Below are 55,531 nucleotides of genomic sequence, written 5' to 3'. Positions count from 1 at the left end.
GAAGCAACCGTCAAAAAGTACGATGAGGTCATGAACAATTTCCGTTCATTCGTCAGAGGAGCGTTTGGCCCATCTTTCACATGGGAGCAGTTGCGCAGAGAGGACTTGGTTTACTTCCTCGTCCACGACATTTTCACGCGCACGGACGCAACGACCAAAACGTTGGCAACCAATCTGATGTCTGTTTTGACGGCGTTCTTCAAGTGGCTGGATAAGCAAGGACGATACACGCTTTATCCTGTCATGCAGCCATTGTTTGCCGAGTTGAAGGAAACATTGCCGGAATCCTATCGCTTGCGTGGTGTGCTGGAAAAAGAAGCGACTCAAAATCTTTACAGCAACCCGATGGCGATCAAAGATATCACGGAAGAATCCATGCTCGTGCAAGAGATCACTTCATCTGGCTGTACGGCAAAACGTGCGAATGGCGAGACAATCAAGCTGTCGATTGGCGCTGAATTGGGTGCGATGCTGGCAGCAGATTGGCTGATCCATGGCGTGTTCGGTCAAGGTGAGGACGGTACTTGGAGACTGTATGGTACGCCTGAAGTGTATCCGCCAGTTATTGCCCAAGTGCTGGGCGCACCAACAGGTGTATTGGTTTAGAGCCCTAAACATGAAGAAAACCCGAGGATTCGTGTCCTCGGGTTTTTTGTTTTGACTTTTTTTGGTCTAGATTAGTGAGCCCATTCGCGGAGTGTCTTGTCTTTCGGCAGCAAAAAGCCCATAAATCCGATCAACGGGAGGAACGAGCATAACAGAATGACAAAGCTCAGACTGTAGAGATCGGCGAGATAGCCGAATACGAGAGCGCCCATGCCCCCCATTCCAAAGGCAAGCCCGATAATCAGTCCGGATACGGTACCGATTTTGCCAGGCAATAGCTCCTGCGCATATACGACTGTGACAGAGAAGCTGGAAAGCATGATAAAGCCGCTGATCACGAGCAATGGAAAGGCCCAGAATCCGGAGACGTAAGGCGTCAGCAATGTCAGTGGAAGTGAACCGAGTGTGGAAATGATGAGCAAGTTCCTTTTTCCGAATCGGTCAGACAGCGGTCCGCCAAAAAATGTCCCAATCGCTCCTGCGAAAAGAAAACCAAAAATGACGAGCTGGGCATTGGCGTAATCCATATCTTTCACATACATCAAATAAAACTGGTAAAAGCTTTGGTAGCCAGCATTCATCCAGGAACGTACACTGACGATGACAATCAGTAGGCCTAAGGCAATCAGCCGCTTGTTCAGATTTGTATACGTGACAGGTGCGGCAGTAGCCTTTTTCAAACGCTGTTGCCCACGATACCAGAGAGCAACATAGAGCAAGATGCCGCTAGCTAATAGCGCGGGCAGCAGAAACCAGGCGGCCCCTGTCTGTCCCAGGTTCGCAAAGACCAGGATGGTCATCAAGGGAGCGAGAGCTTGCCCAGCATTTCCCCCCACTTGAAAAATGGATTGCCCCAGCCCTCTGCGAGGACCAGATGCCAAGTGGGCGAAGCGTGAGGCTTCTGGGTGGAAGATAGCTGAACCAATCCCAACACAGGCAACTGCTGCGAGAACAAAATAGTAATTGCCGGAGAAAGCGAGTGCCAGCATCCCCAATCCCGATACGATCAAAGCCAGTGGTGGCAATATAGGGATCGATTTGCGATCGGAGTAGTAACCGACAAATGGTTGCAAAACAGATGAAGTAAGATTCATGACGAGCAAAATCATTCCGACTTGTGTAAACGTCAATGCTAGATTCTTCTCCACAATAGGGAGCAGTGCAGGGATGACCGCTTGCAAACTGTCGTTTAACAGATGCGCAATGCTAATGGCAAATAGCATGCGATAGACAGTTGGTGCCGCAGTCCCTGCGGGTGTTGAGTGAATGGGTGTCGACGAGGCACTCATGTCAGTTCATCCCCAACCTTTCTTTCGTAACTTACTTTTTCGTTTTTTCAATGTAGCACGGATTCTACAGAACGTCATCCATGAATACTGGGAATATGATGGTCGAAGATAAAGGATTTGATCTGTCAGGAAGTTTTTAAAAAGGTAGGTAAAAAGGGAGACGCTGTCGAAAAAAGAGAAAAGCACAATGGACTAGACCATGAGCAGAACGCTAGGGGGAATGCTGGAATGCTGGAAGGTATAACAGAATACTGGCTATGCGTGGGAGGAGCCAATGTTGACGTGCAGGGAGTCACCTCTGCCAGACTGTTGCCTGGAACAAGTAATCCGGGTGAAGTGCATCAAGAGGCAGGCGGCGTAGCTCGAAACGTGGCGGAAAATCTGGGATGGCTAGGAGAAGAAGTGCAGCTGTTTGCTCTGGTAGGAGAAGACGCAGACGGCGAGTGGCTAAGACAGGTCACTGCAAATAGCGGAGTAGCTACTCATGGTATGTTGCGAATCGCAGGGAAATCGACTGGGCGCTACTTGGCTATTCGTGATCGTGACGGTGAATTGTACACGGCTGTTGCTGATATGGAACTAAATGAAGAGTGGCCAGCCGATATTATCCAGCAAGGTCTCAAACGCTTGCCACAGGCCGCAGGCTTGTTTCTGGATGCCAATCTTCCCGTCGAGGTTATGCGGGCATTCTTGACGGAAGCCAGAAGACTCGACAAAAAGATCGTCGTAGATCCTGTTTCTGTGAAAAAAGCAGAAAAATGGAAAGGGATGCTTGAAGGCATTCATATACTTGTCACGAGCATTGATGAACTGGAAGTGTTAGGTGGCCAAACCCTTCATTCTTATAATGATGTGGAAGAATGCGCGAAAAAATTAGTGGCAGAAGGTATTCATCAGGTCATGGTCATTTGTGGGGAAGCAGGGCTGTGGCTGTGCACCTCACAGGAGAAAAAATGGCTTGCTGCACCAATTATGCCGATCCGAGAGTCCGCGGGGGATGCGTTTGCTGCGGGTATCATTTATGCGCAAAACAAAGCGTTGTCCCTTGTAGAACAAGCTGCTTTCGGCGTTGCTCTGGCCGAGATGAGAACGAAGGGAAACGGACGATATGATATCGATGTCCTTTTGGCACGAAAAGATTACTATGCCGCAAAAGAAAGACAGATCCTCAGCAGAGAATGAAAATACATAGCTTGACGTACACTACCCGTTAGTTACAGAGGAGGAGTGTATGTCATGGAAAAGAAATCGAATGATGTGAACGGAAAACAAGAGAGCCATGTTCGGCAGGGCGGAGACTCACACCGCTCCAAAAACAAGCGTCCTGAGGGTCCTGTACAAGGATTTAGTCAGGCACCACGCGGCTTGCAATAAGCCAAAAATGATATATGCAACTAAAGTCCCCTTATCGACAAAAAGATGGGGGACTTTTCGTTTAAAGGAACATTTTTCTACAAATGCAGACAACGATATGGTACAATACCTCAATCAGAGTATTGCCAACTGAAGAAAATAGTGGTGCATATTGTCGAGTGGCACAATTCAAAATCGTGCCTCCCTTTACTTTGTCAAAAAGCGTGCGCGAACAAGGAGACTGATTCATATGCCAGATACTGTTGTGAAAACACGCGCTTCAGCTTCTCGAAAGAAACAGCCGAGCCGTAATCGAAAAATACGTAAACTCGTGGTATCCATCACATTGATGACCTTGCTGCTGGTTGGCGGTGTGGCTGGAGCGATTTATTGGAAAATTGAAGACACTCTGACGGAAGTAACGAACCCTGCAAACAGCGGATTTACTTCGCCAGTATCCCAAAATACCGATCCCGTTTACTACTCGGATAAGCCAATGTCGTTCGTATTGCTTGGTTCTGATTCCCGTCCCGAAACAGGTTCCATGAATACAGACGTAATGATTGTGGCAGTTGCCAACCCGAAGACGAAGAAGGTTACCATGGTATCGATTCCGCGGGACACACGCGTCAAGATCCCGGGCTATCGCGACTACCATAAGATCAATTCTGTCTATGCCAATGGCGAAGCAGAACGCAGGCAAGCAGAGCGCAAAAATCAGACGGTTACTGAAGACGGTATTTCCTTAACAAAGAAAACGTTGAATGAAATATTGGGTATTCCGATTGAGCATTTTGTAGCCATTGATTTCGATGGTTTCAAAGCCGTCATTGACGAATTAGGCGGTGTGGAAGTCAATGTGGATCGCAGACTGGTATACGATGATCCAACAGATGATACACACATCAATCTCCAGCCAGGACTTCAAAAGTTGAATGGCGAGCAAGCACTTGGTTATGTACGACATCGTCACGACAATCGTGGAACGAAGTACTATTCCAGTGACTTCGACCGCAACCGTCGCCAACAAGAAGTCATCAAGGCAGTCGTGGACAAAACGGCCTCTCTTGAAGGCTTGACAAAAATATTTAATGTCATGGACGTAGGCGCCAAGAATATACATACCGATCTTTCCAAGGATCAGATCAAAGGCTTGGCCTACGATTTCAAAGGATTTAATTCCTCTACGGTGACTGCATTGGATAATGGGGCATATTGGAGCGGAGGATATACGTATCTCGAAAAAGAAAAGCTCGAGACTGTTCGCAATTCCTTGCAATCAGAGATGGGAGTGACAGGGAGTGTCGTAGCGTCGCTCAACAATTCCCCGATACTCGGTACTGGTGAAGCGGTTGCGACTAGCAACAAGAAGAGCGTCAAGAAGAAAACGACAGAGTCAGCAGCGTCAACGAAACATAAAACGGAGGCTCCGAAAGAACAAGAGCCGACGAATCCAACTGACGATCAAGACGGTATGGCAAATGAAGGCGCAATGCCGCCACCTGATGTCGTAAACACAGAAGGGCAAGGTCAGTCGACAGATCAAGGTCAGGGAGCACAGAAGCCTGCGACTGATGCAACACAAACTGTACCAGGTAATAACGCTACTCCACCGCCGGATATCATCCCGCCGACCAGTCAGGATGCTGGTCCCACAACTACAGATGGTTCAAGCACGAACTCCTAACGAGTACGAAAAACACCCGTTCCTCACGAGCGGGTGTTTTTTATTTGTCGATTCATTATAAATTTTTAAAAATTCGTTTATGGAAAAGGTTTAGAAAACACCAATTTCGTGGTACAATAATAATATGCTGATAAGACAGATTAATCAGATAATTATTACTGACTGGAGGGATTTCTATGACGATTTTCTTGGTGAACCTGTTCTTGGTGATTGCTTTTGTGTACCTGATCAGCCGCCAACAAAATGAAGAGTTTGTGTACGATGAAGATTTTTTCCTCCAGAACCCTTCAGCTTTGGAAGAATATCAGCAGATGCCGATTGATTTCCAGCACGCCTTTTTCCGCAAGCATAAAGAGTGGATTAAGGAAAAATATATGCGCGGAGAAAGCTACATTTTAGGCTACTGTCCAAACAAAGAAGTACGTCGTGCGTGGCTGTCCGAATTCATGAATCAAAAAAATATCAACAATACACCGACCCCTTCCTCGTGAAGGGGTTTTTCGCATCTGTAGGACTCGTGCTATACTGCTACGAGAGAATATGGTGAAACAGGAGGAAAAAGTACGTGCTACAATTCATGGTGGAAAAACTAAATCAACAGTTACATACGCATGGAATGATTTCGGATATCGTCTTGCGCTCGGATCATTCGTTGCTGGAAGAATCGGAAGGGCAAGAGGTTCTGATCACGTTTTCCGTGGCGGAGGACGAGAAGCAACCAACGGCTACCATCCATCTGTTTACACTTGCGGAAGAGGACAGCTGTGAAATTGAAGTGGAAATTGACTATCCTTATAGCTTGCAAGATGAGGAGATTCAACAGCTATGGACGCAAGCAAGAAGCTTGGTAGCGGAGTGCTCGCTGACAGAAAAGCGCCGCTTTGTGGAGCCTGGTAAGCAGACAGGAGCGAATGTCGTGCTGGATTATCACTTTGTCGTGCAGATGCCGCGAACAGAAGCGGAGGAATTGGCATTTACAGAAACCATCGCAAAATTTTCCGCGGATTTGGGGATACTTGTCAAACTCGGCACAGAATAAATAGGTTGTCCATGCAAAAAGCTCAGGCTTACTCTTATCAAGACCTAAATTGAAAAAAGACAATAAATGGCGGACATATATTATACATGTATAGTATGTGTCCGCCATTCTTGTCATTCAACGATTGTCTCCAAGCGACCTTCGATGCAGATTCCAACCGCAATTATAAGCGTTCATTAATTCTAATCAACAATTCCTTCAAGGTTTGCTTCTCCTCTTCGGTAAGGACTTGAGTGATTTCGTCCTCCACCTTTTGGAAGGAGTCATTAAAGTCTTCAATCAATTCAACGGCTTTTGGTAAAACATAAATATTTTTTTGCCGTTCATTATTGGCTGGGATTTTACGCTCGATAAATCCTCTTTGCTCAAGACCTTGAAGCATACTTGTAATGCTAGCCCCGCGCAGATGAAACCGATCAGCAAGATCCCGCTGAATTAATCCCGCTTCTTGCTTCTCGTAGATATAGCCAATTACTTTTCCTTGTTGAGCGTTTAATCCTAACTCTTTTATGCTATCGTCCGCTTTTTTCTTTAACTTAAGGCCAATAATCTGAAACAAATCCAGATAAGGCGTATACTTGCGAGGCTTCATGATCGTACCTCCCTATATTGTTAGAAAACTAACTGTAAGCAAATAAACTATACAGAGCTCTAGCTTTCGTGTCAAATGAAAGTTAGTTCGTTGACAGTTAGATAACTAACAATTATACTCCGAATTGTTGAGTAGCAAACACTTGGGAGGAATTCAAATGGAGAAGGTAGCTCAAAATGCTGCGTTAGAACAGGTTACGGCGATTACAAATGTACGGATCTTTGATGGAGATCAAATGATTACCCCCAGATATGTTGTCGTTAAAGGGGAGTCCATTATTTCAGTGGGTGGAGACATTCCGGCCGATGCAACGATTATCGATGGAGAAAATGCGACACTAATGCCTGGTCTGATTGATGCACATGTCCATACCTCAATTGCAGGATTACGAGACGCCCTGCAATTTGGCGTTACAACAGAACTCGAAATGAACGGCGATTTTACGAAAAGAGGGCGAGAGATTCAGTTGAAAAATGTGAATGGCGTCGCAGACGTCCGTTCTGCTGGCACAGCGATCACCGCTCCGGGCGGACACCCAGATGAATTACTGCCGGATGGAGATGAAATACCAGAATTCGTTTTAAAGGAACTAGAGAAGTTATCGGAGGAAGACCGAGAAGCGATGTTGGCTGCATACGCTCACGATCACGAAGAAATACCGCAAGTGACGACGGTGGAAGAGGCGATTAAACATGTGCATACGCAAGTGGAAAATGGAGCCGACTATATTAAGATCATGATTGAAGAAGGAACGGTCATGGGTGCACCTGGCCTGCCTGTACTAAGTGACGAGATTCTGAAAACAGCCGTGACAGAAGCCCACAAGTTCGATAAGTTGGTCATCGCCCACGTCTTGACGGCTCGTTCATCCCAAGAAGCCATCAATTTTGGAGTCGACGGTTTGGGCCACTTGTTTATCGACAGACCCGAGTATACGTCCGAGCTAGTGAACTCTATAGCGAGTTCAGGCGCTTTTGTTACACCGTGCTTGGTATTGAATTCATCTATTATTGGAAATCCAGCATCGGAATTGGCGAATGATCCGCGTGTTCATTCCAAATTAAGTCCGGATTGGATCGATATCTTGAACGCCAGTTTCAATACGTTTCCACAAGGCAATATGGAGAACAGCTTTAAGAATGTGATGGACCTACACCGTGCCGGAGTTGATATTCTGGTAGGGACGGATGTCGCTCCGGTTCCCATTCCGAGTCTTGGCGGCCTTGCTCATGGAGCCAGCGTCCATCATGAAATGCAATTGCTGGTGAAGGCCGGGTTCACTCCGATAGAAGCGCTTCAGTCGGCTACCTCGAAACCAGCCCGTTGCTTTGGTCTTGTCGATCGCGGCCGTATTGCCGAGGGTGCGCGCGCTGACCTTATACTCGTAAACGGTGATCCGATAACCAACATCTCAGATACCCTGTCCATTAAAGCCGTATGGTTCAAAGGTGTACAGATACTAAACTAATCAAAACACTTTTGTGGCAGGGCACTCTTCGAGGTAGATGTCCAGAGATAATAAAGTTCTAGACTGGGGCTACGTTAAAATAGCGGGCAGGATAGTATGAACAACTCACGAATTACTAGGATTGGAACCATCTCTCTCGGCTGTCGTCTATATAAACGAAGGCAAAAATGAACACAAACTAATTTGACGAAGAGGTGTTTTGAAAATGGCATTAACGTCCGCATTCACGAGCTTCAACCTGCCTGTAAAAAACGTAGAACAATCGAAAGCGTTCTTCACCGGACTCGGATTCGAGCTCAACCCGCAATTCCCCGAGAACGAGAATTCGGTAGCCATCGTGATCGGCGACAACCTGCAGGTCATGCTGATCAATCAAGCATTCTTTAATACGCTCACGGAGAAGGAATCCGTCGATACGAGCAAGTATGCGCAGATGACGATCGCATTGGCCTTCGAGAGCCGGGAAAAGGTCGATGAAATTGTGAATACTGCGGTCTCCTTGGGCGGGAAATTGCACGCTGAACCTGAAGATCATGGGTTCATGTATCATTGGGGCTTCGTGGACTTGGACGGCCATCTGTGGGCCATTAACTACATGAACATGGATGCGGCACAAGGTTAAGGCTAATGGAGAGCAAGCTCGTACTAGGGTTCAAAAAGAAAGACGCCGGGCATCTTCCCCGGCGTCTTCTTCGCGATGATTAGTTTTGTTCGGTATAGGCTTTGAAATTGTCCATGATCGCTTGCCAGCCTGCTTGCTGGAACTCGACGGGATTAGAGCTTTCTGCGTCGAACGTTTCAATGACCTTCGTCTCATTCCCTTGATCGACGAAAGCAATATCCACTCTTCTTCCGTCTTCCATGGAAACACTAAGAAAACTTTATTATTGAGTTTAGATCCGTGGATGGCTTCATTCTGACGACTCCCGCTTTTATAGTGAGGAAGAAGGAATATAAAGAGAAGAGAGAGAATCGTATAGATAATAAAAATGAATGAGCATTCACTCGTTAGGGGGCGTTTAACGTGGAACTTTCAAAAGTATGGGAACCGATCCAAATTGGGTCGATGACGTTACCAAATCGGATTATGATGGGGTCCATGCACGTTGGATTTGAAAAGTTGCAGAATGGTGTAGCGCGGCTTGCTACTTTTTACGCAGAGCGTGCGAATGGAGAGGCTGGTCTCATCGTGACAGGAGGGGCTGCCGTACATCCAGAGGGCGGCATGGGCGACGAGTATTGCAATGTATTCCAAGACGAGGATATCGAGAAATTGCGCCTGATCACGAAAGAGGTTCATCAAGCCAATGGGAAAATTGCGTTACAGCTGTTCCATGCCGGGCGTTATGCGTACAAGGAAGCGACAGGATTAGACCCGGTAGCACCATCGCCATTGCAGGCGCCGATTAACCGTTGGAAGCCGAGAGAGTTACGCGCTGAGGAAATCGAAGCGACGATCCAGTGCTTTGCTGATGGTGCCGTCCGCGCCAAAAAAGCTGGCTTTGATGCTGTAGAAATTATGGGTTCGGAAGGATACTTGATTAATCAATTTTTGTCCCCTGTGACCAATAAGCGAGAAGATGAGTGGGGTGGGGACTTTTTGCGTAGAGCCCGCTTTGGCATCGAGGTGGCTAAGCGTGTCCGCAAAGCAGTGGGGCCGGATTATCCGATCATCTACCGGATGTCGGGATTGGACTTGATGCCAGATAGTACGACGATGGAAGAGACATTGCAATTTGCCAAAATGCTGGAGGAGGCAGGGGTTGATGCTCTCAATGTCGGAATTGGCTGGCATGAATCACAAGTACCGACGATTGGTATGATGGTGCCGCGTGGAGCATATGTATGGGTGGCGCAGCAAGTTAAGCAGATCGTGAACATCCCGGTTATCGCCAGCAATCGAATCAACGACATGCGTCAGGCTGAAACGATTTTGTACGAAGAATGCAGTGATATGGTTTCAATGGCCCGACCATTTTTAGCGGACCCGTATATCGTTCAAAAAAGTAAAGAAGGACGTTTTGATGAAGTAAACACATGTATTGCATGCAATCAAGCCTGTCTCGACCATATTTTTGATGGGAAGGTAGCCTCCTGTCTGGTCAATCCACTTGTCGGCAGGGAAGCAGAGTGGCGGTTGGTTCCGGCGGAAAACGGCAAGAAGGTAGCTGTAATCGGTGCGGGGCCTGCTGGCTTGGAGGCAGCTCGCGTGCTGGCAGAGCGAGGGCATCAGGTGGTCATCATGGAGGCCAAAAAACAGATCGGTGGACAATTAAACTACGCCAGACAGGTGCCAGGTAAAGAGGAGTTTAATGAAACGCTTCGCTATTATCAGACAGAGCTCGCGCGTCTTGGTGTCGAAATCAGGCTGGGAACACTGGCAGAGGCAGAGGCACTGATAGAAGAAGGTTTTGCAGAAGTTGTCGTGGCAACGGGAGTCATTCCGCGGCGTCCAGAGATTCCAGGTGTGGAGCTCGGACATGTGAAGGGATATGATGCGGTATTTGAAAAGCGCGCCAAGGTAGGTAGACAAGTGGTTATCGTCGGTGCGGGAGGAATCGCGTGTGATTTGTCCCATTTACTGATGCACGACGAAACGATCTCACCGAAGGCAGCGGAGTACTTGCAGGAGTATCGGATTCTGGACGGAAGAGCTGTACAGCAGCTGCAACAAAGAAAACGAAAAATCAGCATGCTGCGGCGTGGGAAGCATGTCGGATCGGGCTTGGGCAAAACGACGCGCTGGGCGGTTCTCGCCAACCTGAAGCGACGTGGCGTAGAGATGCTGACACAAATTGAATACAGCCGAATTGCAGAAGAAGGGGTATATTTCATTCAGAATGGGGAGGAACGCATGATACCTGCTGATACGGTCATTGTAGCGGCTGGAGCGACCTCCAACAATTCGCTATACCATGCATTGCTTAATCGGCTGCCTGTGCACCTTATAGGTGGGGCTAAAGAAGCGGGAGAGCTCGATGCCAAGCGAGCTATTTTGGAGGGTGCGACCGTCGGAAGAGCGATTTAAGGTGATCAAAAGATTTTCTATTTCGAAAACAAGAGGAATCGGCTATGATTAAGAAAAGTATGTCGTCTTTTTAGAAGTTTTGTCGAATCGCTTTTCAACCACCGCTAATTTTTGCAAAATGAAGTTATACTGTTCAAATTCATTTGATTGGGGGCTCTCGCCTTGATGAACCATAATGGCATTCTCTTAGGGAAACGTTACTTCCTGTACTCGTTAGCACCGCTAGTAGAGGTGGAGGGATGGACGTTTACGATAGCCCCGGGGTTTAAGTTGATCGCGGGCGGGAGTGCCAATCCGTTACAGACATTAATCAGCGTTTACCGAGAGAATGAAAAGGTAGCGCAACTCGTGCTTCATCATAGACGTAGTGATTCAGATGTCACTGTGCAGGCTGTATCGAGTGATCTCCTGTTAGAAATCGCCCCGGCGACTAGAACTGTAAGTGTAGCAGAAAAGCTGTAGGCACCCTGAACGGGGTGCTTTTCGCTTTCGAACTTCAATCATCATTCCGAGCAATCGAGGAGGCGTCAGGATCATGGTAGGGAACGAATGGCAGGTAGGTCAGTTTCAATTGTCTTGGCTGAGAGGTGGACTCACGAAGCTGGACGGGGGCGCAATGTTTGGAGTGGTGCCCAAGCCGCTTTGGAGCAAAAGATACCCATCCAATGATCTGAATCAAATCCCTTTGCGTGCTGACCCGATCCTGGTACAGGCTCATGGCAAGCGTATTTTGATTGAATCGGGTATGGGAAATGATCGGCTAACGGAAAAACAGAAGCGCAATTTTGGCTTGGAGGAAGAGTCTCAAGTGGTGGACTCCCTCGCTGCGAAAGGGTTGACTCCTGCCGAAATTGATATTGTCATCATGACACATATGCACTACGATCATGCCAACGGACTTGTCTCTATACGTGATGGACAACTTGTTTCTACATTTCCACAAGCCGTCATCTACGTGCAGGAGCAGGAGTGGGCGGAGATGAGAGAGCCGAATGTTCGCTCGAAGAATACATATTGGGAAGAAAACTGGCGTCCGATTGAGAAGCAGGTGAAGACGTACGGCGCTTCGCACGAAGTTGTGCCGGGAATCACGCTTCATCATACAGGAGGGCACAGCCAGGGACATGCGATCGTCCGGATGGAGACAGAGGGGCAGCTGCTTTTGCATCTGGCGGACATCATGCCTACACACGCTCACCAAAATCCATTATGGGTGATGGCCTACGACGACTATCCGATGACCTCCATCTATGCAAAAGAAGAATGGATCATCAACGGGATCAAGCAAGGCGCTTGGTTCACGTTTTACCACGATAGCGTTTACCGTGCAGTGAAATGGAACGAACAGGGAGAAATGATTGATCGTATTGAAGTGATTTTGTAAAAAGGATTGGCAAAGACCGTCAGTGTTTTCTGGCGGTCTTTTGTGTTGCCTACGAGAAATGTGTCCAACCCTATCGAAATTTTGATTACTCTCATAGAAAAGTTTCATAATCAAAAAATTTTGAATGCTCATTGACGAACGACCAATGCCTCTCTACAATGGGAACATCACAGAGCATCTGTTCTGGCAGAGGTGGAAAGCATAACAGTAGTGGGGAGAGAGAGAAAATGAGCTGGATCAAGATGCGTTTACAGGAGTTTCACCCGATCGTCTGGTCATTAGTCGTCGGGACCGTGTTCGTTCGGGCCGCCAGCTCGATGAGCATGCCGTTTTTGTTTTTATACTTGTCCAATCAAACAGATATGAGCTTGGCAATGATCGGATTGACGATTGGAGCAGGACCGCTCGCGGGTACAATCGGAGGCTTTTTTGCGGGAGCATGGTCGGACAGAATAGGGCGCAGGCGAGTCATGCTAGGCGCGTTGTACGTGTGGACGCTCGTGTTTGTTGGGTTTGCGCTTAGTAAAGATCCTTGGGTTCTCCTATTTCTCAATATAGCAGGGGGACTCTGTCGATCCTTCTACGAACCGGTCTCACAGGCATTGATGGCAGATGTAACGCCACAAGAGAAGAGGCTTCGCGTATTCGGTATTCGCTACATGGCGATTAATGTTGGGGTAGCGGTAGGGCCTATCGCAGGGGTAGTACTCGCCAAAAGCTCTGTCGCTCTGCCTTTCCTGGTGACTGCACTGATTTATCTGATTTATGTGATTAGCCTGCAAGGATTATTGAACAAGTTCGGCATTAAACAAATTGAAGGTCAAAAGAAAGAAGTCGTTACATTCAGCCGTGCATTCAGTGTAATCGTGAATGACAAAGCGTTTCGCTTGTATATGCTCGCTGGTGTTTTAGGAGCGATTGGCTACTCGCAGATGTCTTCTACGCTGGCCAAATTCGCAGAAATGACGGTCGTGAATGGAACAGAGCTGTTTGCCATCCTGATGACCGTCAATGCGATCGTCGTTGTCATGATGCAGCTTCCGTTGACGACTTGGGCAGAAAAAAAGACGCCTCTCACCGCAATATTGGTGGGAAACGTCATGTATGCGGTTGGTGATGTGGGTTATGCCTTTGCCAATTCGTGGCTGATTTTCATTGTGGCGATGGTATTTTTCACGATTGGCGAAATCCTTACGTTTACCGCAGGGGACGTCCTGATCGATCGAATGGCCCCAGAGAATATGCGGGGCAGCTATTACGGTGCGAAAAGCTTCAGCAACCTCGGCCAGTTCATCGGTCCGTGGATGGGTGGATTGCTGTTAGCACATTACGGAGGTACGACCTTGTTCCTGGTGGTAGCAGCGACTTCGATGATGAGCAGTGCCTTCCAATGGGCGGGTGCTCGCGCCTTTGAGGCAACCCGAGGCAAATCCTTTCATGAAGCGAGGGGTGAATCACTCTAACGCTTGCAAGATACGATCCGCCATTCGTTTATAGCCATCAGCATTCGGGTGGAAGTGATCTGTATACAAGTAGTTTTGTTCCTTACGCAAGAACAAGTCGTAGGTCGGCACCACGAAAACTTGTGGGTACCGTGAGGCGATTTGGGATGCATGATTGTTCCAGTCGAGCACAGGCCCGATGGTGTCGACGGCTGCTTCGGTATTACCAAAAGGATTGTACAGGGAAGTGTAAACGATTGTCGCTGTCTTGTTGACGCTGCGAATCTGTTTGAGAATCTCTTCATAGTTGACCGCGAGCTTATTAAGAGCCGTGGTCACTTTTTCTTTTTCAATGGTATAAAGCCCGCCTGTCTGCTTGAACAAGTCGTTGCCGCCAATGGTAAAAAGAATCAGATCGGCTTCAGCGAGCAGCTTCTTCACTTGCTCCTGGGACATTTGTTTGAGTAGCTCTGATGATTCCTGTCCATTAATCGCGAGGTTTGTGAACGTAATCGAATGGCCCGATTTTTTCTCCAATGCTTGGCGAACGAGTCCGACATAGCCCTGGCCGTTTGCGTCTCCGGCACCGCGCGTGAGAGAATCCCCTAGTGCGACTACTTTGTGGACACCCTTTTCTGGTAAAGGTGAGGGTGGCTGCTCTTTTTGCACAGGTGGGCTTGCTGTGGCCGGTGCTAACTGCTGTGGATTCATCGCGAGGACAAACCCTGTCGCAAATAAGAGAAAGGAGAGTAAAGACAAGAGACCTGCCGTGCGCCAAAGTAATTGGCCGGATGTGCGCATCAGGTATCCTCCTATTCGTTGTAAAGTGTATGGTCATGGTATAATGTGGATGGACATCTTATGACAGTGTATCATAAACACAACGCCATCGTCAGTTGACGAGGGGAGACTCAGATAGGAGGGCGTACATTGGCCGAAACGGTCCTCTCAGTAAAAGGATTGCAAAAAGCGATTGGCAAAAAGCCGATCATTCATGATATTACGTTTGACGTTTTCGCCGGAGAGGTATTTGGATTTCTCGGGCCGAATGGCGCAGGCAAAACCACCACAATCCGCATGCTCGTTGGATTGGCAAAGGCCGATGGGGGAGATATTCGCATCGGAGGCATCTCCCTTCAAGAACAGTTTCCACAAGCGATTGCGCAGGTTGGTTGTATCGTAGAAAACCCGGAGCTGTACAAGTTTTTGACGGGCAGAGAGAATCTGGAGCAGTTTGCGAGAATGAGTGGCGGTATAACGCCTGAGCGTATTGAGGAAATCGTCCGCTTCGTTGATTTAGAGCGGGCGATTGATGATAAGGTAAAAACGTATTCACTCGGAATGAGGCAGCGCCTGGGGATCGCGCAGGCACTTTTGCACCGGCCGAAAATATTGATCCTGGACGAACCGACAAACGGCTTGGACCCAGCGGGGATCCGTGAGTTGCGCCAGTTTATTCGCAAGCTTGCCGAGGAAGAAGGGCTCGCGGTCTTCATTTCGAGTCATCTTCTCAGTGAAATCGAGATGATGTGCGACAGGGTGGCGATTATCAGCCAAGGGAAGGTCATTTCGGTTGGATTAGTCAAAGAACTGATGGAGCAGTTTGCTGATCAGGTCGATTGGACAATCCCGTCTTCCCATATACAAAAGGCCGAGGAAATTCTGCGAAATCTACCAGCAGTGACAGAGGTGTGGGTGGTCAGTGAAGAGCGCCTGAAATCACGCATGGATGTAGAAAAAGTGAGTGAGGCTAACCTAGCTTTGGTCAATGGCGGCATACCTGTGATGGGAATAGCGACGAAGACGGTTACACTGGAAGACCTGTTCCTTACATTGACGGGAGGAGGGGGAAGTCATGGAGCAGAACATGGTGGGGCTCGTACAGAATGAAACCATAAAATTGCTGCGCAGGCGCCGTTTTCTCGTCGTCGTGCTGATCTTGGCGATTCTGATCCCGATTTTTACATACGCCCAGTACCGTTCGGTTGTTACTGCACAAGAACGAATGGGGACAACCGACTGGCGTCCGCTCTTAACCCAACAAATTGTCGATATGCAAAACAGGCTGGCATCAAGCCGTCTTCCCGAGGAGTGGCGGGATTTTATCAAGGTCAGGATCGCGCAACAGCAATACTATTTGGATCATGACATTAACCCGATGGCACCGGGGGGGCCTACTTTCGCCCGTGGCTTTATGGACCAAGCCATTTCAATGTTTTTGCCGATGATTATCGTCGTGCTTGCGGTTGACCTTGTATCTTCTGAGTTTAGCGAAGGGACGGTCAAGCTGCTATTAACGCGACCCGTAAGGCGGTGGAAGGTACTGACCAGCAAATACATCACCCTTCTGCTGTTTACCTCTCTCACGGTTCTTACGACACTGATTCTTGCTTATTTGCTCTCTGGGGTCGTGTTTGGCTATTCCGGTTGGGATCTTCCTATTTTGACTGGCTTTGAAGTATCGGGAGGAGAGCTCGAGACCTCTGGGGCTTTCATGCTGCCGCAATGGCAATTTTTGCTGATGCAGTATGGTCTAGGCTGGTTCGTCTGCATCGTGGTTGCTACGGTAACGCTTATGGTCTCTGTTTTGGTTCGGAGTGCGGCTGCGGGGATGGGAATTATGATGGCAGCGTTAATTAGCGGAACGATCCTGACGCAGATGGCATCCTCCTGGGAATCGTCCAAATACTTGTTCGTGGTAAATTTGCAGCTGACGGATTATCTCAATGGAACACTGCCTCCGATTAAGGGGATGACGTTGCCGTTCTCGTTGACCGTGTTGAGTGTATGGGCGATCGCAGCACTGATTATTGCGTACGCGGCCTTTATCCGTAGAGATGTCACATCCTAATTTGACTTTTTTCGTTACTTTTATCCAAGTCTGCTCGTCTTTACCATGACGAAAGAAAAAGACAGCGAGAGGGGAAAGGCGAAACAGAATGGATGTATTATGGAAAGCAGGCTCGGTAACACTATCTGGCATGTTTGAGCTGTGGGCAGCAATCCCTGTAGGCTTTATGTTGCAGCTACCACCGGTTCTGATCGGAATCTTTAGTGCGGTGGGTGCGATTATCAGCGCAGGTGCTGTTATTTTCGTGGGAGGTTCATTGCGCAATTGGCTTTTAAAGCGTGTAGAGAATCGGAGCAAGCGTCAGGGGCGCATGTGGCAGATTTGGGATAAATACGGAGTGGTCGGCCTAGGTCTGGCTTCGCCGCTTTTAACGGGAGCCCCACTGGGAGCTGCTATTGGTATCTCACTGGGAGCACCTACCAAAAAGCTCATGCTGTGGATGGCGGTGGGCATTATTATCTGGAGTGCGCTATTGACGGTAGGAGTGGCTTTTGGTCTTTTGCAATTCATGGTACCAGAAACAAAATAGCTATATGCATGAAAACCGCCAATTTCTGGCGGTTTTTTGTTCATAATGAGAGTCTGTAAACAATTTCTCCATCGTATACGTCGCCAGTTTCTTCAAAACCGGATTGACTGTATAAATGTCTTGCACCTGCATTGTCCGGGCATACGGTCAAGTTCACAAATCGGCTTTGCGGGAAACGGTTCCGTACTGTATCTACGATCGTTGAGAGAGCCGCTCTGCCATATCCTTTGCCTTGGTACTGGTGATCAATCAAAAAACCATTGAACCAGTAACACCAATCTGTGGATGCGTCATAAGCAATCATGACAAACCCAACCATTTCATCAGCGTCATACAAACAGAATGGTTCATAGGCGCAGTTGTCACCGTCAGGACGGATATGAACCTTCGCCAACGAAACGGCAACAGAGGGGACAAAGCGCAGCTGCTCATCCTGCACCTGCAAGCGTAATGCATCCTGCCAGTTATCTCTGGTTGTTGGAACTAATCGAATAGTCATGTCTTTGATAAGTCTTCACCTCGATCATCTTGATAGCTTAAGCGTAACCGATCCCACCTGAAAAATCTTCCTTTTCCGCGTGGGCGTTTTTTCGTAAAATAAACCAAGGATACAAATAGAAAAGTTCCCGAAAGTGAGGTAGCTGACATGGACGAGAAAAAAGAAGCGTTGGTCCCTGAACTGGAGGATCTAGTTCATAAATTTACAGAGCTGTTAACAGGGGAAGCGACTCCTGAGCGCGTAGAAATGGTAAAAGTATGGTGTCTGTACACGACAATGGCAAAAGCGATGCCGCCGCTGATTCAGCATTGGGGAAGCGAGCCTGAGCATACGGAAGCACGAAATCAAATTCGGGAAATCATCGAGCAAATCAAGCAGTGGAATCAGGAGAAAAATCAAAAGCACTAAAGATAAGAAAAAACGCTGTCTCTTGGCGAAAGAGAGCAGCGTTTTTTTACTTCAATCAAAAGGCTAACCAGTGTGGAGGCATCCATTCTCCTTGATACTGTTTTACGGATTCCACGTAATATGTTTGGCAGCATCCATTAATTCATTTAAGGTGACACCGTGTGCCGTGATCACTACATACAACGATTGATTGTCGGATTTAGCGTTAAAATGAGCCGCGTGCTGGGCTGTTGATGCTTTTGAATCCGTTTGATCAAATGAAACAGCGATGGCTTGCTCTCCGTTAACCGCGAACAACTGAGTAGCCGAGAAAGTACCTGGGATAGAGAGGCTGCGCTTGCCTTCTGTATTACGCACAACATCTATGCGAATCCAGTCGTTGTTCCGCTTGTAATCTGAAGTTAAGCGAGTCACCTTCTGGCTGGTTTCCGATTCATATTGGACCGATACTGTACTCATCGAGAACCCATTCGGTGCTTGCGACAGGGCAGGTACGGGCATATCTGATGCTTGTACAGCGGTATTCAAATCAGTGAACGAGGATAGTGTAATGGGCTGCTTCGCTACCGCTGGCAACGCTGGACCCACTAATGCGTTCTCAGTTGTACCCCCATCAGCCGTGTCTGGTTCCGCTTGGGAAGCGATCCCAAAGGTCATAGGATTCTCAGCAGCAGCGCCATTGGCTTCCTTAGCGGCTATATGGTTACCAGTATTTGCTGACTCCGCTGGAACTTCTGATTTCGCTTTAGCCGCTTGATCAGCTGAGTTCCCCTGTAATCCCCGAGATGCCACGCTGTTCTGCCCGTCTTTATTTACCGTATGTGACTCTGGTGTGGCTGCTTTTTCCTCTGGTTTCACCATCGCAATCGCATTGTTCGATTGGGGAGGTGATGCAGGAGGTGTATCTTTTTTAGGTGCAGTTGGAGCGACCTGCGATTGTGTAGCGGCAGACTCAGGATTGCTCTCTGCCTTTTTCATCGTAGGGCTGTCAGCAGCTGCTGGTTGAGAAGCGATTGCAGGTGCTGGAGCTTGTGTTGCCGATTTTGATTCCGCGTCGAATGCAACTATGTTCTTGTTGATCTGACTGTCTTGTATCCCGTTTTCTTGTATGGCAGCCATTTGATTACTACTCGGTGCCAGTTGTTGGTAGCCGACGAAACCAACTGCGAGCAAGACAGCCGCTGCGCTAACCCAGGCGTATGAAGGGAAGCCTTTGGTCCAACGCTTGTTTGGTTTTGAAATCACTGTGCTCGTTTGTTGCTCTGAAGATGCAGTAGCGGCGTGAGGGGGTACACCTTTTCCGGCGGTCTGGTAGATTGCTTGCATGATTCTGTCTTCCAGGTTCGCTTGAGGTAGTGGAACCTCCTTCAAGAACTGCACCTCCTCTTCTGTTGTCATTTGTGTTTCTATCCAAGCGATGCATTCGTCACAGGTTTCGATATGTGAGTGCGAATCGCTATCTGTGTCATCTAGCCATGCCTTTCTAAATGCCTGGCAGTTCATGTACGAGCCCCCCTTCCTTGCGGGATAACAATTTTGCGAGTTCCTGACGAGCACGCAAGTAACGGACACGAGCTGTAGATTCGGCGATGCCGAGAAGTGTCGCTATCTTTTCAAACGGATATTCGTGCGTACAGCGAAGGACGATCACTTCTCGATAAGAATCTGACAGTAAGGCAAAGGCTTCCTGAATTTCTCGACGTTGCTCTTTTGTCATGAGCGATTCCTGAGGGGATTCGTCCCGTGTATTGGATGGCACATAGGCCAATTGTTCATCCGAGTCATGATACTTTCGGCGACGCAAGAAGTCGATGCTCTTATTTCGGGCGAGCGTATGTAACCAAGAAGAAAACTGGCTGTCTCCACGGAATGTCGACAATTTTTCATACGCTTTTACAAATACTTCTTGAGTAAGATCCTCTGCATCAGAGCGATTGTTTACCATTTTGTAAATGAAAACATAGATCATATGCTGATATCGCTGGATGAGGTCGCGATACGCTTCGATGTCGCCTTGAAGAATCCGCTGAATGATTTCGGCGTCGGATTGCATTGAATCTTTGGCCTCCCTTCCCTCTATGAGACGCTGGTTATTCGTAAACGTTTCAGACCAGCGTTTCGATTTCTATAATATCGTATGGATAGCCCTGTTCGACAAGAAAAAGCTGGCGATGGAGCGAAAACTCCTGCTCTCTCGTGTCTCGTGTTACCAATGTATAAAAATGGGCAGTGTTGTCGTCTGTTTTGGGCCTTAAGATACGTCCCAGGCGCTGTGCCTCTTCTTGTCTGGAACCATACGTCCCGGAGATTTGGATCGCGACGTTGGCATCCGGCAAATCAACCGCAAAGTTGGCTACCTTGGATACGATCAGGCGTGTAATTTCCCCTTTTTTAAACTGCGTGTACAAAAGCTCACGTTCTTTGTCCGGTACTTTTCCTGTAATGAGTGGCAGTTGGAGGGCCGTCGCCATCTGCTCAAGCTGATCGATATATTGCCCAATGATCAAAACGCGATCGTGGGCGTGCCTCTCCAATAGCTCGCGGACGACCTCCAGTTTTTTTGGATTTTCCGCTGCAATGCGAAACTTTTGGCGGGCGGTTGCATGTGCGTAAGCCTCCCGCCACTTCGGCTCAAAGGGGAGTCGAATTTCTCGGCAATGCGCCTCTGCGATCCAGCCTTGCTCTTCCATGACTTTCCACGGAACCTCGTACTTTTTTGGACCAATCAGCGTGAATACATCTTCCTCCCGCCCGTCTTCCCGAACAAGAGTAGCAGTCAGCCCAAGTCTGCGAGTGGCTTGAATCCCAGAAGTTACACGAAAGATGGGTGCAGGCAACAAATGCACCTCATCGTAAATAATAAGCCCCCAGTCGCGCTCTGAAAAGAGTTTCAGGTGAGGAAAATCATCTTCGGCGGTGGGGCGGTATGTAAGAATTTGATAAGTCGCCACAGTTATTGGCTTGACTTCTTTGTTGTCACCAGTGTATTCCCCGACCATATTTGGATCAAGTCCTGTTTTGTCCAAGAGCTCAGCGATCCACTGGCGAACCGATGTCGTATTCGTGGTCAATATGAGGGTGGCAGTTTGCAACTGGCATATGGCACCGAGTCCAATGACTGTTTTTCCAGCACCACAGGGGAGGACGAGAACGCCGCTGCCCCCAGTCACAGCGCCTCCGGAATAGAAGGCATCGACAGCTTCTTTTTGATAAGAACGCAAAGAGAATGCTCTGCCTCGGGATGTCGTTTCCCGTAAGCTAACTGGACAGGATTCGCCTTCTGTATAGCCCGCCAAATCTTGAACAGGAAACCCGAGCTTGATCAGCTCTTGTTTGATCAGTCCGCGCGCATAGCTTTTGATGACGAATTCATTCTCAAAAAGAGCAGCGATTGATTTATAACTGGTTACCTCTGTTAAAAGAAGTGGGTCTTCACTCATTAATACGAGTTGATCACCAATGCGTTCCAAACGAAACAAGCCGTATTTTCGCATCGTATCTTCAATTTCTTTGACGATGGTTGGTGGGACACCGTACTTGCTGTAGTTGCCAAGCACGTCCGTTACCTCTTGTGATGTAAGACCGGATGCAGCTGCATTCCAAAGCGATAAAGGGGTGATCCGATAGGTATGGATGTATTCTGGGTTCTTGATTAGCTCAGTAAAACCACTGATAGCTTGTCTGGCCTCGTGAAAGAAAGGATGCTGTGTTTCCAACAATATCGTCCGATCGCTTTGAACGATCAAGGGCAGGTCTGGACGGTAGGACAATAGACTCACCTCGTTGCAAAAGGCATAGGAATCAGCACTATGGTATCACAATCTCAAAAAGAAAGAAAAACGAACAGGTAACATTTTGGCTATGATGGGAAACAATATCCCAAAGCATGGACGGAAAGGATGGCGGGGAGCATGGCAATTTGGGGAAGCTTGTTTAATTTGATCTTGGTCATGATCCTCGTACTCCTGAACGGGTTCTTTGTTGCGACTGAATTCGCGATCGTAAAGGTAAGGGAATCGCGCATTGCACAGCTCGCAGCAGAAGGAAACAAGCGCGCCGTTGACGTCGAGAGAGTCCTGCACAATTTGGATGCCTACCTTTCCGCGTGCCAACTTGGGATTACGCTGGCTTCATTAGGACTCGGTTGGTTGGGAGAGCCTGCTGTCGCGCATCTCTTGCATCCAGTTTTTCTTTACTTCCATTTAAATGAAACGGTTGTTACCAGTATTTCCTTTATTATCGCTTTTTCGTTGATTACGTTTTTGCATATCGTGCTGGGGGAGCTGGCTCCGAAGACATTGGCGATTCAATACTCCGAAAAGGTGGTACTGGCAGTAGCCAAGCCGATCCAACTCTTTTACAAAATCATGTATCCCTTTATTCAAATGCTGAACTGGTCCGCGAGTCATTTTCTTGGGCTTTTTCATATATCGTTGGAGCCGCATCAGGAAGCACATACAGAAGAAGAGATACGCATTCTTGTCAATGAAAGTCATAAAAGCGGCTTGATTGATCAAACCGAGCTAATGCTGGTTGATAATATTTTTGATTTCTCGGAGACGATGGCGAGAGAAATCATGGTTCCGCGTACAGATATGGTTGTCTTGAACCTGCGCGATCCTTTTGACGAGAACGTCAAGCATGTCCAAAACGGACGATTTACCCGCTATCCAGTAGTGGATGGTGACAAGGACCATGTTGTCGGTAGTTTACATATCAAGGATATGCTGACGGGGCTTCTGGAAGGAGAGAGCGATGATCTTCAGACCTTCATGCGCCCGATTCTGACGGTACCGGAGACGATCTCGATCAGCCGGTTGCTGACCATGCTGCAAAAACAACGAGGGCAAATGGCGATTATCATTGATGAGTATGGGGGCACTGCCGGGCTGGTGACCCTCGAAGATATAATGGAAGAAATTGTTGGAGACATCCAGGACGAGTTTGACGATGAACGCCCAGAAGTAGAACGTAGTGACGGCATGCTGTCATTGGACGGGCGTATGTTATTGGAAGAAGCGGGCGATTATCTGGACATCGAATTGGAGTCGAGCGATGTGGATACGCTTGCTGGCTGGATTTACATGCAGATCGACCATCCGCCGCGCGTGGGGGATCGGGTAAAAGAAGGAAAGTACGAATTTATCGTGGGAGAGGTCGATCATTACAGAATCACCCGGGTCTATGTAAAGAAAGTCGGCAAAGCAGAGGAAGAAATCAGTTCCACGTAGGGAAGAAAGGGGGCTTCTCAATACGTAATATAATTGCTATAATGGGACACAAGTTGCATAGATGGCAATGAGCCTAATTGCTTAGGGTGATTAGAGCAGCTGAGAGTAGAGACTAGAGGAGGAAGTACAGATGAGACGAGCAGTCAGTATGGTACTGACCGCATTGCTGGCGTTTTCTTTGGCAGCATGTGGCAACGAAACAGGTGGGAAAACAGAGACAGCAGCAACGACAGGCCAAGGGCAAACAGTGAAGCTGGGGCTGACGCAATTCGTGGAGCACCCTGCGCTTGATGCCATTCATAAAGGAATTTTAGATGGTCTGAAGGATGCTGGCTACGAAGAGGGCAAGAACTTGGAGGTAGACTCCCAGAACGCCCATGGTGACATGAACAATACCGTCTCGATCGCACAGAAGTATGCCGGAGATAAAAAAGATATTGTCGTAGCGATTGCGACGCCATCCGCTCAGGCTGCAGCAAAGGCGATTGCTGACAAACCTGTTATTTTCAGTTCCGTAACAGACCCGATCTCGGCTCAACTGGTTGGCAGTCTGGAGAAGCCAGACAAAAACGTGACCGGGACGTCCGATAAAGTATCCATGGAACAACAATTGAAGCTGGTGAAAACCTTCCTGCCTGAGCTGAAAAAGCTGGGCGTGATCTATACAACCTCCGAAATTAACTCAGAGGTACAGGTCAAGGAATTGGAAGACGCAGCGCAAAAACAAGGCGTAGAAATCATCAAGGCGGGCATTTCGCAGCTGTCTGAAGTGCAGCTGGCCGCTCAAAGTCTTGCTAGTAAAGCAGATGCCATTATTATCCCAATTGACAACACCGTCGTATCTTCCTTTGAAGCGGTGCTCGGAGCAGCAGAGGAAAACAAAATTCCTGTATTTGCTTCTGATACCGATACAGTGAAACGTGGAGCGGTTGCTACTTACGGGATTGATTACTACCAAATCGGTAAACAAACAGGCGATATGGCTGCTCGTATCTTAAAAGGGCAGAGTGTTGCTGATACCCCTGTAGAGATTTCGAAACAAGCTGATTTGTATATTAATGAAACAGCTGCTGCAAAGTTTGGGCTCACTATTACTGAGGCACTCAAACAACAGGCGAAAGAAATCATCAAGTAAAAAGAGAGCGTCATGCTCTCTTTTTATTCTTTTAAAACTGTTTTATCCATGTTAAACTGTAGAAAAAATTCACGAGGGGGAATTCACTAAATGTTCAAACAAAAGAAGAGTATTAAAATTTTTCAGAGTTTTTTATTTCCTTTATTGCTTTTGTCTGTTACCGCTTGTGGACAGCAAAGCACTACCCCTGCAAACAATCCTACACCCGCTCCTGCAACCACGACGGCATCTGCCCCGTCTACTGAAACCAAGCAGCTGACAATTGGAATTGCCCAATTCGTTGAACACCCTGCTTTGGATGCAGCAAGAGAGGGCTTTATCAGCCAACTGGCTAAAAACGGTTACGAAAAAGACAAGCAAGTAAAAATTGATGTGCAATCCGCTCAAGCGAGCATGGATACAGCCATTCAGATTGCCCAAAAATTCGAGGCTGACAAAGTAGATTTGGTGTTGGCCATTGCGACTCCAACGGCACAGGCTGCCGCACAAACCAGTAAAGAAATTCCGATCCTGTTTACTGCGGTAACCGATCCTGTAGAAGCTGGTCTGGTTGCAGCGATGGACAAGCCGGGGGCGAACGTAACCGGCACATCGGATATGAATCCAGTCGAAGAGCAATTGAAGCTGATCAAAGAAATGAAAGCTGATGCGAAATCTGTTGGAATCATTTATAGTTCTGGCGAAGTCAACTCCAAAGTACAGGTAGATGCGGCAAAAGCAGTAGCCGGTAAGCTTGGTTTAGAAATTAAAGAAGCGGCAATTACGAGCGCGACAGAAGTGAAGCAAGCAGCTGAGTCCATGGTGGGCAAAGTAGATGCTTTCTACGTACCAACTGACAACATGGTCGTATCTTCGATTGCAGCTGTGATCGGAGTCGCTGAAGCACAAAAAATTCCGGTCATCGCTGGTGAAGAAAACTCTGTGAAGAGCGGAGCGATTGCCACTTACGGGATCGACTACACTAAGCTGGGCGAGCAAACAGCTGATATGGCAACAAAAATCCTGAAGGCTGAAGCGAAGCCGGCAGATATGGCTGTTGAAGTGCAAGCAGACATGAAGCTCGTATTGAATAAGAAAGCAGCGGAAAAAATGGGTGTGACGATTCCGCAAGCCATGCTCGACCGTGCTGGACAAGTGATCGAGTAATAAATGCAGTAATTGGAGGATTTCTTCTATGAATCAACTGGCAGTAATGGGGGCCATTGAGCAAGGTTTACTATTTGGTATCTTGGCTCTCGGTGTATATCTGACCTTCCGAATTCTAAACGTTCCTGACTTGACCGTAGATGGTAGTTTTGCCTTGGGAGGCGCAATCGCAGCCAAATTCATTATCGATGGCACCAATCCGTTTTTGGCCACCCTGCTGGCTTTCATTGTAGGTGCATTAGCCGGAGCTTTTACGGGAGTCTTGCATACCAAAGGAAAGATTAACGCACTTTTGGCGGGGATCTTGACGATGATCGCCTTGTACTCGATCAATTTGCGTGTCATGGGAAAAGCGAATCTGCCTCTTTTGCGGGAAGATACTTTATTCACTTATGTAAAGGATATGGGCATTCCAAACCTGACCGTAGGTGGAGTTACTTTGCTGTCTGGTGTAGCAATCATCTTTATCGTAGGTGTTCTGGTGTTGAAGCTGATCATTGACTGGTTCCTGCATACGGATATGGGTCTGGATTTGCGTGCGACAGGTGACAACTCGAAGATGATCCGCAGCTTTGGGGTAAACACAGATTCGACAACGATTATCGGTTTGGCTCTTTCCAATGGCTTGGTAGCTTTAGCTGGTGCGTGGGTAGCCCAATACCAAGGCTTTGCGGATGTAGGAATGGGGATCGGGATGATCGTCATCGGTCTCGCTTCCGTTATTGTCGGGGAAGTTTTGTTTGGCAGCTCTTCGATTTTCCGAGTGACGCTTGCTGTCATTCTCGGCTCGATTGTGTACCGCTTAGTCATTGCACTGGCACTGGATGCAGGACTCAATCCTTCTGACATGAAGCTGATTACAGCCCTGATTGTTATCATTGCCCTGACTGTCCCAACTGTGGCAAAAGGCATCTGGAAAAAGCAAGCGGTACGCTCGGCAAGGGGAGGAAGCAGCGATGCTTAAAATTACAAACGTCAACAAAGTATTCAACGCAGGAACTGTGAATGAAAAGATCGCGCTTCGAAACGTCAATCTGCACGTGAAGAAAGGAGAGTTCATCACCGTTATCGGAAGTAATGGTGCCGGTAAATCGACGATGATGAACATGATCTCCGGCGGATTGACGCCAGATAACGGAAGCATTCAGATTGACGGCAAAGATGTCACACGTTTGGCGGAGCACCAGCGTGCAGGTCTGATCGGCCGTGTGTTTCAGGACCCAATGGCAGGTACAGCGCCGAACATGACGATTGAGGAAAATCTGGCAATCGCTTTGGGGCGGGGAAAACGTCGTACACTTGGATTTGGGGTGAATAACCAGAAGCGGGAGCAGTTCCGTGAGCAGCTCAAGCAGCTGGATCAAGGGCTGGAGAACCGTTTGAAGACCAAAGTTGGTTTTCTCTCAGGAGGACAGCGTCAAGCACTGAGCCTGTTGATGGCTACCTTTACGGAGCCGAAGATTTTGCTCCTCGATGAGCATACAGCAGCGCTTGACCCGAAACGGGCGCAGTTGATTGTAGATTTAACAGAAAAAATCGTGGAGCGCTATAAACTAACGACAATCATGGTCACGCATAATATGGAACAAGCGTTGAACATGGGGAATCGTCTGTTGATGCTCCACGATGGGGGAATCATTCTCGATATTCCGGATGAGAAAAAACGGACGATGAAGCCACAGGATCTGCTTCGGGCATTCGAAACAGCCCGCGGTGGAGAAAGCTTCAGCGAAGATCGCTTCTTGTTAACTTAATCGGATCGAATCAGCCTTCCTGTTCAAGCGGGGAGGCTTTTTCGTTGGTGGAAAGATATACGTACATAAATCCGGCACCGATTAAAAGGATGCCTGCGACAATGGTAAAAAGGATCGTGCCCCCATAATGTAGCAAGACAAGGCTGCCCAAGTACGGTCCGCACATGCGGGAAATATCCCAGTGTGTTCCTGTGATCGCGAAGTACCTTCCGCGCATCGTGACAGGTGATATCCGGGTGACGAAGGCCATCAATTGCGTCAGCCCAATACTCTCTCCGATGACGAGCAACACTTGCAAGGCGAGAAGGCCAGGTACGTTGTCGATGAAGGCGTAACCCAAGGATACGATGAGAAAACAAATGTACGCGCCGCTAATCAACAGGCGAGCAGGCAAGTGCTGGGTCCATTTGACGAGTATATACTCGAACAGGAGCAGAAGGACCCCTTTTACCGCAATGAGCAAGGCGAGTGTTTGCAAATAGTTGGGCAGCGTGTATTTCAGATGAAGCTGGAGATTTGTTTCGGTTTGCGCGTAAAACAGACTGATCGGCAAAGCCAGCAGCATAATGGCAAGTGCTGGTCGATAAGCATGCCAGGAGCTGCGTGAATGTACGGTTGCTGCTTCTTCGACGGGAGCCTCCGGCAGCGGAGTTTGCGGGATTTTCCACCAAACGGCAAGAGCATAGATCAATAGCGAAATCGCAGTAAACAAAAATGCCATAGCAGGATCATACTTATAAATGATGACTCCGACTAAGGGGCCCAATGCAGCCCCGATACTGCTAGAAGTACTGAGAAGGGCAAAGGCACCAGCCATTTGTGCAGCGGAAATCGTATCAGCGAGATGCGCGCGGCTGACAGGGATAAACAGGGAGCGGCCAGCACCGTTGATGATGTACAGGATCGCAAACCCCGTCATGGAGTCGGCCCAAGCCATTCCCAACATAGCGAAGCCTTGCAGGAAAAGGGCGAGTAGCATGATTGTTTTTCGGCGATAGCGATCCGTGATGCCACCAGCAAATAGCGTCAGCAAAATCTCGGAGAAGGGCTGCAAACCAATGACGAGCATGGTCATGGTGACAGAGCCGCCGATGTTTTCGCTCAAGTACAATACGAGAAACGGAGCGATCATGGCGCTGGATAGTGAAGTGAGCGTTTCGCCGAACAAGCGGACCCAGAGGAGTGTCGGATATGCAGCAATGAATCGACTAAGTGCATGAGGAATGAGTGGCATAAGAAAGTCCTTTCTTTCGGCTTTTTCCGGTTAGTTGGTGTTTTTAGAATTGTAAGGTAGCAAAGACCAGAGAAAAAGCGTACGATTAGGCGAATAGCTTTTTCATGTTTTATGGGCGAATTGGTGGTGGCAAGATGCAACTCGTTGAACAATACATGCGTTTATGTGCGGGGCGGCCGAATGAAACGATCGGGCATCCGCTTGACATATCGTTAGCTGAAGTTGCTTCGATATTATTTTGTACGTTGCGGAATGCGACCTTGACCTTGAAGAAAATGCAAAGCCAGGGATGGGTAGTTTGGCAGCCGGGGAGAGGTCGAGGAAATCGATCTGTACTCACATGCTTGCTAGTGCCCGAAGACCTGATTATGAGCGTAGCCAAGGAACTCGTGCAAAAAGGGGAAATTCGTGCTGCACGGGATATGATCGACGAATATGGGGGAAAGTTGCCTGTTTTGGGTGAAAAATTTTCACGATGGATGAATAGTCAGTTTGGACATCGTGTGAAGCGGGAAAAAGGAAGTAAGGGTAGAGTCGATACCTTGCGTTTGTTTTACAGCCGACCATTCGCAGGGCTTGATCCGATTCATATTCTCCTGCGCTCCGAGTCACATATGGTCAAGCAGCTCTTTGATTCTCTTGTCCAGTTTGATCCAGTCACGAGACGGATTGAGCCCGCTATCGCTTTTTATTGGGAGTCTAGTGAAGAAGGAAAGCAATGGACTTTTTACTTGCGGAAAGGTGTCTTATTCCATCATGGCCGTCCACTTGTTGCCGATGATGTGCGCTTTTCCTTCCTTCGTTTGATGGAGCATTCCTATAAACATCGCTGGCTAGCCGCTTCAATCGAGTCGATTACCGTCAAGGATGAATACGTAATAACGATTTCTTTGCATATGCCGGATGAACTGTTTTTTCAAGCGCTGAGCAAGGAATACATGGCAATAGTCCCCGCTGATTACGTTCTGGAGATGGGGGAGCAATTTGCACAAATGCCAGTAGGAACGGGGCCGTTTCGTGTAATCCGCAACGATGATTCCATGCTCGTGCTGGAAGCGTTCACGCCTTATTTTGGGGGAAGGCCGTTCCTGGACCGAATTGAAATCTGGTGCGTACCTGGAATGGCAGCAGAAGAGCAGGCAGATGAGAGCTTGTTATCTGTCACGGCTTTGGATGATCATCGGGATACGAGCTTTCTGGCATGGAGTGACGTTGGCAGATTGGAAGATTGTTTTCAATACGTCAGCATGAATGGAGCAAAGAATGGCCCGCTGTCACATCGTGAATTTCGGAGTCTCGTGGTGGCTATCATTTGTGGAGAAGCCTTGAGACAAGAGCTACAGGGAACGAGGGAGCATGCAGTCATCTGGGGGAAAACGGATTCGTTCCAAGAACCAAAAAAGGTGCCGGGTTCACAGGAGTTTGTTCGTATTTTCAAAGAGAGCGGGTATCAGGGAGAGGCGCTGTCGCTCTATACGTATCCAGATTCCGATCATATAGAAGATGCCCAGTGGATTCAGAAAACGTGCAAGGCATACGGAATTGCCATAGAGATTAGGTATGCATCCCCTGAGGAGCTTGCCTCGCCTTCGTTATTACAAGAGGCTGATTTCGTTGTGGATAGTGCGAATGTAGATGAAAGGGCGGAGCTGTCTTTACGAGAATTTCTACACGCTGGTGCGTTGAGTATTTCTCATCATTTAGATCCGCATGGAAAGGAAGAGATCGCGTATTGGATGAATCGTCTGTCGTGCGCCCGAACAGCACAAGACCGACAAGCTTGCGTAGACAGCATCATGCATACGCTTGCGGCTTGCAACACGTTTGTCCCGCTGTATTCGAATCGGGTTGAAATGCTTGCACATCCGCGATTATCTGGTGTAAGTCTGGATGCCTATGGTTGGATTGATTTCAGGCGCATTTTTGTTAGGGAATAGCATAAATTTGTCACATAATGATGTGAAACCGCTTTCGTTTTTCATCGTATTATTATATGTAGATATCTATTATGCTCATAAAGTTTTTTGAGGAGGAACTATGCCGGTGTATACCAAAATCGAAAAGGACAAACACATTTTGTTTGCGTCTATTCGCTTGATGATCTGCGTCGGGCACGCCGACGGTTATATAGGAAACAAAGAAATAGATCGTATTCATGAAATCGTTAATTCGGAGCATTTTACTTTGAAAGAACGACAAATTTTAATGGATGATTTGGACTATCCGAAACGTCCGGAAGTCATCGTGGAAGACCTGGTTGCCATGACCCAGACTGAAAAGCTCGTGATGATGCGCAAGCTCTACCACATGGCATTGATCGATCGGAAGCTATCCGCATCGGAGACAAAAGAGATTGCTCGCATCGCTTGCTTGATCGGAATCTCGGAGGAAAAGCAGCGTCAAGTAGAAGAGTGGATTCGCGAAGGGATTGCTTGGCGCGAACGATGGAAAGATATTGTAGAAGAATAGCCGGGGCCCCAATATGATTGGGGTCCTTTCGTTTTAGGAGGAAGCTTGGCGCAGCCTCTTTTTCTACAGTACAATAAGAAAAATACGTCCCAGCAAGTGGCAACGCTATGGATGAAGGAGGAGACCCTATTTTGCGGATCTTGGTTACGAATGATGATGGCATTGATGCTCTTGGTATCAAGCGGTTGGTAGAAGCTTTGCTCACTCTGGAAGGAGCGGAAGTCTCTATAGTAGCACCGGTTGAAGAGAAAAGCGGGGTTGGACACGGAATCACTTATCGGAGTGCACTCTCGCCTGAACAGCGTGATTTTTACGGAATGCCGGTGAAAGCGTGGGCGGTCAATGGTAACCCTGCAGACTGTGTAAAAGCTGCTTACCATCTCCTGTTTGAACATGGGAAAAAACCGGATATCGTATTCTCAGGGATTAACGTCGGAACGAATCTCGGACGTGATATTTATTACTCCGGTACGTGCAGCGGTGCCAGGGAGGCGGTAATTTTGGGTGTTCCTGGTGTTGCCCTGTCCTATGATAACTGGTTCGATCAAGACAACTACGGCGAGGTAGTCGAGATGATTCGTCCGCTTGTAAAAGAGTTCAGCGATCGTGCGATCAAAGGGGAACTGGCGTCAGAGGTATTCTGGAATATCAATATCCCGCATGTACCACTGGCTGAGGTGAAAGGAATGGTTCCGGCCACTTTGTCCATGAACCATTATGAAGACAAATATAGTGAAGAAGCAGAAGGCTATTATTTAGCCCGCGAGTATCCTCAGGTCATGCCTCTGGCGGAGCCGCTGGACTATGATTTGCTCAAGCATGGCTATATTGCAATTACCCCTGTCCACATTGACGCGACAGACCGGACTCTCTTAAAACAAATGGACAATTGGGCATTGCTAAAAGCTTGGGGAAAACAGGAGGAATAAAGTATGAACGACGATTTTTTTCCTCCGCTAACCCCCGATGACACCCTGTGTTCTCCGGAAGAGTCAACACAGGGAGAGGTACTCGATCCCGTTGTTTATCACGATTTGTACAAGCTGGCAGAAGAAGAGGGGCTTCCATACTTTGTTCGTCTTAGTGGCACTGGCGAAGTGGAGCTGTATTTGGTGTTCGAATCGGTGGATGCTTTCAGCGAGCAGACGAGAGATGCCGTTTCACTCGAATTCAAGACGTATCAAAATAAACTGCTCGCTGTCATTTGGACCCTGTCGGACCCACTGAATCCACTTGGTTTTCCCTTGACGTTCGACATAGCGCTTGCTGATGAGCGAAGCATGGCCTTGAGATTGATCGAGCAGCCGTATATTTCTTTGCACTACTTGGCTTATGCGGATCGTGAGCTTACCCACATCTATTCCGAGTCCCTCACTTTTTCCCCAGCGGAAGTGGCTCGTACACGTGAGATGATTCAGGCGCTTTATGAGGGGACACCCGATACACTTCCAGAAGAGGTGCAGGTGCGTGAGGAAGAGACTGAAAGCATCTCAGCGATGAGCTTGCCTGCATCTGTTTTTACAGAATCGGGGATGGCCTTCGTATTGCGGTACAAGCACATGAGAGATGTCCATGGTGAAGAAGGGGCCCAGCATTTATTGATGAGTACTGTGCAGCAAGCAGTATGGGTCATACGCAGGCACGCTCGCAGCGAGGTCCGGGATACGTCCTTTACCGTATGGGCTGCGGAAGCGGGTGATTACGCAATGATCGTGCTTACGCCTAGTCTCTCGCATTTATTCGAGATCGTTCATATGTCAGAGGATGAAGCGAATCCGTTCTCGCGCTTTTTGATGACCTTGCCGGAGTACGTACAGACGCAGGACGCTTCTCCCTTACAGTTGGGTGCCTATCCACTACTGCGTTATGAGAGCGGTCGCCTCTACCATTTGGAGCTGGATGAAGAGGTACAGAAGTATCTTGCGCAGGTGTTTGCGAAAGCGTTTCCAGGAATGCCTGTCCCTTACCTGTAATTGTTGAGAGATTGTGAAAAAGGACTCTCCCCGGAATTTTTTTGTCTTCGATGAAATATGGGTAAATAAGTCATTTTTCAACAAAGGATACGACAAGAGCGAATCCGAATTAGGTAAGACAGACATTCCATTGGGGAGAGGTGACGACGATGTACGCTGTTGAACCCAATTTGTTCCAGGCTGTTTCTGAATGCGCCCACCGTTTTCAAGGGGAGATTGAGCAACTGGCACAACGTCATGCACTTACAATCGAAGGAGGGCTTCCTGCGCTGGAGCTGCAGGTCCATCCGCAGTTTCAGGCTTTGCTCGAGTACAATCTGTGGGGAGAAGCCGGTTTAGTTGTTATCCATGGGAAATTACATAAGCGCGATCACGTTTGGACAGATTCATTTTCTGTCATGATGAAGTTCTCTTTGACGCACGATCCGAAAATCGATATCGAAGGAAAGAAGCAGCGCATTGAAGAGTTTTTATATGGGGAAGGGGAGTACTTTTGGAATATCCCTCCCGCTGGCCATGTGGGTCATAGTGAGCTGACCCTTCGCTTTACCTACCAGCCTGGAACGAACCGTCTTGCCGAATATGTCAGGAGTGTTTTGGGAATTGTAACCGGAAAGATGATGGCTGCCTAACGCGGCATGAAAGAGAATGGCTCTCCGTCACAGGAGGGCTATTTTTTTCGAAGGAGGACAGAAATGCGCTTATTCATCGCATTGGATATTCCAGCTGAGGCTACCGCTTATATTGCCGATGTTCAAAAACGGTTGAAGCAAGATGTGACGGCGGACAGGTGGCAGTCTCTCGCTAATTTGCATTTGACTCTGCATTTTCTTGGAGAAGTGGATGAGTCACTCGTACCCGCTATCTGCGAGGACATGGATATTGTCAGCGCGATCATCCAGCCAATGACCCTGCGTGTTGGCAGCTTTGGGGTTTTTCCGAATGCTCTGCATCCACGTGTGCTCTGGCTGGGACTGCGCGGTCAACTTTCCCCTCTGAAGCAGCTCCATTTGTTGTTGGGCAGACGGTTCGAATTGCACGAAGGCTTGTCCTACGATCGGAAGCAGTATCGCCCACATATTACGCTGGCCCGAGGTCCGCATCGTAATGGGAATGAGCTTGCCCTCTTGGATTGGAATGAACGCTATTTAGCGCAGGAGCCGCCACAATGGAAGACGCGGCATTTCCATTTGTATCATTCCGAGCTGTTGCCAGAGGGTGCGGTACATACGATTATCCACACGAGCACGTTTGATAAAGATCACAGCAAAAAACAAGCGTTGCCTGAATAGACTAAGAAGAAAGGATCAGGGAAGCCTTCCAGAAAGCGGTGGAAAACGGATGGGTGAGTTCACGACCGGCATTCTTTATCCACGCAAATACGAACCGAAAGTACTGATTGCCTTATCCAAGACAGAGCAGGCACACTTCCACAGAAACGTCAACAGCGACTGGAATGCATTTTTCCTGCAGGATGAGTGGCTGGAAACCTCCACGACGCTTGATTTTTTGCTGAGACTGTCCAAGCAATTCGTTCCCCTCCTCTGGTTTCATGACGCTGAGGACAACGGCTGGGGCTTTCGCTTGTTCGATGCAGGCTTCGAGGTTGCGTCCGCGACAATCAGCTACTCGCTCGATGTGGAAATGGCGGAAGCCGAGTTCGGCAGGCTTTATCCAGAGATTGACCTGCAGGAAGGAATTGTAGACAGCGAGGACGTTCGGCAAAAGTATGAAGACATACTGGAGAGGGTAGTGCGTTCGGAGTTGTATCGGCGAGAGGTAGGTAAAGGGATCACACGTATCAAGCCGCAGTCGTTTAGTCGGATCGTGGGTCCCAAGCAGATTCAGCAGTTACGTTCCCTTTTTGATTTGCAGTTATTGACGAACGTCGATGACGACACAGGGGCTTCACTGTTGTACGACTCGGTTGACCTGTTCAAAGAAATTTTGGGAATCGAAGAGATGGTGTGGGTGAACTTCGCGTATTTAGCAAGCGGAGGCAGAGAGTAGGAAATAACGAATAAAGAGAACAAAAGCCCAGTGCATTTTCTTCGCACTGGGCTTTACACTGTTCGTTACTTCTTTTTCCACTGTCCAAAAATTTCATCCACATCAAGCAGCATGATCAGCTTGTCGTTCATTCGGGCAATACCTTGCAAATATTTACCCTCTACACCAGCGATAATGGGTGGTGCAGGCTCGATCAAGCTCTGCGGAATATTCAGGACCTCAGAGACCGCATCCACGATAATTCCGATGTTCAACCCATCCATCTGCAAGTCGACAAAGCGAGTGTCATCCGTTTCTTCCATAGGTTCCAAATCAAACATTTTCCGCAAGTTGATGATCGGTAAGATCCGTCCACGCAGATCAATGACTCCCTCGACATAAAGTGGAGATTTTGGAAAACGTGTAATGGGCAGCGGCTTGATGATCTCACGTACGAGCGAAATCGACAGGCCGTAATATTCATTCCCCATTTTAAACAAAATCTGTTGGTCAACAGCAGCTTCAGCTTCCGAATCCGAACCATTGCTTCTTTTCGTCATTTCCATCGTACATGATTCCTCCCCGAACCTCTTTCCATGTCTTTACCCATATTGTACCATGGGCAAACCTACTCAGGACGTTTTTTTATCTCAGGCAAAGACTTAGAACAGACCGACAAGCGTCAGGCTCGTCGGTCTGTTTTCTTGATTATGGTTCACGAAGGTCGTTCAATGAAATTCCTTGCTCAAGAGCAAAATCAAAATCATCCACATCGTAAAATTGAACAGGCACGATATATTCCAATATCCGATCCTGATAATCAGGCTGGTCTGTGAGAAGTGGGGCCTCAAATTTCATGGCCGTCAACAATAGCTGTGTCTCTACGGGATCAAATATTTCCCCCCACATGGCGTTGTCCTCTACTTTTACGACCGTCAGGGTCACGCCGTTCGGAAAAGAAAAGGGAACCTTGGACCATGGGGCTATCAGTCCTTTTTCCATTCGCTTGCGGTTGAATGGATCGGCAAAAAATTGGCTCATTTCTTTCATAATCCGCCGGACATACTGATCATCAGCAGAGTAGGGCATGATAGGTTCAGGACTCTGGATAAATTCGTCCAATTCATAGATTGTCGACGCGGGTATCAGATATTCTACTGGTTGCGATGGGACCATCAACTCCCCGTAGATAGCCAACATGATCGCTTCTATAACGAATTGTTTCGACATTTCGACAACCCTCCTCGTTACCATCATACAAAAAATCAGGGGCACCGTACAAGGGTGGCGAGTAGGGCTCAAAAAGTTTAGGGAGGGTGCATCCTTTGTTTGAATCTGCTTTTTTTTCGTCGCTGCTACTCATCATTACCATCAACCTCGTATTAAGTGGAGATAATGCCGTGGTCATTGCCATCGCATGCCGGAAGCTTCCTGTCGAACAACGAAAACAAGCCATTTTGTGGGGGACGTTTCTTGCTATCATCGTACGCGTGATTGCTACGATTCTTGCTGTTTATTTGCTGAAAATCCCGTATTTATACCTGATTGGCGGAATTATTCTGCTTTGGATCAGCTACAACCTGTTGCGCGAGGATGAGCGAGAGGAAGCATTCAACTCGAGTGAAGACTTGATTCAAGCGGTCAAGACGATTGTTGTGGCGGATGTGATGATGGGACTGGATAATGTACTCGCTATTGCGGGAGCAGCGCAAGGAGACATTGTGCTTATCGTGCTGGGCCTCTTGATCAGTGTGCCTCTCATGGTTTTTGGTAGCCAACTCATTTTAAGGGCAATGGAGCGCTTTTTATGGCTTGTTTATGTTGGTTCAGGTGTCCTGGCAGTCACAGCGGCGAATATGATTCTCATGGAAAATACGATGCGTGAGTGGATCGCAGGGAGGAGTTGGCTCGAATATGCGATCAAAATTGGGTTGGTCGCTCTCGTAGTAATAGCGGGATATTTGCAACGTACAAAAACGACACGGACCCACGCATGAAAAAACTGAGATGAATAAGGAATCTCAGCTTTGTCGTGGGCCTATAAGGTTTTGACGATCGTCACGCTCATCCATTCTTTATCGTAGAGATCGATTTCATAGGTGCTGGCTACTTCAGAGCCATCTTCATTGGTAAGAATACGGATGGTAGGTCGATTCACAGCCAATGGATTTACTTTGGAAACGACGCCGGTATGTCCTGTACTCAGCAATACCGTAGAAGCAATTGGATAAATAGCGACGTGCTGCAAGAATAGCTTGAGCAGGTCGAGGTCGAAATAGGTGTTTCCTGTAGCGAACAAGTACTCGGTAGCATCACTCGGCGAGTAGCTTTTCCGAAATGGGCGCGGGGAAACTAAGGCATCGTAAACATCGGCGATTGCCACGATTCGTGCATACTCGTGAATGTTATTCTCACTGAGCTGACGGGGATATCCTGTTCCATTGTATCTCTCGTGATGCTGGAGCGCACAGTGTGCGGAGACGACTGAGATATTATGTTGATTCCGCAAAATATTGAAGCCTTCTTCGGTATGGTATTGGACACGTTGGCGTTCTTCTGCACTTAATTCTGTAGGCATGGTCCAGAGCTCCTTAGGAACCTGTGTCATGCCGATGTCGAACAAAAGCGCACCAATTCCCAGTTCCATCATCTGCTGCTGGTTGTAGCCTTTGGCCATCCCTACCACACCAGATAGAATGGCGACATTGACAGCGTGGTGAAAAAGGTAACCATCCAGCACGTGAAGACTGGACAGGTTGACTAAGATGTCTTTGCGATTGCTCAAGTCTTGAAAGATTTCTCGAAAAACCTTTTGAAAACTGCTTCCGAAATCAGGTGCGGACGTACGGCGCTTGATCTGCGGCTGGTCCATGAGGGTGGTCATCGTTTTGTACACGGCATCCACGGCTTCTTTACGCGTCTCATCGCGGATTACATCTTCCGGCATGATATCTTCTGTGTGCTTGTCTTGAATGTAAAGGGTATCAATTCCCAATTGAACAAGGCGTTCAATGTAACGGGGAGTTAGTTGTACCCCGATCCCCAACAGAACGTTCCCATTTTCCTGGAAAATGCTCTTGGCGATGACATCGCCCGGCTTTACCGAAGTAATATGCAATTTTCTCACAACGAAAGCCCCAGTCCTTTTTTTGTGGAATGTAAATAGTCCTGATTTTCTGGCAGTTCATGTAGTACCATTTTATCACAGTAGAACATGGGGAGACTAGCGCTGTCGAGGTACTTCTCTTAATTGTCATTTTTTACCTTGTGAAAAAACACGATTATTGCTCGGCTGCGCGATTTGAACGTGTAAACCAGCGGAATGGATTGAGTGACCAGCGAGGCTCATAGCGGGCATAGCGCTCCTTACGACGAGTCAAGCGTTGTTGCATAAGATCCAGTTCAAAAGTAACGCGACGCATTTCCAAGCGGAGGGACTCTTGCATTTCTTCTATGTCCGCAATCTTTTGCAGAATGGTCGACTGCATATGATTCATGGAGGAGAGTTGAGTGAGCTCCTGCTGAAATTGGACGAGTGTCTCGTGGACTGTCATTTCCACTTCTCGCATGCTCGTACCCAGCTTATTTGTGGCGCTGAGCGTAACGGCGGTTTCTTCCGCACCCAAGAGTTCTTCTTCCATGAGCATTTCCTCGGACAGGCGACCTTCTTCTATCAGTTGGCGCTGAATATCTTTTAACGAGCTGTTACCGTTATCTTTTCTTTCTTTCACTTCTTTGAGCAGTTCAAAGCCTGCTTCGCTGATCAAATAGTGACCCTGCGGATTTTTCAGACGTTCCTGAGCAGGTACGAACAAGTCCAGCCAGTTACGTAGTGTACGAACATGCACATCAAGGCGATCAGCTACCTCTTTTGAAGCCATCCAAACTTGTACATCCATCCCGAATCACTCCCTTTTTTCCTCTCGGTATTCCCGGTGGACTCATTATAGCACCAATATTTTCCGGGTAAGAGAGAATCGACAAAGGTTCTAAAAACTAGTGATCTTTCGTCCGATTCGGACAGGTCGTCGTATTTTGTCAAATTTGCTAGGCTGCTCATAATGACCGGGACAGGCGCGTACATATGGAAGGAGTAAGCATGTTTTTGCTCGTTGGGTGAGGAGAGGACCGGATGATGCAATCTGTTTTCTGGATTGTCCTTTTGACTGCTGTCTTGGCGAGCAGTATCGGGGGACTGCTGTTATGTCTGCGTGCTTGGTCGTCCGAGGCGTTGTTTGCGATGATCAGTGCAGGGGCTGGGCTACTGTTGGCGATTACGCTTCTAGATTTGATGCCACATGTCTTTTCTGATAAGAGCTTGTGGTTGATGCCATTTGTGCTCGTTGGCTTTGTTACGCTTTTTGCTTTGGAATTAATCAGCAAGTCGAGTGGAGAGTTTGGCTCCACGGGAATGATTGGGGTCATGACCGGTTTTTTATTACATGCATTTGTCGAAGGCGTCTCTTTAGTCGCGAGCTTGCGGATGGATTCAGAAGTTGGGGTATCCGTGTTGGTGGCGATGCTGCTGCACAAAATTCCGGATGGTGTAACCATAGCCTCTCTGTTGCTGGCAGCGACCAACTCGAGAAAGAAAGCATTTTGGGGCGCGACGTCCCTTGGGATTGCGACGATTGCAGGAGCTCTCAGCTTTGGCTTTGCTGAGCGAATGTTTCCATCGAATTGGTCTGGCATTATGCTGGCCATGACGACTGGTATTTTTTTATATGTATCCGCCAGCCATCTCGTCCCTTATATCGGACAAACCAAAAAGGCACAGTACGGGGTTTATTTTGTTGGCGCGATGGCCGTGTATCTGATCTTGTCTGCTTTTTTACACGCGAACCACTTGCATGCATAAAAGGCCCCATTCCTAGCCAGTCTAGTCTGAAGGAAGGGAGTGTGGACTTACAGCATGAACCATCAAGAACAAATGCAAACAGACGATCATTTGCAGTCACTGACTGAATTCCCGGTCATGGGGACATCGTTGAATCCATTGCAGGAATCGTGGGCTTCCTCTGAAGCTCTATCAACGCTAAGTGATCAGGCCGGAAGTACCGATTAAATTTTTACACTGCCTCTCTCGTTTATCCACTCGTATCCATGGACAAGATCGGTTATAATGCAGGGGAATAAGTTGGGAAAGGGGCAGATACATAATGAATACATTGTTGCAAGGAAAGAACATCGTCATCATGGGCGTAGCGAACCACCGCAGTATTGCCTGGGGAATTGCGCAATCCTTACATAATGCTGGAGCGAATCTGATTTTTACGTACCAAGGGGAGCGTCTGCGTGAAAACGTGGCGGCACTCACGGAAAAAATGGGAGTAGAGTCGCTGTTGGTAAATTGCGATGTCACGAAGGATGAGGACGTCGAAGCGGCTTTTGCTGTGATCAAAGAAAAAGTGGGCGTGATTCATGGCCTAGCGCATTGCATCGCGTTTGCGAAAACGGAAGAGCTCGAAGGTGAGTATGTGAACACTTCCCGCGAAGGATACGCATTGGCACAAGACATTAGCGCATTCTCCCTAGTAGCAGTTGCTCGTGCTGCTCGTCCGTTGATGACGGAGGGCGGAAGCATCGTGACGTTGACTTACCTTGGCGGTGAGCGCGTGATTCAAAACTACAACGTGATGGGTGTAGCCAAAGCTGCACTTGATGCTTCTGTTCGTTATTTGGCAAACGACCTGGGCAAAGAGAACATTCGTATCAATGCGATCTCTGCTGGTCCAATCCGTACGCTTGCCGCAAAAGGAATCCGCAATTTCAACTCCGTGCTGAAGGAAATTGAGGAAAAAGCGCCATTACGCCGCACGATTGACCAATCGGAAGTAGGCGACACCGCTCTCTTCTTGTTCAGCAATCTCTCCCGAGGAATCACGGGTGAAATTCTGCACGTCGACGCTGGCTACAGCATTATGGGCGGCTAACCAGAAGCGAATTTCCCGAAAAAGAATAACAGGCCCCACTTTCTCGCATACTATACCCAAAATGAATGCGTGAAAGGGGGCCTGTTTTATGTTTCCATTGATTACGAACATGGAAGAATTCTTGATTTATATGGGCGGTGGCTTTCAGTACTTACCTTCCCATCTCGGCGATGAAGCGGGAGGTGCGGGTCTTTCGTCCGAATCGCTCCCGGGGGATACCGATACACAAGCTGTGACGGGCCCGGGTAATCGCGACGTATAAGAGACGGCGTTCTTCTTCAAGCGCACCGGAGCCGCCTTTTCGCAGCTCATCCAATGTGTACTCATGAGGAAGGGCACCCTCTACCAGATCGGGCAAGAAGACGTGGTCGTATTCGAGGCCTTTTGCCCGATGGATGCTTAAAACATGAACAGCTTCGTCCGGGAGTGGTCGCATGGTGCGCCACTCTTTTTCTTGTCGCGTCATTTGATCGATATAAGCCAAAAAATCGCTGATCGTCGCATGGCGCTTGGATGCTGCCAGTATTTGCTGTAGCTCATCGCTCCAACGTTCCCGGCCATCTTCCCGGTCTTTCGCGCGTTTTTTTAGATAATCGCGCAGTTTGCCATCCTCATAGATCAGCTCCAATGCCTGAGCAGGTGGAACATCCTTGCACGCGGTGAGTATCTCATTGATTTGCTGCATGTGCTTGCGCTGATACGGCTTGAGCTGTGTCAGATGCGGAAGAACGTGCAGAATCGGCTTGTCCTCGATGATGGCTTGGCTGCGCAAGGCATTCCACATTTCCGCTGAGATGTAGAGGGTCGACAATATTTCTTTTAGCGCATCGGTGTCATCCGGGTTTAACGCGAGCCGCAAATAATTCAGCGTCCAGCGAACCGTCTGGCGTTGGTAAAAGGATTCCTCCTCTTGTGTGTAATGAAAAGGAATTCCGTATTCGCTCAAGCGCTCCAAAATGGGGCGTGCCGATTCATTGGTACGGTATAAGATCGCGCATTCCCCCAAAATGGCACCCAGCTCGCGACGATGGATAATTTCATCGACGATCCGGGAAGCTTGTTCTTCTTCGTCTTCCGGCTCGAATAAATACGTGTCACCTTCCTCGCGATGAAAGGACTGACATTCCTTTGCCCATCGCTCCCGGTTGTGACCGATCAGCGAGTAGCCAAGACTGACGATCGAGGAATGGGAACGGTAGTTGACCTCGAGTGTAAATGTCGACGCTTGCGGAAAGTCTTTGGTGAAGCCCAAGATGTACTGCGGATCACTGCCACGAAACCCGTAAATGGACTGGTCATCATCCCCGATGACACATAAATTGTTTTGCGGAGCGGCTAATAGCTTGACCGTCTCATACTGAATGCGATTGATATCCTGAAACTCATCGACCATCACATAGGTTAGGCGTTCCTGATACCGGCGCAGGAGTCCTGGATCATCGCGCAGCATTTCGTAGCAGCCAATGAGCATGTCGTCAAAGTCAAACCATTGATGCTTTTTCTTTGTGGCCTCGTAGAGGGGATACAGCTGGATCGCCCGTTTTTCAGCATCGCTCGTTGCTTCCCGATACGCGACCTCATGGGGGAGGATGTATTCGTTTTTCCAACGGCTGATGATGCCGAGTGCTTCGGTGATCTCGGTTTCTTTTAACGTGGCAAGGTCGTCATGACCGAGCAGTGCACCAGTCTCGCGCATCAACCGCCATTTTTGCCAATCCTTTTTCAAAAGGCGCTGCTGATCCCAGCGTTCAGGCTGGTGATGCAGGAGCATTCGGTAAAAGATGCTGTGGAACGTTCCAGCAATCAGCTCACGTGCTTGTCCAGCGGGTAGCTGCCGGGCAATACGCTGACGGATTTCATCGGCGGCTTTGGTTGTAAAGGTCACGACCATGATTTGATTCGGCTTGACGCCCAAATCTGAGATCAAGTGAGTCGTGCGTGCAGTCATGACGCGCGTCTTGCCACTTCCGGCTCCGGCGAGGATGAGAAAAGGCCCCTCGGTAGCGTGCACCGCTTGCTGTTGTCCCGGGTGCAGCGATTGATCGCGCATTTGCTCAGCCATGTGAGAGATGGTCTTCTTCGGCATCAAGCGTTTGCGGAAAACCGGTGGCTTCGGAGCTGACGGGGGAGGCGTCGTGCTCGCGCCAATCGTTCTCTTTTTCGGAAGGCGAAAGGAGCCGATGGTTGTTGTATTTGCTTCGTCTACGTCTATGGATGCCTCGCTGTGCTCCTTAGATGAGAAAGCGAGTAGTTCTTTCGCGTTATCGTCGTTGTGATCCTTTGCGGCCGTAGCAGCCAAAACAGCTTGAAAGGCAGTGGCTGCCGTTTCATTTATCGCTTGCAGCGAATCGAGAGGAGCAGGACCATTTTCCGTCAGAAGCGGGCACTCTGCTCCTTCGGGATGGAAGAAATGCGGCTCAAAGCTGATGCCAGCATGAAGTCGAAGCGCCGATGCACAGGCTGGACAGCGTACCTTGTCCTGCCGGGCAGCCATGCGCCAAAACGGTATGCGGTTGTAGTTCTCAGGTAGCAACAGGATGGGTTTGTTGTCTAGTAAAGCGTAGTTCATCAGGACACCTCGGAAACAAGAAGTGCCCCCTGTCGGCAGGGGACACTTGCCATTATGGTTGTTCTTTTCGATTAGGAGTGTAGCGACACGATGCCCTCAGGAAGAGCGGACGAATCCTTTGCTCCCAAATACGTGATGCTCACCCGTGTAATGCGATGGTTTTCCAGTTCACTGATCGCAAAAAGATAGCCTTGGAATGTGACGGTTTTACCTTTCGCGACCTCTTCATTTAACTGGCTGTAGAGCCATCCGGCAATGGTGTCGACTTCGTCGGAAACGACTTCAATCGATATGTAATCATTCAGTTCTGTCAAGAGAGTTTTGCCGGAAACCGAGAGGGTGTTGCTGGAGCTTTCTTCAATTTCAGGGCGCTCATTTTCATCGAACTCATCCTGAATGTCACCGACGATTTCCTCCAAAATGTTCTCCATCGTTAGCAACCCTGCTGTACCGCCGTATTCATCAATCACGATGGCAAGCTGGGAACGGCGCTTTTGCATCAAGCGCAAGACGTGGCTGATTTCCATGGACTCCGGCACCGTCAATAATGGGCGGAGAAAATCGGTTAACTCTGCTTTCCCTGTCGTCAGCGCAGAGAGATAAAAATCTGAAATGTGCACAAAGCCAATCAGCCTGTCCTTATCCTCATGGGCGACGGGAAAGCGTGAATGGCGAGACTCTCTCATGATTTCGAGGTTTTCGTCAAACGTGTTGTCGTCGTAGAGGCAAATCATATCAATCCGTGGGATCATAATTTCCCGGGCAAGACGCTCGGAAAACACGAAGACATTGTCGACGAGTGCCATCTCGGTCTGGTCGATGTGACCACTTTTATGACTCTGGTTCATGAGAAGGCGGATTTCTTCTTCTGTATGAGCAGATTCGTTTTCGTTGGCAGGCTTGATTCCAAGGCGTCTGATCAGGAAATTGGCTGCTCCGTTTAAAAGCCAGATGAGCGGATAGCTCAGCTTGTAGAAAAACATGAGCGGTGCGGCAGTCCATAGGGAAGTGGCCTCCGCTTTTTGAATCGCCAAAGACTTGGGCGCAAGCTCTCCGAAGACGATATGTAAAAATGTGATGATAGCAAAGGCGATCGCAAGTGAGGTCGGACCGACCAAATAAGATGGGAAATGAAAAAATGCTATGACGGGCGCGACGTAATGGGCGACGGCAGGTTCACCGACCCAGCCTAACCCCAACGAAGCCAGTGTAATTCCTAGCTGGCAGGCGGATAAATAGGCGTCGAGCTCTCGTGTGACTATTTGCGCGTAGCGGGCACTTTTGTGATTGCCTTCACTGACAAGCTGGGTCAGACGAGTTTGGCGAACTTTTACCAACGAGAATTCTGCTGCGACGAAGAAGCCGTTCAGAAGAACCAAAAATACCACGAGCAGCAGATTCAGCGTAATCTCCCCTATCGGACTCTCCAAGCACACCTCCGCCTCCCGCAGTGCGAAAGGGGGAGAATTCACCTCCGATACGATAATGGTATTTTACATGTACGACCAAAAATGGATAAATATTCGATCTAAAACCTGCAATGGATATGCTTTTCATGAGCCAAGCTACAGGTTTTCTTGTTACTCGTAAGTATACCAATAGGTCAACCGAACAGTCAAAACGTTCCGATTTGAACCAGCGCATTCTGAAGCATTGCTTGGACATACCTGCTTCTTTCTGATCATAAACATAAACGAGCACGGTCTAAGGAGGGGAGCGACATGTACTGGCTGCAAAAAAGTGTAGCGATTCTCACAGGAAGCGTGCTTCTAGGCGTTGGAGTCAATCTGTTTTTAGTTCCGCATCGCTTAATGGAAGGGGGCATGATCGGGATCGGTTTGTTGGCGACATATTACATGCAGATGCCGACCGGTCTCATGATGATTTTGATCAGTATCCCTGTGTATGTCATCGTCTTTTTTTATGATCGCAGCTTGTTTTTTCACAGCTTTCACGGCATGCTAATTTCTGCTTTTTTTATAGACATTCTCTCGGATATGCGTGGCTGGAATCTGTGGTCAACTTCCTTTTCCGCGGTTACTGGCGGTGTGTTAATCGGAATGGGTGTCGGCTTGATGCTTGCCTACGAGACAAATACGGGTGGGACAGACCTGTTCGCGCAATTTCTTGCCAGACGATACAAGCTGCGCGTTGCATTGCTGATTTTTCTCATTGATGGGCTAATCGTACTCTGCTCGATTCAGACCATCGGGATGGAGAGGATGGTTTTTTCGTTTCTGACAATCGTTTCCATTGCGGCGACCACGCATATGTTCAGTGGACTCGGACGACCTCTGCCACCGTATACGATCATTGGCCCGCTTTTTTCACATAAAATGGATGACCGCTCATCGCGCCACAATGTAAACACGAGTACGAGATATAGGAATAGGGAAGGGGAAGGCGATGTTTTGGAGAAAATAAATAGGAAAAGGATGAAATGAGGGACTGTTTTGTCTGGACAAGCATTTCAAATGATAACGGAGCGTGTTGGTTATTTTCCTGGTCATGTTAACATAGGACTTGTCATTAGTGAGCATGGAGCGATCCTGATCGATTCTGGTCTGGATACCCAAACCGCCAAAAAAATCAAGAAAGGACTGGACGCTATCGCCCAGCCCTTGTGTGCCATTATTCAAACGCACGCTCATGCCGACCATTTCGGTGGCAACGCCTACTTGCTCGGATGCTGGCCCGAAGCAAGGGTCTATGCGCCACCGCTGGAAGAGGCGATCATTCGGAACCCGATACTTGAGCCCATTTACTTGAACATGGGTGCAGCCCCACTTGAGGATCTCAAAAACAAGTTTTTGCTGGCGCAGCCTTCTCGGGTGGACCACCTCCTTCCACTGGATGAAGGGATCGAAATTGGTGGCGTACCTTTCTCTATCCTTTCTCTGCCGGGGCATAGCTGGCAACAGGTTGGCGTCGTCTGTGATGAGATATGCTTCGCTGCCGACAGTTATTTAGGAGAAGAGGTTTTGGAAAAGCACAAGCTGCCGTTTCTTGTGGATGCGCATGAGACCCTACTCAGTCTTCATAAACTTCTTGCAACCAACTACAAGGGGTACTTGCCTGGGCACGGAGCATATACCACCACCTCTCATGATGCCGTGAATAAAAATATTGCTTGGCATGAGCGGATTTTCTCGGTGATCTGCGACATTTTCGTAGAGGAGAGAACAGCAGAAGAAGCGTTAGCCCTCCTGTGTGAGCGTTTACACATTTCCATAGAGAATGCTTCGAGCTATGTCCTGTTTCGGACGGCGTTTATGGGTTACTTGGTCGGGCTGCAGAAAACAAAGAGGGTGGCATACCGGTTTAAACAAAATCGGTGGTTGTGGAGAACTGTTCAGGATGGAGCCGAAGGAGAAGAAAGGTAATCGGCGATTTCTGCTAGCTTATGCTCTGCAGCTTCGCGGACGGCCTTGGGAATGAAAAAAACTTCTTCGGACGTGGTGTTCATATAGAACTTTGCTTCCAAATACGGATGACCCAGTTTGACATTTAGTTCCCCTTTTCCGGTCGTTGTGCTGGTGTAGTTCGTAGGGATGCGCAAAAAATACGCGCTGCTGCTGGCGGAATCGTACATGACAACATCGTACGTGGGCATACTGTCCCCTCCTGAACGATGAAAGCCTTGCTGCCGCAGCATTTTGTCAACATAAGAGAGTGGCTGAACGACACCGGTAAGGGTCTTGTTTTTTAACCGCATGGACATCCTCCTCGGTTCAACCATTGGGAATCGAAGCTTAGTCTCATACTATGTACGGCAATACCAATTCAGACTTGTAGAATAAAGAAAAGAAGGAGTGGACGAGAATGGAACTTATGGCAGATTTGCATACCCATACAAAAGCGTCAGACGGTACCTGCGAGCCGGCGGAAAACGTACGCTTGGCGAAGGAGGCAGGACTTGCTGCACTGGCGATCACGGATCACGACACGGTAGCAGGGATTCCAGAAGCAATGGAGGCTGCCCGCGCACTCGGCGTGGAAATCATTCCGGGAGTGGAAGTGAGCTCCGTAGGGAAGGGGCAGGATATTCACGTTCTCGGCTATTTTGTCCCGTATGAAGACCCAGCTTTTGAAGAGCGTCTCTTTCGTCTGCGAGAGACGAGGCATGAGCGTAACCAACTGCTGATCGCACGGCTACAGGAGCTCGGTATCGACATTTCCTTGGAAAAGGTATACCGCCGCAAGCAGGGCACGGACAAAAACATCGGGCGACCGCATATTGCAGAAGAACTGATGGAGCTGGGTGTCGTTTCAACGATTGCAGAGGCCTTCGATAAATACTTGGGCAAAGAGGGAGCGGCTTATGTCAATCCTCCACGCATTCCCCCCCAGGAAGCGATTACGCTGATCAAAGAGGCTGGCGGAGTGGCGGTGCTGGCTCATCCGGGTCTGTATGACGATGATGAGCTCGTCCAGGAGTTGATTGTATTCGGATTGGACGGGATTGAAGTCAATCACCCGGACAATGATGAGGTACAAAAAATGCGCTACAGCAAGTGGGCAGCGCAATACGGACTTGTTGTCACCGGGGGTTCTGATTTCCATGGTTGGCGTGGAGAGGAGCCTTTTCATGCGATGCTCGGCTCACATACCGCAGGGATGGATGCTGTTGAACAGCTACGTGCGATTGCGGAGAAGCGGAAGGTGTAATTCATCTAAACATAATGGAAGTAACCCTCTTCTCTTTTATGGGAAGAGGGTTTTTGGTGAGTTTAAAACAATACGAGCAGAAAGGATATCCCTAACCACAAGCAAAGAGGGGTAAACAATGCCGTATCTTGACGGGCAAACTTCGTATTTTTTACTTTTTTAAAAAAGCCAATGTAGTTGAAGTCTCCCACAGCGCGCAGGACAAATACAGCAGCACAGACCATGCATCCCCATTGAATCAAAGAAGGGGAGAGTACGGGTGATAGATAGCCGCTTTGGGCGAGCAAAATGTAACCGGCACAAGCCAACAAGCAGGCAACGATGATCGTTCCGCCTTTCCCAGGGGAAAAAGTCCGGCGTGCATGATCGGCTGTTGTGGGAATGACGGAATCGGTCCCCCATTTTCCTCCGAAGGCCCAATAAAAATGCAGCAAGGACACGATGACCAAGAAGATAGCAGATGAGATGGGGAAAATATGCGTCATGGAAATGCCTCCTATTGATTTGTAAGGTCTTCACGAAAGATACGTACCCGTATGTTTTGGGTAAAAAAATCTGCACGAGACAATCTGTCAGGCAGAAAGGGGGAAGTGGGAATCAAATCCAGGTCATAAAATGTTCCAAGGGTGCGGACATATCAAAAGGCGTTTCCAGCTCTCGGCGAACGAGCCAACCAATGTAGAGGAGGTACGCGAGTTGAGCGCGTGCCTTTGCATCAGCGCGAGCAAGCCCTTTTTTCTCATACAGGGCGGCTACGAAGCCGATCCTGCGCTGCTCGATTTCCACGAGACGGTTGGAAAGGGCAGGATGCTGTTTCGCCCAATTGTAGATAGCGGCTTCGGTTTTTCGCTCGCTGCTAAAAACGCTCGACAAAAGCTGTTCCAACGACATGCTGTCCGAGTGTGGCGCTCGAATGATCCGCTCGGTCGCATGCTCCTCCCAATAATCGATCATGGAGTCTAACAGTGCTTGACGATCCGGAAAGTGATGATAAAAGCTCCCCTTGCTGATCTTCAGTTTTCTGGCAAGAGGCTCCACACGAACAGCGTCAATGCCTGCTTCAGCCAACATATCGAGCCCCGCCCGAATCCAATCTTCACGTACGTATTGCATGGTTCACCTCAAAAGATACGATATCGTATGTTTCTGGTTCCATGTTATTCCACTGGGTGTGAAGTGTCAAGAAGAGTTGTATTTTGTATTGACATTCACACTAGTGTAAAGCTTTAGAATCGCAATCAAGAGCGATAGACCTTGCATGAAGTGCTGGATCTTTTCGCTTAGAAAAATAAAACGAATGGAGTGTCGACCTGTGAATTCAGCATCAATTCCTGCGTCTGTAACTGTTATTGGCCTTGGCAATATGGGAGTAGCACTCGCGGATGCTTTTTTAAAAGGCGGTCATCCAACGACTGTCTGGAATCGTTCAGCAGATAAAGCCAAAGGTCTGGTTGAGAAGGGAGCAGTGCTGGCGGGCAGTGTGAGAGAGGCAATCGTGGCAAGCAACTTGGTCGTTGTTTGCTTATCAACCTACAAAGTCATGCAAGAGCAGCTTGCGCCATTAGAAAATGAATTATCAGGGCGTGTCATCGTCAACCTCACTACCGGAACACCGGAGGATGCACGCAAGACAGCCAAGTGGGTAAGCGAGCACGGTGGGCAATATCTGGATGGAGCGATCATGGCTATCCCTCAAATGATTGGACTGCCCGAAACACTCATTTTCTACGGTGGGTCGAAGGCTCTATTTGAAGCATATGAACCGACATTGAAACTGTTGGGAGGTAACGCTGCCTATCTCGGTGAAGACTATGGTGTTCCGTTGATCTATGATTTGTCGCTGCTTACCATGATGTATGGGGCTTGGTATGGCTCCATGCATGCACATGCCCTATTAAGTACGGCAAACATAACAGGAACAGAGTTTCTTCCATACGCAACCAACTGGGTAAATCACTTGATTGCCCCGCTCTTAACAGATCCGGTTGCCGCACGTGCACGTGATGAAGGAAACTTCACGACAGATGTGTCCAATTTGAATACGAACAAACTAGGACTTGAACACATCATCAATGCCAGCCAGGAACAGGGAATCCCTGTTGAGTGGTTGATGCCATTGCTAACATTGGCCACACAGAAAGTAGCAGAGGGCTACGGTGCTGACTCTTTTGATCGCGTCATTGAGGCAATCCGGAAACCATTGGTGAACTAATTCTTTTCTCTGGGGCAAATGAAAAACAACCTCGTTTCGCATGCTGATCATAACGAAAACGAGGTTGTTTTTCCAAATGAAGAATGGAGCTACACGCAGCTTCTCTTATTCGCGAATGGATTTGACCATCGCAATATGCTCGATACCTGCATCGTCAAATAAGTCGCCAAAAGGTTCATAGCCGAGCTTTTCATAAAACCGTTGGGCTTGCGTCTGTGCATTCAGCTTCAGGCTGTCATAACCGTGTTGCTTGGACAGCTCTTCCATCTCAAGCATGATTTTGCGGCCCAGCCCGGTACCGCGTTCTGTTTTGGCAACCGCCACCCGTTCGATTTTTCCCACTCCAGGTGCGTAGGTGCGGATACGGCTTGCGCCCACTGGCTTTCCATCGCGGTAGGCCACAAAATGAATCGTCCCGCCATCAAGGGTGTCATGCTCATCGATTTCCAATTCTTCTGGTACTTCCTGTTCCTCGATGAAAACGATTCGGCGTACCGACAGGGCATCCGCCAATTCTTGTTCCGTGGTGACTCTTTGGATCTGGTAGGTTTGCAGGTTCATCGTATTCGTCCTTTTTTAGAAAATATCCCTCCCTACGATGGATACGCAGGGAGGGTTGGTTGTTGAGGATAGGGTGTTTATTTTTTGAGAAGGAAAGTCTGGTAAACGCTCCAGATGCCATCTTCGAGCTGATAAACCAAGTGGAAGCGATCAATTTCGCTGTTTAGATCAATTTTTGCCATGCTTAGTTGACCAGTTACATCACGCAGCTCATCGTCGGACAGGTCGCGCCCGATGGTCAGATGCGGTACGTATGCGTAGGTTTCTTTTTCATTCACACACTGATTGGCAATCTTTTGATGCAGCTCGTTAAATGGTTCTTTGTTTTGCACAGCCAAATAGATCACGTTGGTGGTAGGATGGAAAGAAGATACCCGATGGAAATGAGCCGAAAAACTGTCAGTAGAGGAGGCAACCTGCTCCAGATGGCTCACCAGCTCAGGCAGCTTCGCTTCGTCCAGCTCAAAGGCTTCCTTCAAACGGATATACGGAGGAACCAAAGCATAGCCCGGGTCATAACGTTTCCGGTAAGAGTTGGCTACTTCTTGCACCTTGCTAGATGGGAATATTACGATACTGTACATCATCAGAACCACTCCTCCTTACTATCTATCATGCTCTACAAGATATTATTTTAACAGAAAATTCTTCATTTGTGTAATGTTAAGCGTGGGTCCGTATATTCCTTGCGCCAAAGGAAAGACTGTGTAGTGCAAGGAGGTGCCGCATGGCATGCATACGGCTATGATGATCACATTCATTTTTCTCGTCCTGCTTCTACTGTCTGTGCTGACCTTCACGATCTTGACTGCGATACGAAAAGGAGAATTTGAAGAGGCTCTCGTATCGACGATCAAGGATGAAGGTCCACAAGAAGAACAGCCACGGTAAGTTTACCCGTAAAGCGTCTTTAGCATACGCGGTAGATTGCGCTGCCAGTGGCCCCACGTATGGTCACCCTCAAACGTTTCATAAATGAGGGTGGCTTTTTTCGTGCCCAAAATCTCGCGCAATTCCTCATTGGCCGCAAGGAGATTCAAAGTGCCACGCCCCGTGCTTACTGCCGTTTCCTCCGTCCCGATTTCCAAATAAATGGTTTGTGGTACGGAAAAGTCAGCATCAGCTACCAGACGATTTAGCTTTGCGTCCATGGCAATCGACTGGCAGGCAACTTGTCCAAACGTATGTGGATAGTTAAGCGCAGTGAACAGAGAGACAACCCCGCCCAAAGATTCGCCAAGAAGTGTTCGTGCGTTTCCCAAAGGATGTGTGGAGTAATGGGTATCGACATAGCTCACGACTTCTTCGGCGAGGAAGCGTCGGTAGGCCATGTGCTCCTTACCATCCGGATGATAACGGTCGTTCCGTTTGCTTTTCTCGACAGGGAGAAAGACAGCGATGATATCAGGCAATTCTTTGTCCCCATTCAATTGATCCAGAAAAGAAGCCATTCTGCCCATCGCCAAGTAATCTTCCCCATCCTGTACGTAGAGGACTGGATACGAGTAGAGTGGCGAGTAGCGTTGGGGTGTGTAGACAATCAGCTTTTCCGGCGTCCCCAAATGCCGGCTTTCCAAGATGATTTCCTCAAGGGCCACTGCGTTGTCCTCCTTATTGGGATATTCCTGTTCATTATTATACAGGAGCGAGCGGGCATGCCCAATAGTTTGGGTGTAGAGTTCGGCATTGGGCGAAAGATTGTCGCAATTTGGCTCGTGTGTGATACTATGGTAGGAAAACGACTTCACTCGATTTGTGGAAGGGGTTGTCTCTTATATGAAGAAGCAAGTACACAGCATCGAAGTCAGAAACGCTGCTCTCGCACGTTTGGCAGAACGCGGAGTGACGTTGGATGATATCGGAGAGATCGTCTATCTCATGCAGTCGCCTTACCATCCAGATCTCACAATGGCGCAGTGCATCGAGAGCGTGAAAGCGGTCTTGGAAAAAAGAGAAATGCAGCACGCCATCCTGGTTGGCGTTGAGTTGGATACGTTAGCAGAAAAGGGCCTCTTGTCAGAGCCGCTCCAATCCATCATTGCGTCAGATGAAGGACTATTCGGATGCGACGAAACATTGGCGCTAGGCTCCGTATTTGGATATGGAAGTATCGCAGTGACCACCTTTGGGCATTTGGATAAGCACAAGGTCGGGGTGATTAAAAGGCTGGATACTAAGTCGGGCGAGGGACGTGTTCACACGTTTTTGGACGACCTCGTGGCGAGTGTGGCAGCCAATGCGTCTAGCCGCATGGCCCATCGGATGAGAGATGAGCAGGAGGCGGAATTGGCACGAAGTGAGGCGTCGAAGCAACAGGAAGCCGAGCTGCGTGTCGAGGAGAAAGCGAAAGGGACGGAGCAGGCCGGGTAGGTTAGGTTTGGGATGAGGGTGTTTGCTTCAATTGTTACCTAATTATCTTGTTTGTTCTTGTTAGCTTTATTGATCGTTTTTGTCTGGCAGAGTCAATTCTCCACTGGTGTAGCTCATATGCTTGATGCAGCCATGTAAGAAGTGATGCCATCAGGTAGGTGATCTCCCTGATTTGTAGGGGGAGGTGGGCAGCAGCGGTGGAGAATGGCTTTTTACAAGGGGAAAACAAGCCTGATTTCACTGGGTTTCTTAGTGTTCTTTTGGTACGAGTGAAAATTTTTACAAGAAATTATTCATTTCCTCTTGAAATCCATTTTACGATGCTGTATAGTAATAAATGTGATCGACGTCCGATACGATTCGGGCCCTTAGCTCAGTTGGTCAGAGCGGTCGGCTCATAACCGATTGGTCGTAGGTTCGAGTCCTACAGGGCCCACCATTAAACGATCACACACATATCCCATGATCCGGTAGCTCAGTTGGGAGAGCACCATCTTGACAGGGTGGGGGTCGCTGGTTCGAACCCAGTCCGGATCACCATATATCGAATGTTGAAACCCTTGATAATCAAGGGTTTTTCTTATGTCCTCGTCCATCCACCCTGACAACATAGTCCCCCTAAGTAGTCGATTGACAACATTTTGACAACCTTTATTCAAGAAGAGTCATTTTGAGCGTTTCTGTTTCAGTATTTTCTCGAAGTTGTCAGCAGCCTCTTTTTGCATGTCCGGCATGACATGGCTGTATACATCCATTGTAATTCCAACCCGGCTTTAGGATGCTCGCCCAGCTGTAATAACATAGTAGCGTGAGTGTGACGTAGATCATGAAAACAAATGACTGGGAGTCCGCTTTTCCTCGTGATTCGTTCGTAGTGTCTCAGTAGGTTGCGAGGGTCTTGTGGTCGGTCGTCATCGTAGCAGACAACTAGATTATTATCCTCATAGCCCTCGCCAAATTGAAGGCGCAATTTGTTTTGATTTGCCTTACATAGTTTCAATTCATGTAATTCACGCGCAGCGGATCAAAGCAAGAATAAAGCGGCATTGCATTTACGAGTTGGAAGGACTCAAACAGCTAACGCATTCGATAAACAGGTTGCCAACCTGGAGCAATTGGCTTACTTACTAGGGAAAGCCAACAAAGACTACAATGCACACGTTTATCACGTGGATTAATCCCCTGTTCCTCACCCACAAACAAGGAGGGAAAAGCGATGAAATGTGCATTTTGTTATGAAGAGATCGTGGGGGACAAGCCAGAGTGGATATTGGTAAGCAAAAAACCTTCTGTCGATCATTTTTGTACCTTGGGGTGCTTGTCGGGACATGTAGATGAAATGGCAATCGAGGCGGAAGAGAAAAACGGATTGATTAATTAAATTGATAACGTGTATCCAGTGGCGCGGATCGAATGCATTTGGATACACAAGATCAATTAAGTTAGTAACGGCACTTAATGCGGATCTTCTTTGCCAAGAATCAATCCTACGAGGTTACCGATAAATTCGAACACAAAGATTATTAGTTCCACTGGCTTCACACTCCAATTACTCATCTTTTATTTAAATACGAATGTTACAGAAATTGGTTTCAATACATCTTCACAACAAATTGCTCAACGTGATAAGGAGGAAAGGAATGCTTAGAGAAAATGGATCATCGTTCTACCTCACACTTGATGAAAAGGAAAAATGGGTTATTCGGACTTATCTCAGAAAGAATGGACAAGGCGAAGTGGCAGACGAACTCAGCTTAATGGAAGATCGCTTGCATTATCAGAAACTAGAAGAACAACACGGTATCAAGCCGACATTAACATAATGTGTAAATGGAATAACCCTGCAGCAGTTTCTCCACAGGGTTTCCATCGCAGTAGCTGAAAGAATCCAGCCGAGATATTTAAAAAGTTCTTCTAATCACTGGGATTCTCCGTGCTCCATTACGAATAAGCCTTTGCGCTCGTTCACGGCTGATTCTAACAAGTACTGAAGTATCTGTTGAATTTTCAACGTCAAAGACTGAGAAAAACCGACCATTAGCGAAAAGTACACCTTTAAATTCAACACTCAATCCAGGACAAGCTCGCGGTCGTGTGTTCTGAATAATAGTA

The 55,531-nt window shown here is 48.2% G+C and carries 61 protein-coding genes, 2 tRNA genes and 1 pseudogene (1 of these 64 cut by a window edge); 42 read left to right on the top strand and 22 right to left on the bottom strand.

The genetic code is table 11. The features are described from left to right. On the top strand, positions 1 to 606 hold the final stretch of the coding sequence (locus HP401_RS06160) for a YecA family protein (RefSeq protein ID WP_173604447.1). Its footprint begins 1,464 nt before the window's first position; 606 of the gene's 2,070 nt are visible here — the last part of the coding sequence; its start codon lies off the left edge, out of view; the stop codon is at positions 604 to 606. 71 nt (positions 607 to 677) lie between these two features. Here the strand turns inward: HP401_RS06160 and HP401_RS06155 are convergent, their stop codons facing one another. Further along, positions 678 to 1,895, bottom strand: a complete 1,218-nt coding sequence (locus HP401_RS06155) for an MFS transporter (protein WP_173604446.1) — start codon at positions 1,893 to 1,895, stop codon at positions 678 to 680. 228 nt (positions 1,896 to 2,123) lie between these two features. On the opposite strand from HP401_RS06155, the gene HP401_RS06150 reads away from it, so the two are divergent. The 5 genes from HP401_RS06150 to HP401_RS06130 all read left to right on the top strand — a co-directional run bounded on the left by HP401_RS06150 (position 2,124) and on the right by HP401_RS06130 (position 5,974). After that, on the top strand, positions 2,124 to 3,077 hold the full coding sequence (locus HP401_RS06150) for a carbohydrate kinase family protein (RefSeq protein WP_173604445.1): 954 nt from the start codon (positions 2,124 to 2,126) through the stop codon (positions 3,075 to 3,077). 54 nt (positions 3,078 to 3,131) lie between these two features. Then, positions 3,132 to 3,269, top strand: a complete 138-nt coding sequence (locus HP401_RS06145) for a hypothetical protein (RefSeq protein WP_007717021.1) — start codon at positions 3,132 to 3,134, stop codon at positions 3,267 to 3,269. A gap of 229 nt (positions 3,270 to 3,498) precedes the next feature. Then, complete coding sequence (locus HP401_RS06140; protein ID WP_173604444.1) at positions 3,499 to 4,935, top strand: LCP family protein; 1,437 nt, start codon at positions 3,499 to 3,501, stop codon at positions 4,933 to 4,935. A 176-nt stretch (positions 4,936 to 5,111) separates the two neighbouring features. Further along, positions 5,112 to 5,426: a hypothetical protein gene (locus tag HP401_RS06135; RefSeq protein ID WP_015892313.1), complete on the top strand. Its 315-nt coding sequence runs from the start codon at positions 5,112 to 5,114 to the stop codon at positions 5,424 to 5,426. A 74-nt stretch (positions 5,427 to 5,500) separates the two neighbouring features. After that, positions 5,501 to 5,974 (top strand): hypothetical protein, encoded by a 474-nt coding sequence (locus tag HP401_RS06130; RefSeq protein WP_173604443.1) that lies wholly within the window; start codon positions 5,501 to 5,503, stop codon positions 5,972 to 5,974. A gap of 163 nt (positions 5,975 to 6,137) precedes the next feature. Here HP401_RS06130 and HP401_RS06125 read toward each other — a convergent pair whose 3' ends face one another. Beyond that, the gene (locus HP401_RS06125; RefSeq protein WP_142497666.1) at positions 6,138 to 6,566 is read right to left on the bottom strand and encodes a MarR family winged helix-turn-helix transcriptional regulator; all 429 of its coding nucleotides are present in this window, start codon (positions 6,564 to 6,566) and stop codon (positions 6,138 to 6,140) included. Between the two features lie 157 nt (positions 6,567 to 6,723). Between HP401_RS06125 and HP401_RS06120 the strand changes: the two genes are divergently transcribed. Beyond that, positions 6,724 to 8,034 (top strand): amidohydrolase family protein, encoded by a 1,311-nt coding sequence (locus HP401_RS06120; protein ID WP_173604442.1) that lies wholly within the window; start codon positions 6,724 to 6,726, stop codon positions 8,032 to 8,034. Between the two features lie 205 nt (positions 8,035 to 8,239). Beyond that, on the top strand, positions 8,240 to 8,656 hold the full coding sequence (locus HP401_RS06115) for a VOC family protein (protein WP_007729208.1): 417 nt from the start codon (positions 8,240 to 8,242) through the stop codon (positions 8,654 to 8,656). Positions 8,657 to 8,735: 79 nt separating this feature from the next. On the opposite strand, the gene HP401_RS06110 is transcribed toward HP401_RS06115, so the two are convergent. After that, a complete protein-coding gene (locus HP401_RS06110; RefSeq protein ID WP_172801923.1) occupies positions 8,736 to 8,879 on the bottom strand; it encodes an SRPBCC family protein in 144 nt (47 codons plus the stop codon). A gap of 179 nt (positions 8,880 to 9,058) precedes the next feature. On the opposite strand from HP401_RS06110, the gene HP401_RS06105 reads away from it, so the two are divergent. From HP401_RS06105 to HP401_RS06090, 4 genes are all read left to right on the top strand, one after another. Further along, a complete protein-coding gene (locus HP401_RS06105; protein WP_173604441.1) occupies positions 9,059 to 11,062 on the top strand; it encodes an oxidoreductase in 2,004 nt (667 codons plus the stop codon). A gap of 165 nt (positions 11,063 to 11,227) precedes the next feature. Next, positions 11,228 to 11,524 (top strand): hypothetical protein, encoded by a 297-nt coding sequence (locus tag HP401_RS06100; protein ID WP_016742437.1) that lies wholly within the window; start codon positions 11,228 to 11,230, stop codon positions 11,522 to 11,524. A 73-nt stretch (positions 11,525 to 11,597) separates the two neighbouring features. Further along, the gene (locus HP401_RS06095; RefSeq protein ID WP_173604440.1) at positions 11,598 to 12,446 is read left to right on the top strand and encodes a YtnP family quorum-quenching lactonase; all 849 of its coding nucleotides are present in this window, start codon (positions 11,598 to 11,600) and stop codon (positions 12,444 to 12,446) included. A gap of 227 nt (positions 12,447 to 12,673) precedes the next feature. Then, positions 12,674 to 13,909, top strand: a complete 1,236-nt coding sequence (locus HP401_RS06090; protein ID WP_015892305.1) for an MDR family MFS transporter — start codon at positions 12,674 to 12,676, stop codon at positions 13,907 to 13,909. Here the strand turns inward: HP401_RS06090 and HP401_RS06085 are convergent. After that, positions 13,901 to 14,689, bottom strand: a complete 789-nt coding sequence (locus HP401_RS06085; protein ID WP_173604439.1) for a GDSL-type esterase/lipase family protein — start codon at positions 14,687 to 14,689, stop codon at positions 13,901 to 13,903. The two genes, HP401_RS06090 and HP401_RS06085, sit on opposite strands and share 9 nt — an antisense overlap. A 129-nt stretch (positions 14,690 to 14,818) precedes the next feature. Between HP401_RS06085 and HP401_RS06080 the strand changes: the two genes are divergently transcribed. From HP401_RS06080 to HP401_RS06070, 3 genes are all read left to right on the top strand, one after another. Next, positions 14,819 to 15,778 carry an ABC transporter ATP-binding protein gene (locus HP401_RS06080; protein ID WP_173604438.1) on the top strand — a complete coding sequence of 320 codons (960 nt, stop codon included), beginning with the start codon at positions 14,819 to 14,821 and terminating at the stop codon, positions 15,776 to 15,778. Beyond that, complete coding sequence (locus tag HP401_RS06075; protein WP_041749545.1) at positions 15,744 to 16,739, top strand: ABC transporter permease; 996 nt, start codon at positions 15,744 to 15,746, stop codon at positions 16,737 to 16,739. Before HP401_RS06080 ends, HP401_RS06075 begins: the two co-directional genes overlap by 35 nt. A gap of 88 nt (positions 16,740 to 16,827) precedes the next feature. Next, positions 16,828 to 17,268 carry a small multi-drug export protein gene (locus tag HP401_RS06070; RefSeq protein WP_173604437.1) on the top strand — a complete coding sequence of 147 codons (441 nt, stop codon included), beginning with the start codon at positions 16,828 to 16,830 and terminating at the stop codon, positions 17,266 to 17,268. A gap of 40 nt (positions 17,269 to 17,308) precedes the next feature. Here the strand turns inward: HP401_RS06070 and HP401_RS06065 are convergent, their stop codons facing one another. Continuing rightward, on the bottom strand, positions 17,309 to 17,767 hold the full coding sequence (locus HP401_RS06065) for a GNAT family N-acetyltransferase (protein ID WP_173604436.1): 459 nt from the start codon (positions 17,765 to 17,767) through the stop codon (positions 17,309 to 17,311). Between the two features lie 147 nt (positions 17,768 to 17,914). Here HP401_RS06065 and HP401_RS06060 point away from each other — a divergent pair, with 147 nt between their 5' ends. Next, a complete protein-coding gene (locus HP401_RS06060; RefSeq protein WP_173604435.1) occupies positions 17,915 to 18,175 on the top strand; it encodes a DUF2573 family protein in 261 nt (86 codons plus the stop codon). Positions 18,176 to 18,277: 102 nt separating this feature from the next. On the opposite strand, the gene HP401_RS06055 is transcribed toward HP401_RS06060, so the two are convergent. From HP401_RS06055 to HP401_RS06045, 3 genes are read right to left on the bottom strand one after another with little or no spacing between them, the layout of a single operon-like run. Then, positions 18,278 to 19,678, bottom strand: coding sequence for a hypothetical protein (locus HP401_RS06055; RefSeq protein WP_173604434.1), 1,401 nt, complete (start codon positions 19,676 to 19,678; stop codon positions 18,278 to 18,280). Further along, positions 19,659 to 20,228: an RNA polymerase sigma factor gene (locus HP401_RS06050; RefSeq protein WP_007716978.1), complete on the bottom strand. Its 570-nt coding sequence runs from the start codon at positions 20,226 to 20,228 to the stop codon at positions 19,659 to 19,661. The genes HP401_RS06055 and HP401_RS06050 overlap by 20 nt, the downstream gene beginning before the upstream one ends. Before the next feature lie 52 nt (positions 20,229 to 20,280). Beyond that, complete coding sequence (locus HP401_RS06045; RefSeq protein WP_217365969.1) at positions 20,281 to 21,945, bottom strand: DNA repair helicase XPB; 1,665 nt, start codon at positions 21,943 to 21,945, stop codon at positions 20,281 to 20,283. Positions 21,946 to 22,086: 141 nt separating this feature from the next. On the opposite strand from HP401_RS06045, the gene HP401_RS06040 reads away from it, so the two are divergent. From HP401_RS06040 to HP401_RS06020, 5 genes are all read left to right on the top strand, one after another. Further along, a complete protein-coding gene (locus tag HP401_RS06040; protein ID WP_173604432.1) occupies positions 22,087 to 23,406 on the top strand; it encodes a hemolysin family protein in 1,320 nt (439 codons plus the stop codon). A 130-nt stretch (positions 23,407 to 23,536) separates the two neighbouring features. Next, entirely contained in the window at positions 23,537 to 24,541 is a 1,005-nt protein-coding gene (locus HP401_RS06035) for an ABC transporter substrate-binding protein (RefSeq protein WP_173604431.1), read from the top strand. Between the two features lie 90 nt (positions 24,542 to 24,631). Beyond that, positions 24,632 to 25,687: an ABC transporter substrate-binding protein gene (locus HP401_RS06030; protein ID WP_173604430.1), complete on the top strand. Its 1,056-nt coding sequence runs from the start codon at positions 24,632 to 24,634 to the stop codon at positions 25,685 to 25,687. Positions 25,688 to 25,715: 28 nt separating this feature from the next. Then, the gene (locus HP401_RS06025) at positions 25,716 to 26,651 is read left to right on the top strand and encodes an ABC transporter permease (protein WP_015892292.1); all 936 of its coding nucleotides are present in this window, start codon (positions 25,716 to 25,718) and stop codon (positions 26,649 to 26,651) included. Then, a complete protein-coding gene (locus tag HP401_RS06020) occupies positions 26,644 to 27,441 on the top strand; it encodes an ABC transporter ATP-binding protein (RefSeq protein ID WP_015892291.1) in 798 nt (265 codons plus the stop codon). The genes HP401_RS06025 and HP401_RS06020 overlap by 8 nt, the downstream gene beginning before the upstream one ends. 10 nt (positions 27,442 to 27,451) lie before the next feature. Here HP401_RS06020 and HP401_RS06015 read toward each other — a convergent pair whose 3' ends face one another. Then, positions 27,452 to 28,675, bottom strand: coding sequence for an MDR family MFS transporter (locus tag HP401_RS06015; RefSeq protein WP_173604429.1), 1,224 nt, complete (start codon positions 28,673 to 28,675; stop codon positions 27,452 to 27,454). Between the two features lie 134 nt (positions 28,676 to 28,809). On the opposite strand from HP401_RS06015, the gene HP401_RS06010 reads away from it, so the two are divergent. From HP401_RS06010 to HP401_RS05980, 7 genes are all read left to right on the top strand, one after another. Then, on the top strand, positions 28,810 to 30,612 hold the full coding sequence (locus HP401_RS06010) for an SgrR family transcriptional regulator (protein WP_173604428.1): 1,803 nt from the start codon (positions 28,810 to 28,812) through the stop codon (positions 30,610 to 30,612). Between the two features lie 100 nt (positions 30,613 to 30,712). Continuing rightward, complete coding sequence (locus HP401_RS06005; RefSeq protein ID WP_015892288.1) at positions 30,713 to 31,144, top strand: tellurite resistance TerB family protein; 432 nt, start codon at positions 30,713 to 30,715, stop codon at positions 31,142 to 31,144. A 107-nt stretch (positions 31,145 to 31,251) separates the two neighbouring features. After that, positions 31,252 to 32,073: a 5'/3'-nucleotidase SurE gene (gene surE / locus HP401_RS06000; protein WP_173604427.1), complete on the top strand. Its 822-nt coding sequence runs from the start codon at positions 31,252 to 31,254 to the stop codon at positions 32,071 to 32,073. 3 nt (positions 32,074 to 32,076) lie between these two features. Further along, positions 32,077 to 33,117: a hypothetical protein gene (locus HP401_RS05995; protein ID WP_173604426.1), complete on the top strand. Its 1,041-nt coding sequence runs from the start codon at positions 32,077 to 32,079 to the stop codon at positions 33,115 to 33,117. A 149-nt stretch (positions 33,118 to 33,266) separates the two neighbouring features. Continuing rightward, positions 33,267 to 33,749, top strand: a complete 483-nt coding sequence (locus tag HP401_RS05990) for a hypothetical protein (RefSeq protein WP_173604425.1) — start codon at positions 33,267 to 33,269, stop codon at positions 33,747 to 33,749. A 63-nt stretch (positions 33,750 to 33,812) separates the two neighbouring features. Continuing rightward, complete coding sequence (gene thpR, locus HP401_RS05985) at positions 33,813 to 34,409, top strand: RNA 2',3'-cyclic phosphodiesterase (RefSeq protein ID WP_173604424.1); 597 nt, start codon at positions 33,813 to 33,815, stop codon at positions 34,407 to 34,409. Between the two features lie 49 nt (positions 34,410 to 34,458). Next, positions 34,459 to 35,127: a hypothetical protein gene (locus tag HP401_RS05980; protein WP_173604423.1), complete on the top strand. Its 669-nt coding sequence runs from the start codon at positions 34,459 to 34,461 to the stop codon at positions 35,125 to 35,127. A gap of 65 nt (positions 35,128 to 35,192) precedes the next feature. Here the strand turns inward: HP401_RS05980 and HP401_RS05975 are convergent, their stop codons facing one another. Then, a complete protein-coding gene (locus tag HP401_RS05975) occupies positions 35,193 to 35,672 on the bottom strand; it encodes a chemotaxis protein CheW (RefSeq protein ID WP_015892282.1) in 480 nt (159 codons plus the stop codon). A 142-nt stretch (positions 35,673 to 35,814) separates the two neighbouring features. Then, complete coding sequence (locus HP401_RS05970; RefSeq protein WP_015892281.1) at positions 35,815 to 36,336, bottom strand: hypothetical protein; 522 nt, start codon at positions 36,334 to 36,336, stop codon at positions 35,815 to 35,817. A gap of 86 nt (positions 36,337 to 36,422) precedes the next feature. Here HP401_RS05970 and HP401_RS05965 point away from each other — a divergent pair, with 86 nt between their 5' ends. After that, a complete protein-coding gene (locus HP401_RS05965) occupies positions 36,423 to 37,103 on the top strand; it encodes a TerC family protein (RefSeq protein WP_087349173.1) in 681 nt (226 codons plus the stop codon). Between the two features lie 41 nt (positions 37,104 to 37,144). Here HP401_RS05965 and HP401_RS05960 read toward each other — a convergent pair whose 3' ends face one another. Continuing rightward, on the bottom strand, positions 37,145 to 38,233 hold the full coding sequence (locus HP401_RS05960; protein ID WP_173604422.1) for an HD-GYP domain-containing protein: 1,089 nt from the start codon (positions 38,231 to 38,233) through the stop codon (positions 37,145 to 37,147). Positions 38,234 to 38,387: 154 nt separating this feature from the next. Beyond that, the gene (locus HP401_RS05955; protein WP_173604421.1) at positions 38,388 to 39,005 is read right to left on the bottom strand and encodes a MerR family transcriptional regulator; all 618 of its coding nucleotides are present in this window, start codon (positions 39,003 to 39,005) and stop codon (positions 38,388 to 38,390) included. A 233-nt stretch (positions 39,006 to 39,238) separates the two neighbouring features. Here HP401_RS05955 and HP401_RS05950 point away from each other — a divergent pair, with 233 nt between their 5' ends. The 3 genes from HP401_RS05950 (at position 39,239) to fabI (ending at position 41,039) form a co-directional block, all read left to right on the top strand. Further along, positions 39,239 to 39,964, top strand: a complete 726-nt coding sequence (locus tag HP401_RS05950; RefSeq protein ID WP_173604420.1) for a ZIP family metal transporter — start codon at positions 39,239 to 39,241, stop codon at positions 39,962 to 39,964. 54 nt (positions 39,965 to 40,018) lie between these two features. Next, positions 40,019 to 40,171, top strand: a complete 153-nt coding sequence (locus tag HP401_RS05945) for a hypothetical protein (protein WP_173604419.1) — start codon at positions 40,019 to 40,021, stop codon at positions 40,169 to 40,171. A gap of 94 nt (positions 40,172 to 40,265) precedes the next feature. Further along, a complete protein-coding gene (gene fabI, locus HP401_RS05940) occupies positions 40,266 to 41,039 on the top strand; it encodes an enoyl-ACP reductase FabI (protein ID WP_015892275.1) in 774 nt (257 codons plus the stop codon). A 151-nt stretch (positions 41,040 to 41,190) separates the two neighbouring features. Here fabI and HP401_RS05935 read toward each other — a convergent pair whose 3' ends face one another. Both HP401_RS05935 and HP401_RS05930 read right to left on the bottom strand, forming a co-directional pair. Then, positions 41,191 to 43,608 carry a UvrD-helicase domain-containing protein gene (locus HP401_RS05935; RefSeq protein WP_173604418.1) on the bottom strand — a complete coding sequence of 806 codons (2,418 nt, stop codon included), beginning with the start codon at positions 43,606 to 43,608 and terminating at the stop codon, positions 41,191 to 41,193. 71 nt (positions 43,609 to 43,679) lie between these two features. Next, positions 43,680 to 45,044: a hemolysin family protein gene (locus HP401_RS05930; RefSeq protein WP_173604417.1), complete on the bottom strand. Its 1,365-nt coding sequence runs from the start codon at positions 45,042 to 45,044 to the stop codon at positions 43,680 to 43,682. Positions 45,045 to 45,329: 285 nt separating this feature from the next. Between HP401_RS05930 and HP401_RS05925 the strand changes: the two genes are divergently transcribed. Together HP401_RS05925 and HP401_RS05920 are read left to right on the top strand one after the other, a co-directional pair. Further along, the gene (locus HP401_RS05925) at positions 45,330 to 46,052 is read left to right on the top strand and encodes a YitT family protein (protein WP_173604416.1); all 723 of its coding nucleotides are present in this window, start codon (positions 45,330 to 45,332) and stop codon (positions 46,050 to 46,052) included. Positions 46,053 to 46,061: 9 nt separating this feature from the next. Next, positions 46,062 to 46,991 (top strand): MBL fold metallo-hydrolase, encoded by a 930-nt coding sequence (locus tag HP401_RS05920; protein ID WP_173604415.1) that lies wholly within the window; start codon positions 46,062 to 46,064, stop codon positions 46,989 to 46,991. Here HP401_RS05920 and HP401_RS05915 read toward each other — a convergent pair. Continuing rightward, positions 46,961 to 47,323 carry a hypothetical protein gene (locus HP401_RS05915; protein ID WP_087349181.1) on the bottom strand — a complete coding sequence of 121 codons (363 nt, stop codon included), beginning with the start codon at positions 47,321 to 47,323 and terminating at the stop codon, positions 46,961 to 46,963. The genes HP401_RS05920 and HP401_RS05915 overlap by 31 nt on opposite strands. Positions 47,324 to 47,430: 107 nt before the next feature. Here HP401_RS05915 and HP401_RS05910 point away from each other — a divergent pair, with 107 nt between their 5' ends. Next, positions 47,431 to 48,276: a PHP domain-containing protein gene (locus HP401_RS05910; protein WP_173604414.1), complete on the top strand. Its 846-nt coding sequence runs from the start codon at positions 47,431 to 47,433 to the stop codon at positions 48,274 to 48,276. 62 nt (positions 48,277 to 48,338) lie between these two features. Here HP401_RS05910 and HP401_RS05905 read toward each other — a convergent pair whose 3' ends face one another. Both HP401_RS05905 and HP401_RS05900 read right to left on the bottom strand, forming a co-directional pair. Beyond that, a complete protein-coding gene (locus HP401_RS05905) occupies positions 48,339 to 48,761 on the bottom strand; it encodes a DUF3995 domain-containing protein (RefSeq protein WP_173604413.1) in 423 nt (140 codons plus the stop codon). A 112-nt stretch (positions 48,762 to 48,873) separates the two neighbouring features. Further along, the gene (locus tag HP401_RS05900; protein ID WP_173604412.1) at positions 48,874 to 49,389 is read right to left on the bottom strand and encodes a TetR/AcrR family transcriptional regulator; all 516 of its coding nucleotides are present in this window, start codon (positions 49,387 to 49,389) and stop codon (positions 48,874 to 48,876) included. Positions 49,390 to 49,588: 199 nt separating this feature from the next. On the opposite strand from HP401_RS05900, the gene HP401_RS05895 reads away from it, so the two are divergent. Further along, the gene (locus tag HP401_RS05895) at positions 49,589 to 50,488 is read left to right on the top strand and encodes an NAD(P)-dependent oxidoreductase (RefSeq protein WP_173604411.1); all 900 of its coding nucleotides are present in this window, start codon (positions 49,589 to 49,591) and stop codon (positions 50,486 to 50,488) included. 105 nt (positions 50,489 to 50,593) lie between these two features. Here the strand turns inward: HP401_RS05895 and HP401_RS05890 are convergent, their stop codons facing one another. Next, on the bottom strand, positions 50,594 to 51,049 hold the full coding sequence (locus tag HP401_RS05890) for a GNAT family N-acetyltransferase (protein WP_173604410.1): 456 nt from the start codon (positions 51,047 to 51,049) through the stop codon (positions 50,594 to 50,596). A gap of 77 nt (positions 51,050 to 51,126) precedes the next feature. Further along, entirely contained in the window at positions 51,127 to 51,636 is a 510-nt protein-coding gene (locus HP401_RS05885; protein ID WP_015892264.1) for a YjcG family protein, read from the bottom strand. Positions 51,637 to 51,781: 145 nt separating this feature from the next. Here HP401_RS05885 and HP401_RS05880 point away from each other — a divergent pair, with 145 nt between their 5' ends. Further along, entirely contained in the window at positions 51,782 to 51,940 is a 159-nt protein-coding gene (locus HP401_RS05880; protein WP_015892263.1) for a hypothetical protein, read from the top strand. 2 nt (positions 51,941 to 51,942) lie between these two features. Here HP401_RS05880 and HP401_RS05875 read toward each other — a convergent pair whose 3' ends face one another. After that, entirely contained in the window at positions 51,943 to 52,647 is a 705-nt protein-coding gene (locus tag HP401_RS05875; protein ID WP_173604409.1) for an alpha/beta hydrolase, read from the bottom strand. A 178-nt stretch (positions 52,648 to 52,825) separates the two neighbouring features. On the opposite strand from HP401_RS05875, the gene HP401_RS05870 reads away from it, so the two are divergent. The 5 genes from HP401_RS05870 (at position 52,826) to HP401_RS05850 (ending at position 55,242) form a co-directional block, all read left to right on the top strand. Next, the gene (locus HP401_RS05870; protein ID WP_173604408.1) at positions 52,826 to 53,419 is read left to right on the top strand and encodes a phosphatidylglycerophosphatase A family protein; all 594 of its coding nucleotides are present in this window, start codon (positions 52,826 to 52,828) and stop codon (positions 53,417 to 53,419) included. 362 nt (positions 53,420 to 53,781) lie between these two features. Further along, positions 53,782 to 53,858: transfer RNA gene (locus HP401_RS05865), tRNA-Ile, on the top strand. A 25-nt stretch (positions 53,859 to 53,883) separates the two neighbouring features. Beyond that, a tRNA-Val gene (locus HP401_RS05860) sits at positions 53,884 to 53,959 on the top strand. A gap of 676 nt (positions 53,960 to 54,635) precedes the next feature. Continuing rightward, positions 54,636 to 54,800: a hypothetical protein gene (locus tag HP401_RS05855; protein ID WP_173604407.1), complete on the top strand. Its 165-nt coding sequence runs from the start codon at positions 54,636 to 54,638 to the stop codon at positions 54,798 to 54,800. 259 nt (positions 54,801 to 55,059) lie between these two features. Further along, positions 55,060 to 55,242 (top strand): hypothetical protein, encoded by a 183-nt coding sequence (locus HP401_RS05850; protein ID WP_173604406.1) that lies wholly within the window; start codon positions 55,060 to 55,062, stop codon positions 55,240 to 55,242. Between the two features lie 78 nt (positions 55,243 to 55,320). On the opposite strand, the pseudogene HP401_RS29655 reads toward HP401_RS05850, so the two are convergent. Further along, a pseudogene (locus tag HP401_RS29655) lies at positions 55,321 to 55,531 on the bottom strand (hypothetical protein); the annotation flags it as partial.

This window comes from Brevibacillus sp. HB2.2 (assembly GCF_013284275.1).
Lineage (GTDB): Bacteria > Bacillota > Bacilli > Brevibacillales > Brevibacillaceae > Brevibacillus > Brevibacillus brevis_D.
The sequence above is the reverse complement of the archived record's forward strand: the minus strand, read 5'-3'. Positions and strand labels throughout refer to the sequence as shown.

Excerpts from the sequence above, each read along its gene's own strand:
- HP401_RS06155 (WP_173604446.1), bottom strand. The coding sequence starts at position 1,895 with ATGAGTGCCTCGTCGACACCCATTCACTCAACACCCGCAGGGACTGCG.
- HP401_RS06150 (WP_173604445.1), top strand. The coding sequence starts at position 2,124 with ATGCTGGAAGGTATAACAGAATACTGGCTATGCGTGGGAGGAGCCAAT.
- HP401_RS06145 (WP_007717021.1), top strand. The coding sequence starts at position 3,132 with ATGGAAAAGAAATCGAATGATGTGAACGGAAAACAAGAGAGCCATGTT.
- HP401_RS06140 (WP_173604444.1), top strand. The coding sequence starts at position 3,499 with ATGCCAGATACTGTTGTGAAAACACGCGCTTCAGCTTCTCGAAAGAAA.
- HP401_RS06135 (WP_015892313.1), top strand. The coding sequence starts at position 5,112 with ATGACGATTTTCTTGGTGAACCTGTTCTTGGTGATTGCTTTTGTGTAC.
- HP401_RS06125 (WP_142497666.1), bottom strand. The coding sequence starts at position 6,566 with ATGAAGCCTCGCAAGTATACGCCTTATCTGGATTTGTTTCAGATTATT.
- HP401_RS06120 (WP_173604442.1), top strand. The coding sequence starts at position 6,724 with ATGGAGAAGGTAGCTCAAAATGCTGCGTTAGAACAGGTTACGGCGATT.
- HP401_RS06115 (WP_007729208.1), top strand. The coding sequence starts at position 8,240 with ATGGCATTAACGTCCGCATTCACGAGCTTCAACCTGCCTGTAAAAAAC.
- HP401_RS06100 (WP_016742437.1), top strand. The coding sequence starts at position 11,228 with ATGAACCATAATGGCATTCTCTTAGGGAAACGTTACTTCCTGTACTCG.
- HP401_RS06095 (WP_173604440.1), top strand. The coding sequence starts at position 11,598 with ATGGTAGGGAACGAATGGCAGGTAGGTCAGTTTCAATTGTCTTGGCTG.
- HP401_RS06090 (WP_015892305.1), top strand. The coding sequence starts at position 12,674 with ATGAGCTGGATCAAGATGCGTTTACAGGAGTTTCACCCGATCGTCTGG.
- HP401_RS06085 (WP_173604439.1), bottom strand. The coding sequence starts at position 14,689 with ATGCGCACATCCGGCCAATTACTTTGGCGCACGGCAGGTCTCTTGTCT.
- HP401_RS06075 (WP_041749545.1), top strand. The coding sequence starts at position 15,744 with ATGGAGCAGAACATGGTGGGGCTCGTACAGAATGAAACCATAAAATTG.
- HP401_RS06070 (WP_173604437.1), top strand. The coding sequence starts at position 16,828 with ATGGATGTATTATGGAAAGCAGGCTCGGTAACACTATCTGGCATGTTT.
- HP401_RS06065 (WP_173604436.1), bottom strand. The coding sequence starts at position 17,767 with ATGACTATTCGATTAGTTCCAACAACCAGAGATAACTGGCAGGATGCA.
- HP401_RS06060 (WP_173604435.1), top strand. The coding sequence starts at position 17,915 with ATGGACGAGAAAAAAGAAGCGTTGGTCCCTGAACTGGAGGATCTAGTT.
- HP401_RS06055 (WP_173604434.1), bottom strand. The coding sequence starts at position 19,678 with ATGAACTGCCAGGCATTTAGAAAGGCATGGCTAGATGACACAGATAGC.
- HP401_RS06050 (WP_007716978.1), bottom strand. The coding sequence starts at position 20,228 with ATGCAATCCGACGCCGAAATCATTCAGCGGATTCTTCAAGGCGACATC.
- HP401_RS06040 (WP_173604432.1), top strand. The coding sequence starts at position 22,087 with ATGGCAATTTGGGGAAGCTTGTTTAATTTGATCTTGGTCATGATCCTC.
- HP401_RS06035 (WP_173604431.1), top strand. The coding sequence starts at position 23,537 with ATGAGACGAGCAGTCAGTATGGTACTGACCGCATTGCTGGCGTTTTCT.
- HP401_RS06030 (WP_173604430.1), top strand. The coding sequence starts at position 24,632 with ATGTTCAAACAAAAGAAGAGTATTAAAATTTTTCAGAGTTTTTTATTT.
- HP401_RS06025 (WP_015892292.1), top strand. The coding sequence starts at position 25,716 with ATGAATCAACTGGCAGTAATGGGGGCCATTGAGCAAGGTTTACTATTT.
- HP401_RS06020 (WP_015892291.1), top strand. The coding sequence starts at position 26,644 with ATGCTTAAAATTACAAACGTCAACAAAGTATTCAACGCAGGAACTGTG.
- HP401_RS06015 (WP_173604429.1), bottom strand. The coding sequence starts at position 28,675 with ATGCCACTCATTCCTCATGCACTTAGTCGATTCATTGCTGCATATCCG.
- HP401_RS06010 (WP_173604428.1), top strand. The coding sequence starts at position 28,810 with ATGCAACTCGTTGAACAATACATGCGTTTATGTGCGGGGCGGCCGAAT.
- HP401_RS06005 (WP_015892288.1), top strand. The coding sequence starts at position 30,713 with ATGCCGGTGTATACCAAAATCGAAAAGGACAAACACATTTTGTTTGCG.
- surE (WP_173604427.1), top strand. The coding sequence starts at position 31,252 with ATGGATGAAGGAGGAGACCCTATTTTGCGGATCTTGGTTACGAATGAT.
- HP401_RS05995 (WP_173604426.1), top strand. The coding sequence starts at position 32,077 with ATGAACGACGATTTTTTTCCTCCGCTAACCCCCGATGACACCCTGTGT.
- HP401_RS05990 (WP_173604425.1), top strand. The coding sequence starts at position 33,267 with ATGTACGCTGTTGAACCCAATTTGTTCCAGGCTGTTTCTGAATGCGCC.
- thpR (WP_173604424.1), top strand. The coding sequence starts at position 33,813 with ATGCGCTTATTCATCGCATTGGATATTCCAGCTGAGGCTACCGCTTAT.
- HP401_RS05980 (WP_173604423.1), top strand. The coding sequence starts at position 34,459 with ATGGGTGAGTTCACGACCGGCATTCTTTATCCACGCAAATACGAACCG.
- HP401_RS05975 (WP_015892282.1), bottom strand. The coding sequence starts at position 35,672 with ATGGAAATGACGAAAAGAAGCAATGGTTCGGATTCGGAAGCTGAAGCT.
- HP401_RS05970 (WP_015892281.1), bottom strand. The coding sequence starts at position 36,336 with ATGTCGAAACAATTCGTTATAGAAGCGATCATGTTGGCTATCTACGGG.
- HP401_RS05955 (WP_173604421.1), bottom strand. The coding sequence starts at position 39,005 with ATGGATGTACAAGTTTGGATGGCTTCAAAAGAGGTAGCTGATCGCCTT.
- HP401_RS05950 (WP_173604420.1), top strand. The coding sequence starts at position 39,239 with ATGATGCAATCTGTTTTCTGGATTGTCCTTTTGACTGCTGTCTTGGCG.
- HP401_RS05945 (WP_173604419.1), top strand. The coding sequence starts at position 40,019 with ATGAACCATCAAGAACAAATGCAAACAGACGATCATTTGCAGTCACTG.
- fabI (WP_015892275.1), top strand. The coding sequence starts at position 40,266 with ATGAATACATTGTTGCAAGGAAAGAACATCGTCATCATGGGCGTAGCG.
- HP401_RS05935 (WP_173604418.1), bottom strand. The coding sequence starts at position 43,608 with ATGAACTACGCTTTACTAGACAACAAACCCATCCTGTTGCTACCTGAG.
- HP401_RS05925 (WP_173604416.1), top strand. The coding sequence starts at position 45,330 with ATGTACTGGCTGCAAAAAAGTGTAGCGATTCTCACAGGAAGCGTGCTT.
- HP401_RS05915 (WP_087349181.1), bottom strand. The coding sequence starts at position 47,323 with ATGCGGTTAAAAAACAAGACCCTTACCGGTGTCGTTCAGCCACTCTCT.
- HP401_RS05910 (WP_173604414.1), top strand. The coding sequence starts at position 47,431 with ATGGAACTTATGGCAGATTTGCATACCCATACAAAAGCGTCAGACGGT.
- HP401_RS05905 (WP_173604413.1), bottom strand. The coding sequence starts at position 48,761 with ATGACGCATATTTTCCCCATCTCATCTGCTATCTTCTTGGTCATCGTG.
- HP401_RS05900 (WP_173604412.1), bottom strand. The coding sequence starts at position 49,389 with ATGCAATACGTACGTGAAGATTGGATTCGGGCGGGGCTCGATATGTTG.
- HP401_RS05890 (WP_173604410.1), bottom strand. The coding sequence starts at position 51,049 with ATGAACCTGCAAACCTACCAGATCCAAAGAGTCACCACGGAACAAGAA.
- HP401_RS05885 (WP_015892264.1), bottom strand. The coding sequence starts at position 51,636 with ATGATGTACAGTATCGTAATATTCCCATCTAGCAAGGTGCAAGAAGTA.
- HP401_RS05880 (WP_015892263.1), top strand. The coding sequence starts at position 51,782 with ATGCATACGGCTATGATGATCACATTCATTTTTCTCGTCCTGCTTCTA.
- HP401_RS05870 (WP_173604408.1), top strand. The coding sequence starts at position 52,826 with ATGAAGAAGCAAGTACACAGCATCGAAGTCAGAAACGCTGCTCTCGCA.
- HP401_RS05855 (WP_173604407.1), top strand. The coding sequence starts at position 54,636 with ATGAAATGTGCATTTTGTTATGAAGAGATCGTGGGGGACAAGCCAGAG.
- HP401_RS05850 (WP_173604406.1), top strand. The coding sequence starts at position 55,060 with ATGCTTAGAGAAAATGGATCATCGTTCTACCTCACACTTGATGAAAAG.